The 57,671-nt window shown below is 38.7% G+C and carries 56 protein-coding genes, 2 pseudogenes and 1 riboswitch (1 of these 59 running past the window's edge); of the genes and pseudogenes, 12 read left to right on the forward strand and 46 right to left on the reverse strand.

The genetic code is table 11. The annotated features are described in order from the left end of the window. Positions 1 to 390 precede the first annotated feature (390 nt). From J7E63_RS01775 to J7E63_RS01810, 8 genes are all read right to left on the reverse strand, one after another. A complete protein-coding gene (locus J7E63_RS01775; RefSeq protein WP_214716795.1) occupies positions 391 to 717 on the reverse strand; it encodes an antibiotic biosynthesis monooxygenase family protein in 327 nt (108 codons plus the stop codon). 198 nt (positions 718 to 915) lie between these two features. After that, the gene (locus J7E63_RS01780; protein ID WP_215010072.1) at positions 916 to 1,305 is read right to left on the reverse strand and encodes a YybH family protein; all 390 of its coding nucleotides are present in this window, start codon (positions 1,303 to 1,305) and stop codon (positions 916 to 918) included. Positions 1,306 to 1,327: 22 nt separating this feature from the next. Continuing rightward, on the reverse strand, positions 1,328 to 1,783 hold the full coding sequence (locus J7E63_RS01785) for a GNAT family N-acetyltransferase (protein WP_215010023.1): 456 nt from the start codon (positions 1,781 to 1,783) through the stop codon (positions 1,328 to 1,330). A gap of 278 nt (positions 1,784 to 2,061) precedes the next feature. Next, positions 2,062 to 2,643 carry an ATP-dependent Clp endopeptidase proteolytic subunit ClpP gene (gene clpP / locus J7E63_RS01790; protein WP_088087025.1) on the reverse strand — a complete coding sequence of 194 codons (582 nt, stop codon included), beginning with the start codon at positions 2,641 to 2,643 and terminating at the stop codon, positions 2,062 to 2,064. 27 nt (positions 2,644 to 2,670) lie between these two features. After that, entirely contained in the window at positions 2,671 to 3,393 is a 723-nt protein-coding gene (locus J7E63_RS01795; protein ID WP_215010024.1) for a sigma-70 family RNA polymerase sigma factor, read from the reverse strand. Positions 3,394 to 3,583: 190 nt separating this feature from the next. Then, positions 3,584 to 5,056, reverse strand: coding sequence for a glycoside hydrolase family 32 protein (locus J7E63_RS01800; protein WP_215010025.1), 1,473 nt, complete (start codon positions 5,054 to 5,056; stop codon positions 3,584 to 3,586). 67 nt (positions 5,057 to 5,123) lie between these two features. Continuing rightward, on the reverse strand, positions 5,124 to 6,557 hold the full coding sequence (locus J7E63_RS01805; protein ID WP_215010026.1) for a sucrose-specific PTS transporter subunit IIBC: 1,434 nt from the start codon (positions 6,555 to 6,557) through the stop codon (positions 5,124 to 5,126). A 156-nt stretch (positions 6,558 to 6,713) separates the two neighbouring features. Beyond that, a complete protein-coding gene (locus J7E63_RS01810; RefSeq protein WP_215010027.1) occupies positions 6,714 to 7,700 on the reverse strand; it encodes a LacI family DNA-binding transcriptional regulator in 987 nt (328 codons plus the stop codon). A gap of 197 nt (positions 7,701 to 7,897) precedes the next feature. On the opposite strand from J7E63_RS01810, the gene J7E63_RS01815 reads away from it, so the two are divergent. Beyond that, complete coding sequence (locus J7E63_RS01815; protein WP_066253763.1) at positions 7,898 to 8,095, forward strand: hypothetical protein; 198 nt, start codon at positions 7,898 to 7,900, stop codon at positions 8,093 to 8,095. Between the two features lie 134 nt (positions 8,096 to 8,229). Further along, positions 8,230 to 8,418 carry a hypothetical protein gene (locus tag J7E63_RS01820; RefSeq protein ID WP_214716804.1) on the forward strand — a complete coding sequence of 63 codons (189 nt, stop codon included), beginning with the start codon at positions 8,230 to 8,232 and terminating at the stop codon, positions 8,416 to 8,418. Positions 8,419 to 8,463: 45 nt separating this feature from the next. Here the strand turns inward: J7E63_RS01820 and J7E63_RS01825 are convergent, their stop codons facing one another. The 3 genes from J7E63_RS01825 to J7E63_RS01835 all read right to left on the reverse strand — a co-directional run bounded on the left by J7E63_RS01825 (position 8,464) and on the right by J7E63_RS01835 (position 11,056). Beyond that, on the reverse strand, positions 8,464 to 8,832 hold the full coding sequence (locus J7E63_RS01825; RefSeq protein ID WP_215010028.1) for a hypothetical protein: 369 nt from the start codon (positions 8,830 to 8,832) through the stop codon (positions 8,464 to 8,466). A gap of 606 nt (positions 8,833 to 9,438) precedes the next feature. After that, positions 9,439 to 10,797 carry an MATE family efflux transporter gene (locus J7E63_RS01830; protein ID WP_215010029.1) on the reverse strand — a complete coding sequence of 453 codons (1,359 nt, stop codon included), beginning with the start codon at positions 10,795 to 10,797 and terminating at the stop codon, positions 9,439 to 9,441. A 118-nt stretch (positions 10,798 to 10,915) separates the two neighbouring features. Next, complete coding sequence (locus J7E63_RS01835; RefSeq protein ID WP_215010030.1) at positions 10,916 to 11,056, reverse strand: hypothetical protein; 141 nt, start codon at positions 11,054 to 11,056, stop codon at positions 10,916 to 10,918. Positions 11,057 to 11,305: 249 nt separating this feature from the next. Between J7E63_RS01835 and J7E63_RS01840 the strand changes: the two genes are divergently transcribed. Beyond that, complete coding sequence (locus tag J7E63_RS01840) at positions 11,306 to 11,629, forward strand: ArsR/SmtB family transcription factor (RefSeq protein WP_251033318.1); 324 nt, start codon at positions 11,306 to 11,308, stop codon at positions 11,627 to 11,629. A gap of 75 nt (positions 11,630 to 11,704) precedes the next feature. Beyond that, positions 11,705 to 12,571, forward strand: a complete 867-nt coding sequence (locus J7E63_RS01845; protein WP_215010031.1) for a permease — start codon at positions 11,705 to 11,707, stop codon at positions 12,569 to 12,571. 52 nt (positions 12,572 to 12,623) lie between these two features. Here the strand turns inward: J7E63_RS01845 and J7E63_RS01850 are convergent, their stop codons facing one another. The 3 genes from J7E63_RS01850 to J7E63_RS01860 form a co-directional block, all read right to left on the reverse strand. After that, positions 12,624 to 14,102: a SulP family inorganic anion transporter gene (locus J7E63_RS01850; RefSeq protein ID WP_215010032.1), complete on the reverse strand. Its 1,479-nt coding sequence runs from the start codon at positions 14,100 to 14,102 to the stop codon at positions 12,624 to 12,626. 297 nt (positions 14,103 to 14,399) lie between these two features. Continuing rightward, the gene (locus tag J7E63_RS01855; RefSeq protein WP_215010033.1) at positions 14,400 to 15,230 is read right to left on the reverse strand and encodes a hypothetical protein; all 831 of its coding nucleotides are present in this window, start codon (positions 15,228 to 15,230) and stop codon (positions 14,400 to 14,402) included. A gap of 181 nt (positions 15,231 to 15,411) precedes the next feature. After that, positions 15,412 to 15,612, reverse strand: a complete 201-nt coding sequence (locus J7E63_RS01860; RefSeq protein WP_027322891.1) for a cold-shock protein — start codon at positions 15,610 to 15,612, stop codon at positions 15,412 to 15,414. Between the two features lie 380 nt (positions 15,613 to 15,992). Here J7E63_RS01860 and J7E63_RS01865 point away from each other — a divergent pair, with 380 nt between their 5' ends. Together J7E63_RS01865 and J7E63_RS01870 are read left to right on the forward strand one after the other, a co-directional pair. After that, positions 15,993 to 17,228, forward strand: coding sequence for an MFS transporter (locus J7E63_RS01865; protein WP_215010034.1), 1,236 nt, complete (start codon positions 15,993 to 15,995; stop codon positions 17,226 to 17,228). 54 nt (positions 17,229 to 17,282) lie between these two features. After that, on the forward strand, positions 17,283 to 18,011 hold the full coding sequence (locus J7E63_RS01870) for a protein-glutamine gamma-glutamyltransferase (RefSeq protein WP_215010035.1): 729 nt from the start codon (positions 17,283 to 17,285) through the stop codon (positions 18,009 to 18,011). 54 nt (positions 18,012 to 18,065) lie between these two features. On the opposite strand, the gene J7E63_RS01875 is transcribed toward J7E63_RS01870, so the two are convergent. The 13 genes from J7E63_RS01875 to J7E63_RS01935 all read right to left on the reverse strand — a co-directional run bounded on the left by J7E63_RS01875 (position 18,066) and on the right by J7E63_RS01935 (position 33,567). Next, positions 18,066 to 22,958 (reverse strand): DUF4132 domain-containing protein, encoded by a 4,893-nt coding sequence (locus J7E63_RS01875; RefSeq protein ID WP_215010036.1) that lies wholly within the window; start codon positions 22,956 to 22,958, stop codon positions 18,066 to 18,068. 14 nt (positions 22,959 to 22,972) lie between these two features. Then, a complete protein-coding gene (locus J7E63_RS01880; RefSeq protein WP_215010037.1) occupies positions 22,973 to 23,395 on the reverse strand; it encodes a hypothetical protein in 423 nt (140 codons plus the stop codon). 153 nt (positions 23,396 to 23,548) lie between these two features. Continuing rightward, positions 23,549 to 24,553, reverse strand: coding sequence for an ABC transporter substrate-binding protein (locus J7E63_RS01885; protein WP_215010038.1), 1,005 nt, complete (start codon positions 24,551 to 24,553; stop codon positions 23,549 to 23,551). A gap of 17 nt (positions 24,554 to 24,570) precedes the next feature. Then, the gene (locus J7E63_RS01890) at positions 24,571 to 25,341 is read right to left on the reverse strand and encodes an ABC transporter permease (RefSeq protein WP_215010039.1); all 771 of its coding nucleotides are present in this window, start codon (positions 25,339 to 25,341) and stop codon (positions 24,571 to 24,573) included. Then, positions 25,331 to 26,074 (reverse strand): ABC transporter ATP-binding protein, encoded by a 744-nt coding sequence (locus J7E63_RS01895; RefSeq protein ID WP_215010040.1) that lies wholly within the window; start codon positions 26,072 to 26,074, stop codon positions 25,331 to 25,333. The genes J7E63_RS01890 and J7E63_RS01895 overlap by 11 nt, the downstream gene beginning before the upstream one ends. A gap of 7 nt (positions 26,075 to 26,081) precedes the next feature. Beyond that, positions 26,082 to 26,753: a thiaminase II gene (tenA, locus tag J7E63_RS01900; protein WP_215010074.1), complete on the reverse strand. Its 672-nt coding sequence runs from the start codon at positions 26,751 to 26,753 to the stop codon at positions 26,082 to 26,084. After that, complete coding sequence (locus J7E63_RS01905; protein ID WP_215010041.1) at positions 26,716 to 28,041, reverse strand: acetylornithine deacetylase; 1,326 nt, start codon at positions 28,039 to 28,041, stop codon at positions 26,716 to 26,718. The genes tenA and J7E63_RS01905 overlap by 38 nt, the downstream gene beginning before the upstream one ends. 25 nt (positions 28,042 to 28,066) lie before the next feature. After that, entirely contained in the window at positions 28,067 to 28,579 is a 513-nt protein-coding gene (gene thiW, locus J7E63_RS01910) for an energy coupling factor transporter S component ThiW (protein WP_214716817.1), read from the reverse strand. Then, positions 28,579 to 29,235, reverse strand: a complete 657-nt coding sequence (thiE, locus tag J7E63_RS01915; protein ID WP_215010042.1) for a thiamine phosphate synthase — start codon at positions 29,233 to 29,235, stop codon at positions 28,579 to 28,581. Before thiE ends, thiW begins: the two co-directional genes overlap by 1 nt. After that, the gene (thiD, locus tag J7E63_RS01920; protein WP_215010043.1) at positions 29,232 to 30,050 is read right to left on the reverse strand and encodes a bifunctional hydroxymethylpyrimidine kinase/phosphomethylpyrimidine kinase; all 819 of its coding nucleotides are present in this window, start codon (positions 30,048 to 30,050) and stop codon (positions 29,232 to 29,234) included. Before thiD ends, thiE begins: the two co-directional genes overlap by 4 nt. Before the next feature lie 15 nt (positions 30,051 to 30,065). Continuing rightward, entirely contained in the window at positions 30,066 to 30,878 is an 813-nt protein-coding gene (thiM, locus tag J7E63_RS01925; RefSeq protein ID WP_215010044.1) for a hydroxyethylthiazole kinase, read from the reverse strand. 164 nt (positions 30,879 to 31,042) lie between these two features. After that, a riboswitch (TPP riboswitch) is annotated at positions 31,043 to 31,152 on the reverse strand. A 78-nt stretch (positions 31,153 to 31,230) separates the two neighbouring features. Continuing rightward, positions 31,231 to 32,832, reverse strand: coding sequence for a DcuS/MalK family sensor histidine kinase (gene dcuS / locus J7E63_RS01930; RefSeq protein WP_374193693.1), 1,602 nt, complete (start codon positions 32,830 to 32,832; stop codon positions 31,231 to 31,233). 57 nt (positions 32,833 to 32,889) lie between these two features. Continuing rightward, the gene (locus J7E63_RS01935; RefSeq protein WP_215010046.1) at positions 32,890 to 33,567 is read right to left on the reverse strand and encodes a response regulator; all 678 of its coding nucleotides are present in this window, start codon (positions 33,565 to 33,567) and stop codon (positions 32,890 to 32,892) included. Between the two features lie 259 nt (positions 33,568 to 33,826). Between J7E63_RS01935 and J7E63_RS01940 the strand changes: the two genes are divergently transcribed. Continuing rightward, positions 33,827 to 35,092 carry a dicarboxylate/amino acid:cation symporter gene (locus J7E63_RS01940; protein WP_215010075.1) on the forward strand — a complete coding sequence of 422 codons (1,266 nt, stop codon included), beginning with the start codon at positions 33,827 to 33,829 and terminating at the stop codon, positions 35,090 to 35,092. Between the two features lie 69 nt (positions 35,093 to 35,161). Here the strand turns inward: J7E63_RS01940 and J7E63_RS01945 are convergent, their stop codons facing one another. Together J7E63_RS01945 and J7E63_RS01950 are read right to left on the reverse strand one after the other, a co-directional pair. Next, positions 35,162 to 35,401: a glutaredoxin family protein gene (locus J7E63_RS01945; protein ID WP_215010047.1), complete on the reverse strand. Its 240-nt coding sequence runs from the start codon at positions 35,399 to 35,401 to the stop codon at positions 35,162 to 35,164. 184 nt (positions 35,402 to 35,585) lie between these two features. Beyond that, a pseudogene (locus tag J7E63_RS01950) lies at positions 35,586 to 36,346 on the reverse strand (TatD family hydrolase). Positions 36,347 to 36,850: 504 nt separating this feature from the next. Between J7E63_RS01950 and J7E63_RS01955 the strand changes: the two are divergent. From J7E63_RS01955 to J7E63_RS01965, 3 genes are all read left to right on the forward strand, one after another. After that, on the forward strand, positions 36,851 to 36,997 hold the full coding sequence (locus tag J7E63_RS01955) for a hypothetical protein (RefSeq protein WP_215010048.1): 147 nt from the start codon (positions 36,851 to 36,853) through the stop codon (positions 36,995 to 36,997). A 98-nt stretch (positions 36,998 to 37,095) separates the two neighbouring features. Then, complete coding sequence (locus J7E63_RS01960) at positions 37,096 to 37,881, forward strand: spermidine synthase (RefSeq protein ID WP_215010049.1); 786 nt, start codon at positions 37,096 to 37,098, stop codon at positions 37,879 to 37,881. 270 nt (positions 37,882 to 38,151) lie between these two features. Beyond that, entirely contained in the window at positions 38,152 to 38,715 is a 564-nt protein-coding gene (locus J7E63_RS01965) for a hypothetical protein (RefSeq protein ID WP_215010050.1), read from the forward strand. A gap of 215 nt (positions 38,716 to 38,930) precedes the next feature. Here the strand turns inward: J7E63_RS01965 and J7E63_RS30280 are convergent. Next, a pseudogene (locus J7E63_RS30280) lies at positions 38,931 to 39,074 on the reverse strand (gas vesicle protein); the annotation flags it as partial. Between the two features lie 22 nt (positions 39,075 to 39,096). Beyond that, a complete protein-coding gene (locus J7E63_RS01975) occupies positions 39,097 to 39,360 on the reverse strand; it encodes a gas vesicle protein K (protein ID WP_168243307.1) in 264 nt (87 codons plus the stop codon). 195 nt (positions 39,361 to 39,555) lie between these two features. On the opposite strand from J7E63_RS01975, the gene J7E63_RS01980 reads away from it, so the two are divergent. Next, positions 39,556 to 40,122 (forward strand): undecaprenyl-diphosphatase, encoded by a 567-nt coding sequence (locus tag J7E63_RS01980; RefSeq protein WP_215010052.1) that lies wholly within the window; start codon positions 39,556 to 39,558, stop codon positions 40,120 to 40,122. A gap of 114 nt (positions 40,123 to 40,236) precedes the next feature. On the opposite strand, the gene J7E63_RS01985 is transcribed toward J7E63_RS01980, so the two are convergent. The 7 genes from J7E63_RS01985 to J7E63_RS02015 all read right to left on the reverse strand — a co-directional run bounded on the left by J7E63_RS01985 (position 40,237) and on the right by J7E63_RS02015 (position 48,338). Beyond that, complete coding sequence (locus J7E63_RS01985) at positions 40,237 to 41,010, reverse strand: alpha/beta fold hydrolase (protein ID WP_215010053.1); 774 nt, start codon at positions 41,008 to 41,010, stop codon at positions 40,237 to 40,239. Positions 41,011 to 41,337: 327 nt separating this feature from the next. Further along, positions 41,338 to 42,333, reverse strand: a complete 996-nt coding sequence (locus tag J7E63_RS01990; RefSeq protein ID WP_215010054.1) for an agmatinase family protein — start codon at positions 42,331 to 42,333, stop codon at positions 41,338 to 41,340. Further along, complete coding sequence (hutI, locus tag J7E63_RS01995) at positions 42,311 to 43,603, reverse strand: imidazolonepropionase (RefSeq protein WP_215010055.1); 1,293 nt, start codon at positions 43,601 to 43,603, stop codon at positions 42,311 to 42,313. Before hutI ends, J7E63_RS01990 begins: the two co-directional genes overlap by 23 nt. Before the next feature lie 21 nt (positions 43,604 to 43,624). Next, positions 43,625 to 45,298: a urocanate hydratase gene (gene hutU / locus J7E63_RS02000; RefSeq protein ID WP_215010056.1), complete on the reverse strand. Its 1,674-nt coding sequence runs from the start codon at positions 45,296 to 45,298 to the stop codon at positions 43,625 to 43,627. Between the two features lie 253 nt (positions 45,299 to 45,551). Beyond that, on the reverse strand, positions 45,552 to 45,830 hold the full coding sequence (locus J7E63_RS02005) for a hypothetical protein (protein WP_215010057.1): 279 nt from the start codon (positions 45,828 to 45,830) through the stop codon (positions 45,552 to 45,554). Positions 45,831 to 45,865: 35 nt separating this feature from the next. After that, positions 45,866 to 47,374: a helix-turn-helix domain-containing protein gene (locus J7E63_RS02010; protein WP_215010058.1), complete on the reverse strand. Its 1,509-nt coding sequence runs from the start codon at positions 47,372 to 47,374 to the stop codon at positions 45,866 to 45,868. A gap of 382 nt (positions 47,375 to 47,756) precedes the next feature. Beyond that, positions 47,757 to 48,338, reverse strand: coding sequence for a TerD family protein (locus J7E63_RS02015; protein ID WP_215010059.1), 582 nt, complete (start codon positions 48,336 to 48,338; stop codon positions 47,757 to 47,759). Between the two features lie 333 nt (positions 48,339 to 48,671). Here J7E63_RS02015 and J7E63_RS02020 point away from each other — a divergent pair, with 333 nt between their 5' ends. Beyond that, the gene (locus J7E63_RS02020) at positions 48,672 to 49,046 is read left to right on the forward strand and encodes a nucleotide excision repair endonuclease (protein ID WP_215010060.1); all 375 of its coding nucleotides are present in this window, start codon (positions 48,672 to 48,674) and stop codon (positions 49,044 to 49,046) included. Between the two features lie 68 nt (positions 49,047 to 49,114). Here J7E63_RS02020 and J7E63_RS02025 read toward each other — a convergent pair whose 3' ends face one another. The 8 genes from J7E63_RS02025 to J7E63_RS02060 form a co-directional block, all read right to left on the reverse strand. Beyond that, the gene (locus J7E63_RS02025) at positions 49,115 to 50,146 is read right to left on the reverse strand and encodes an ATP-grasp domain-containing protein (RefSeq protein WP_215010061.1); all 1,032 of its coding nucleotides are present in this window, start codon (positions 50,144 to 50,146) and stop codon (positions 49,115 to 49,117) included. A 296-nt stretch (positions 50,147 to 50,442) separates the two neighbouring features. After that, complete coding sequence (locus J7E63_RS02030) at positions 50,443 to 50,937, reverse strand: flavodoxin domain-containing protein (RefSeq protein WP_215010062.1); 495 nt, start codon at positions 50,935 to 50,937, stop codon at positions 50,443 to 50,445. A gap of 275 nt (positions 50,938 to 51,212) precedes the next feature. Next, entirely contained in the window at positions 51,213 to 51,929 is a 717-nt protein-coding gene (locus tag J7E63_RS02035) for a response regulator (protein ID WP_215010063.1), read from the reverse strand. Beyond that, positions 51,892 to 53,517 carry an ATP-binding protein gene (locus J7E63_RS02040; protein WP_215010064.1) on the reverse strand — a complete coding sequence of 542 codons (1,626 nt, stop codon included), beginning with the start codon at positions 53,515 to 53,517 and terminating at the stop codon, positions 51,892 to 51,894. Before J7E63_RS02040 ends, J7E63_RS02035 begins: the two co-directional genes overlap by 38 nt. Before the next feature lie 81 nt (positions 53,518 to 53,598). Continuing rightward, entirely contained in the window at positions 53,599 to 55,125 is a 1,527-nt protein-coding gene (locus tag J7E63_RS02045; protein WP_215010065.1) for a tripartite tricarboxylate transporter permease, read from the reverse strand. Between the two features lie 56 nt (positions 55,126 to 55,181). Continuing rightward, a complete protein-coding gene (locus tag J7E63_RS02050; protein ID WP_215010066.1) occupies positions 55,182 to 55,634 on the reverse strand; it encodes a tripartite tricarboxylate transporter TctB family protein in 453 nt (150 codons plus the stop codon). A 75-nt stretch (positions 55,635 to 55,709) separates the two neighbouring features. Next, positions 55,710 to 56,738 carry a Bug family tripartite tricarboxylate transporter substrate binding protein gene (locus tag J7E63_RS02055; protein ID WP_215010067.1) on the reverse strand — a complete coding sequence of 343 codons (1,029 nt, stop codon included), beginning with the start codon at positions 56,736 to 56,738 and terminating at the stop codon, positions 55,710 to 55,712. 240 nt (positions 56,739 to 56,978) lie between these two features. After that, a protein-coding gene (locus tag J7E63_RS02060; RefSeq protein WP_215010068.1) for an alpha/beta hydrolase crosses the window boundary here: on the reverse strand, positions 56,979 to 57,671 show its 3' portion. 222 nt of this gene lie beyond the right edge of the window; the window shows 693 of its 915 coding nt (coding positions 223-915); the start codon falls outside the window, past its right edge; the stop codon is at positions 56,979 to 56,981.

Below are 57,671 nucleotides of genomic sequence, written 5' to 3' on the forward strand. Positions count from 1 at the left end.
ACCATTACGAAAGAAGAAATTGATTGGGCTTTTGAAAAAATCAAAACGGTTCTAAGTTAATTTTTAAATAAAGGCTATGTTAAAGGTCATTATTGATTTTATAACTTTGTTGATTGGAGCGGAAGGCGCGAAGACTCCTGCGGGAGTACGGAGCAGGGGAGACCCCGCAGGCGCTTAAGCGCCGAGGAGGCTCCCCGCTACGCCCTCGGAAAGCGAAGCGCCTGGAGCGCAAATCAACAAACAATTTAACAAAGACATAAAAATGACTGCCGGCAAACCCCAAGTTTTTCGGATTTGTCGACAGTCTGGGAGGTGAATTATTCACCTCTTTTTTTTTACACTGAAAAGCACCATTTTATCAAGGTAATTAATACAAAAATCAGCCAAAAGTCACATTTCAAAAAAGTTATGTCTCTCTACACGGCATACTCTAAGAGAAAAATTCTTGTACCATTCTTTTTTCCCTTTATCCTGTGCTATTCTATGAGCAGAATTTTCCTTCCAGTTCTTTATAGATTCTAAAGAATCCCAATATGAAACTGTAATTCCTAACCCTTCATCCCTTGCACTTTCCACACCTAAGAATCCTTTTTGCTGAGAAGCTAACTCTACCATTTTATCTGCCATTTTTCCATAACCACTGTCACCTTTAGTTCTCTGTGAAGCAAAAATCACTGCGTAGTACGGTGGTTCAGGCGTTTTTGCAATTCCACTCATATTTCATTCCCCCAAAAAAGTTTAATCTAATAATAATTTTAATACTTTTTTTCAATTAAATGCAGCCTACGCAATCATTGAAAATAACGTAGAAGATCGGTCGACCATATCGGCACAATTGTGCTAGATTTGAATAAGAAAGGAGTTGATTACCCAAGTATGAGAGGTAACCAACTCTTTTTATTTGTCCTCGGGTGTCTAATTATTGATCAATTCGGTCCCATATGAGTTATCGATTGCACAAAGCCAATCACCTTGTAAATTTTTCATAAATACATAGGTCGCCTTTCTATCCATAGAATATTCTGAATCCTTTTTATCGGCAGCGAGTAGTGTTTGGGAAATGACTAATGCTGTGTCTCCAGCTTCTAGAATAATCATTTCCCCCTGTGTTGGTACAACACTGTTATTGAAATAATTTGCAATCGCAATAAATGCTTTTTTGATTTCCTCTTTTCCGCGTGCAATCATTCCAGGCTTTACAACAAGAATGGCATCATCGGTATGGTAATTCATCAGCATATCAAAATCTTCCTGTTTAATTGCCATATCACACTTTTTGATGACCTCTTTTAATTCGTGTTCCATCATATATCCCTCCCAAACTTAATTATAATTCCATTGTCATAAATACACTATTTGGGTCGTCCATGTAATCCGCAAAAGGCATACAAAACTGGAACCCGAAACTTGCATATAGTCTTCTTGCTGGTTCAAAAGCATCCATTGATCCTGTTTCCAAGCTCAGCCTGTGATAGCCACGCTGTTTGGCTTCTTCAATTATGTGTTGCAGAAGTTGTTTTGCTACACCTTTTCTTAAATGTGAGGAAGATGTTCGCATGGATTTTATTTCTCCATGTTGACCATCAAGTTCTTTAAGTGCCCCACAACCAACTAATTCATTGCCTTCCCATGCACTCCAGAATGTAATCTCTGGTTTTCGTAATTGTTCAAGATTTAATGCATGGATACTTTCCGGCGGGGAATTCAGTGTCATACCGTGAAGATGCTCCCCCACCAATTCAGCCACTTCTGCTCCCGTTAAATCATCTATTTTTATATCCATAGAAAATCCCCCTAGTTTCTATATTGGAAAATATATTAAACTATTAGCAGGAATAGTTCTAGTATATTTTTTCAATATTTCCATATCCAATCAAAAAAGCTGCCAATGGCAGCTTTCTTCAACGATTGTACCCAACTTGATTTTGAACTTGACCCGACACAAGTAACCTGCTAATTTGATTCTCTATAATGTCAAATGCGCACCCCTTGAATAAGTGTAGACTAGTACAGCTTCTATCGGTCGCATTTTTTTAATACACTATATCTCTTCCATTAAACTCATTTTGGGTAGAGAATCTCATCGATTATTCCATACTCTTTCGCTTCCTCGGCGCTCATAAAGTAATCTCGATCCGTATCCTTTGCCACCTTTTCAAGCGGTTGGCCGGTCCGTTCCGAAATAATTTTATTGATGTGCTCTCTTAGCTTTAAGATTCTTCGTGCGGAAATTTCAATTTCCGTTGCCTGCCCTTTTGCTCCACCTAACGGCTGATGAATCATTATTTCACTATTTGGCAGTGCGTACCGTTTTCCCTTTTTCCCAGCAAGAAGTAACATCGCGCCAAATGATGCGGCCATCCCTGTGCATATTGTCCTGACATCTGGCTTAATGTATTGCATCGTGTCAAAAATGGCAAAACCAGCTGTCGTCAAACCCCCTGGGCTGTTGATATAGAGCGAAATTTCTTTATCTGGTGCGTCTGCTGCTAAAAATAATAATTGGGCGACTACACTATTGGCCGTGTGTTCATTTATTTCATCACCAATGATAATAATTCGATCCTTTAACAGTCGTGAATAGATATCATAAGAACGTTCTCCACGATTAGATTGTTCGATTACATATGGAATGGTACTCATTCCGACCCCTCCTTAATAGCAATTTGGCTATGCAGCCATACAGAGAGTGCTTGAAGGAGAGTAGTTAGGTTTGGATCGTAATTTACCCGTAACCAACTTAGGAACGTCATTAACACTTGTTCGTGAAGGAATCGATTGAATGAGAATGGTTGGGTCCTGATTTTTCAAAGCTTCATAAAATAAGTCCGAAAGCTGCTCCCTTTCTTCCTCCTCCCAAAACAAGTCAACTGACTGAACTTGCCCTTCATCGATTGCTTTTTCCAGCCGCTTTTTCGCTCGATGAAGATTGGACTTCACAGCCATTTCTGTAGAATTTAAAATTGTTGCGATTTCCTTGAGCTGATATTGAAATCCCTCTTTTAACAAAAAAATGATAGCTTGGTTTGGGGTGAAGTTCTTCAGGAGTATATCAACCGATTCCCTTGTGTTATCAAGTTGATTTGTTAAAGAATGAGTGGAAAAATCGGGATCCGCCTCAACCGTTTCATTTTTTCTTTTTCGAAGCATATCAATCCAATGATTATAGGCAATCTTATTTAGCAATGCAGTGGTAAGCTTTTGCGAGTGATTGCCATATTTTAAGGCCTTAATATAGGTTTCCTGTGCGATTTCGTCTCCATCCCATCGATTGCGGGCAAGAAAGTGACAATATCGCAGAAGTTTTGGATAATTTTCGATCCAAAAGTCATTTTCGAGCCTATCTTCGTTCTGTGACCTTGCTAAGTTAGCTTCTCTAAGTTTGTGTGACATGTTTTCACTCCTTTTGCACTCTCTACCCTTTAAACGTTTCGAGAGGGATGAAACGTTACGGGGGCAATAAATTTTCTTTTGTTAAAGTTACTTTATGTTGTTGGAATTTAATATAAACTTGACCATTTTAGAAATCAAAAGAAAAACTTTGAAAACGCCCCTTTAATAATTAGGATTCACACCTACTTCTTCAATAATCCCATTTCTTTATATTGAACATAGCACTGCCTTTTGACGCAAAGAACCTAATTTGGTCGCAATCTGACTCTGGGAAAATCCGTGCTGTAAAGACTTCATCCCCATCATTTATAAATATCTCAACAGAAGAGGTATCTACGAACATATGAATCGAAATCTTTTTGCTATTAAGTTGACATGCTCTTGTTGTCCCGTAAGCAGTTCCAACCTCCGTACCAGAATAACTGCGATCCAAAATCACCTTTTGTTCGGCAAGATGATATTTAATTACGGTTTTTTTCGTATCATTCGCCCGAAACTCAATTCCACATTCTTCTGCAAAAATATCAGACATTTCACAATACAATTCAAAGGTTGTGCCATTAATACTTGGGTAACTTTTCACATCATTCTCAATAAAGGCCGTAATTTTTTTCTCAACTTTACGAAGCAGTTTCATTTCTTCTATTGGCTGTTGGATTAATTTATCATTTTTCACCTTTAGTTCGCGAGGAATTGTTAAACAATGAGCCCAGCCGTTAGGATCCGTTGGATATTCTATTTCCGGTAACCCCATCCAGCCAATGAGAATTCTTCTCCCATCCGGTCCAAGTGTCGTTTGCGGGGCATAAAAATCAAAGCCGCGGTCAAGCTCACGAAAATCACCGTGGACAAAATTTCTATTCGGCAGGTTTAGTTTCTTTCCCAAAATATACCCCGATTGATAAATATTGTGGAAATCATCGCCATGGGGTTCGAGCCCTTGAGGAGAAAATACAAAAATGCCTTGATGGCCGAGTTCAAAATAATCCGGGCATTCCCACATGTAACCAAAATTCTTTAGCTCCGTTTCTAATTCCCCTTCAAAGTTCCATTGTTTTAAATTGGACGAACGATAAAGGACAGCAGTACCGGTTAAATTATCACGTTGTGCACCAATAACCGTATAAAATTGGCCATCCTCAGACTTCCACACCTTTGGGTCACGAAAATGGTCGGTATAACCACTTGGAACAGTTGAGATTACTGGCAGGTTCTCTTTTTCAATATCACCTTGTTCATTCATAACAGCCAAACATTGATATGGATGCCTTTTCCAATTTTCATCGCGTGTATTCCCTGTATACATTAAATATAAATTTCCATCCTGTTCAATTGCACTGCCTGAATATGCTCCATGGCTATCGAAAAAATCCCCCGGTGCAATGCCTATTCCTTCGTCTTCCCAATGCACTAGATCCTTTGATTTCACATGGTACCAATATTTCAACCCATGGACAGGTCCTAATGGAAACCATTGATAAAATAAATGATAGTAACCATTATAAAAAGCAAAGCCATTTGGATCATTTAGTAAACCGGTATTAGGCTGTATATGAAACGATTGCCTCCAAGGGCAAACATTTACCTTTTTCATTAATTCCTGCATTGCTTCAGGGCTTTCATTTTCAATTCGGCGGTATCTTTTCTCTTTAGTCCACTCCATAATGTTTCTACTCCTTAAATAAATGGAAGAGAATCATTAATGATTCCCTTTCCGATTTTATAGATCTCTAGTTGGCTGCTACTTGCTTTTTCGCATCGCGTTTCCCGAGAATAATAGTAACAAGGAAAGCCGCAGCAAAAGAAAGTGCCATGCCGATAATATAGAAAGTAATTGTTCCTGGTTTAATAGAAATGATTCCAGGTAAACCAGCAGCCCCCATGGCAATAGCTTTCACTTTAAACAAAGTAACAAAGCCGGAACCTACGGCAGAACCGACGATTGCACCAATAAACGGATATTTTAACTTAAGGTTAACCCCGAACATGGCTGGTTCGGTAATACCAAGAAGTGCTGAAATACCTGCAGCAGAAGCTACTCCTTTTACTTTCGCATCCTTAGTCAATGTAAGGACTGCCAGCGTTGCCGCTCCTTGACCCACGTTGGACATGGCTGCGATTGGAAAAATGAATGAACCGCCAGTTTTTGCAATATCAGCCAAAAGCTGCGTTTCAATCGCGATAAAGCTGTGGTGCATTCCAGTGATAACAATTGGAGCATAAACAAGACCAAATAAAATTCCGCCGATAAAGCCAGTTGTGTCATATAACCAAACTAAACCGTCTGTCAAGAGATTACCCGCTCCACGAGTAATCGGTCCGATTAATGTGAACGTAAGAATTCCTGTGATGAAAATAGATAATAATGGTGTAACTAAGTTATCAAGGAAAGAAGGGACTCTTCTTCGTAAAAATGTTTCAATTTTTGCTAAAACAAAGGATGAAACTAGTACAGGAAGGACAGATCCCTGATAACCTACCTTTTCGATTTCAAAGTTAAAAATCTTCCAAATTGGAACTTCCCCTTTAGCTACCGCATCAGCATACCCGTAACCATTTAATAAGTCGGGATGGACCATGAGCATTCCAAGTGCAGCACCAAGATATGGATTACCACCAAACCGCTGTGTTGCGGAGAAGCCAATTAATATAGGCAAAAATACAAAGGCTGCATTAGCAAACGTATTAATAAGTCCCGCCAAATCGGCGATATTTGGATAAGCTTCGATTAATGATTTTCCTGCAATAAAGAAATCCTTAGCAGTTAAGAGATTATTGATTCCCATTAATAAACCGCCGGCAACGATAGCTGGAATAATCGGAACAAAGATATCCGAAAGCATTTTGACAAATTGTTGAATAGGATTTAACTTCTTTGATCCTGCTTTGGAAACTTCCTTAGTAGACATTTCAGAAAATCCTGTTAGTTTAGCGAGTTCCTTGTATACTTCATTTACTGTTCCTGACCCCAGAATAATTTGGAATTGACCACCCGTAGAAAAAGTACCTTTAACTACATCCATTTCTTCTAATTTAGCTTTATCAATGTTTTCATCTTCGTTTAAAACCATTCTTAATCTTGTTGCACAGTGTGCTGCTGCCGATACATTTTCCTTGCCACCAATTGCATCAAGTATCTCTTCAGCAATCTTTTTATAATTCATCAACAATCACCCTATCCTATCAGTTATTTTGTGGAACCGGTTCCGAAATTATTTAAAAAAAATCAATTAAAGAAACGAGTTCCAAGATGTTTTCGTAGGAACCGGTTCCAAAAATAAATATATTATATTGGAACCGGTTTCATCTAGATTATAAGACTAATAGATTACCTTGTCAACGCTTTCTTGCTCCATTATTTGAAATTTTGAAAGTGTTGTTTTTTCTATTTGTTCCTCATTAACCAATTTAACTATATTCATTGCGGCTACATGTCCTGCCTCTTTATAGAAAAATTTAGCTGTTGTGATGCCTGGAAATGTGATTTTCGTGATATCATAGCCGCCAAATCCAGTAATGGAAAGCTGGTCAGGCACCGTTAGCCCCTCCATATTTGCTGCTTTTAAAGCACCTAAAGCGATATTATCGGTTGCACAAGCAATAATAGTAGGATGGAAGCTTTTAATAATATTGGGGACATTTTTGATTGCATCTTCAATTTTAAAGCTTGTTTCAAAATACTGAACTTCACACCCAGGTTGTTCTGAAACTGCCTTCATGAACCCGGCTTTTCGTTTGACACCAACAGCTATATCCCTTTCTGTAACACCCAAGTAAGCAATTCTTCTATGTCCTTTTTCCAGAATATATTGGCCTAACACGTATGCAGCTTGATAATCATCGTGGATAACGCTGTGAAAATCAGAATGCTCCTGCCCCACTAATATGATGGGAACCTGAATATTATCAAAGGCTTCAATATGCCTTTCGGTGATTTCGGTTGCAAGAAGAATTATTCCTGCTACCTTTTGTTTGGCCAAACTATATATGTTTTCAATTTCTCGATCGAGATCCTGACTAGAGTTGGATATTACTAATTGATATCCTTGTTCCCTTAGCTGGTCATCCATCCCAATCAGTGTTTGAGATGTGGCGAATGAATCTAATCTTGGGACAATCGTGCCAATAATATTTGTCTTCTTGGCTTTTAGGCTTTGGGCAAATTTATTAGGTGTATATCCCGTTTCTTTAATGACACTTTCAATTTTTTTACTAGTTTTTTCACCCACAGATCCCCCGTTTAAGTAACGAGAAACCGTACTCTTTGCAACACCCGACAGTTTTGCTATATCCGCTATTGTAATCATATCTTCAACTCCATTTAAACCAATCACTATTATGAATGTATTATACACAATTTCCACTCAATAATCGAAATTAGATATTACATTCGATGTAAACGGCCTTATTTGCTGATTTTTGCTGAAAAATAATGATGGACTATTTTTATAAGCCTGATATAATCCATATAGAAAACAATAATTTATTTTTAAAGGTGGACATTATGGCGAACACTTGTAGATATGTTGTCAACGCACTTGGTAAAGGTGGGGAAACATATTATACGCTTTGTAAAGATAAACAAGAATTACAGAATTGGATTACAACCAATCAAGAAAAATTAATCATGGAAGAATTAAAGGTAACTGATAAAAATCAAACTTTATTCTCTAAACTATTTAACTTAAAAAAATTATATTAATCTTTTCAGACGCCATTCTTAATAGAATGGCGTCATTATTTTTGTAGATTACTAGTGTATTCACACCTAGCCTTTTAAAGTTGGAATTTTTTGTGAATATAATTATACTATATTTATTAGAGGGGTGATTTTTAGTGAAGGAATTGAAGGAAATTAATAATCAACCAGGTTCGAATAACAATAAAAATGATGTCAGGGTAACTAATAACTTCACTTTGAATATTAACCTTGGGGATCCATTAAATTTATTTTCTCTAATTGGCGGTATTTATATTATTAGTAGATTAGTTAAAAAACGTAAAGGAAAAAGAAAAAAAATGTAATGACGCAATCATCATTACATTTTTTTCCTTTTTTATGCGTATTATTCACTCTTCCAAATGTCTTAATTTCTTTCTTAATTCAATCATTACAGCTCGTGGGTTTTCAATTTCAAAAATGACATATTTATACTTTCCGAAATTTTCTAATTCAAAATGGATAAGTGGTACCTTATGTTCACATGAAAGGAAGTACCATTCATTACCAAACTTAAAGCTGCCTTCGTAAATGTTGAGTGGTGCAATGGCGGTTCCAGGCATGCGGAGCATCCACATTGGAGGATCAAAGTCATCAATATAAACACTTTTTATCGCTTTGTAAGGAATTTTCAACTGCCACTTTAATGCAAAAATGCTTAAAAGCCCAGTTAACTTCAGTACGAATTCTTCCTCTTTAAAGTGTACTTCCCTTCCCATAAAGGGTCACCTCACCTGCAGATTTGAAACATACCATCATCTATATTTTACCATTGGAAGATTCAGTAAGCCAATTATTTATTAAATTTTCTACGTGACTCTAATTGGTGAAGTAATACAAATACGGGCATGTAGTCGTGCTCTACGTGACCTTAATCGGTGTAGTTATACAAGTACGGGCACGTAGACATGCTCTACGTGACCCTAATCGGTGTAATTATACAATTACGGGCATGTAGACGTGCTCTACGTGACCTTAATCGGTGTAATTATACAATTACGGGCACGTAGACGTGCTCTACGTGACCCTAATCGGTGTAATTATACAATTACGGTCACGTAGACGTGCTCTACGTGACCCTAATCGGTGTAATTATACAATTACGGTCACGTAGACGTGCTCTACGTGACCCTAAAATGTGAAAATGAACAAAAAAGGGCACGTAGCTAATCTACGTAACCCTTTTGTTTCCAGCAATATCAAAGTGTCCATTCCATACGGACAAAATCCAAATACTGTCTTTTCGTGGTGCCTGACACCAAATAAAGACACCAAAAAAAGAAACTAAAAAAGAAACCTATAAAGAACTCCAATAAATGAGACCATTAGACTGATCTACTGACGAATTTCCGCTTTTGGATGTAGATGAGTCTGATGGATAGGGCTATTCCGGCTGCGAGCAGGCCGATGGTTAGTCCGATCCAGTAGCCTCTTGCTCCTAAACTCGTATAATGTGCGAGTAGATATCCTGATGGAAGACAGATGAGCCAATAGGCTATGAGTGTCATGATAAAGGCAAGGTTGACGTCCTTATATCCTCTTAAGGCAGCTTGTGCAGTTGCCTGGATGGCATCACAAATTTGGAAAAACAGAGCAAAGATTAAGAAATTGGCGGTTAAATTAATGACGGCTATTTCATTCGAGTAAAAACCGGCAACTTGATAGCGAAAAATCACTACTAATACTCCAGTCACAACGGCAATCAAGATGGCAAGATAAACTCCTAACCAGCTATACTGTTTCGCATCTTTGTAGCGCCTGGCCCCAACTTCATACCCGACTAGGACCGTTTGTGCCGTCGAAATACTAATCGGAATCATGTAAAGAAAAGAAACAATATTTAAGGCAGATTGATAGGCAGCAATCGTAGAGACATTAAATTTACTTAGTAAGATGGTAACCACCGCAAACATACTAGTTTCAAAGAATGTAGAGAGTCCCATCGGCACGCCAATCTTTAATATCTCTTTACATTTATCCCAAGAAAATTCTTTTAAATCAGCAAAAACGGAGTACGTGGAGAAAGGTTCTTGGGTTTTAACAATAAACACCGTCATCCCCATAATCCCCCAATACGTAATCGATGTTGCATACCCTGCCCCTGCACCACCAAGCTCTGGGAAACCCAAGTTTCCAAAAATGAGCACATAGTTCAAAAAGAAATTGAACGGTAACGACAAAAGCATGATAATCATAATAACCCTAGTTTTACCAAGTGCATAAATAAATGATCTAAGTACATTAAAAATAAATAGCGGAAGAATTCCAAAGCTGAGTCCGACTAGATAATGAAAGGCAGTGTTATGCACACCGGAATCAAGTTTCATTAAATCTAGAATCGGGTCTAACAAAAAGAACCCCAGGATGATGACCACTAGTGCAATTAAAATGGAAAGATACATTCCATGCTTCACCACTGATGCTACTTCGTTGCTCTTCTTTTCACCAAAGCGTTGAGCGGCAATTGGTGAAACCGCAAGCAGAATTCCACTAATCCCCGTAAAAATCGGACTCCAAATCGAGGACCCAATCGCTACTCCGGCTAAAGCGGTGGAATGGTACTTCCCTGACATAATCGTATTAAAAAACACCATTGAAAACATGCCAAGCTGTGTAATTAAGATTGGAATCAACAAAATAAAAATTTGCATTGTCTTTTCCTTTAACGTATAGGTTTGATTCATATACAGGTTCTCCTTGAGAAATAAAAATCCGAAACTTCATTATACTCTATATTGGGTTATTATTCCTCAATTAAATGGGAGAACCTTAGAATCGTTGGTCTTAGCAGCAAGATGATTTCTATTCTCCTGAATTTGTGCAGCAGTTTTCGTTTGTATGAGCAGGTCCCTCTTTAGCTTCAGTTACTTCTTTAATCTCCACATTACAGCAACTTGAAGATTTGGAGGCTGATTTACCAGAGAGTTTTTTGAAAAAATTCATTTTCCCCATCTCCTTTAAAATTCTATCTCATAAATCAACTTTTTTTGATGTATAATTAAAGTATATTAGCGATTTTTTCCATTTGCAACCACTTTATCAAAAAAAATTGATATATGATTTTACAGTTTTCAGGAGCCATCTGAAGTTTTTTCTAAATCAAATTTTTTTGATTAAAAACATTGACATATAATAAAATTGACCATATGATAAATGTATCAAAATTATTTGATTAATAAGGAAGGTGAAAAAATGGAAAAGGAGATTCAATTACAGGATATATCTTTGGATAAAGTATTTGAAAAATACGAACTAAAATTTAAAGCGATTGCAGATAAAAAGAGACTGCAAATCATGAATATTTTAACTCAAAATGGCTCAATGTGTGTTTGTGACCTCGCACCAATCGTTGATATGACACAATCAAAACTGTCCTATCATTTAAAGATCTTGTTAGATGCAAACATTATTTCAAAAGAAACAAGGGGTACCTGGAGTTACTACCAGTTGAATCAAGATGAACTAAATCATCTATTGTCCCATGAACTTTGTTGCTTATTCAAACCAACTAGCTGATTATTTTTTTAAAATATAAATCAATTTTTTTTTGATTAATATATCAATTTTTTTTGATTAAAGGGAGGAATTACTATGTGGAATGACACTCTTAAAAGTTTTTTATCGATTGCACTGGAGTTAACGGTACTGTTTATCGTCATCTCCTTCTTAATTAGTCTACTGCAGGGCTTTATTCCCTATGAGAAAATCGAAAAAAAGTTGGCCGGGAAAAATAAACTGCTTGCCGCCTTCGCAGCAATTGTCTTTGCGTTTATTACACCCTTCTGTTCCTGTTCGACGATACCGGTTGTCGTAAATATGTTAAAAAAGAAAATGCCTTTTGGGATCGTCATGATATTTCTGTTTGCTTCCCCTGTCCTTGACCCCACGATATTGACCCTTATGGGAGTTGTCCTAGGTTGGAAAGTTACTGCTATTTACACGGTTTTAACCACAATATTTTCAATCGTAATTGGTTTTATACTTGAAAAGTTAGGGTTTGAAAAATCTGTAAAAAATGTGGTTATGACAGGTTACGAAAGCCAAAATCAGAAATTCAATGTGAAATTGGCATTAAAAGAAACACTCGATTTAATGAAGAGTGTATATCCATATTTAATCATTGGTGCTGCCATCGGCGCTGTCATTCACGGCTTAGTTCCAACAGAATGGATTTCAAGTGTGTTTGGCGAAGAACATTGGTGGCTGATTCCAATTGCCGCAATTATTGGAATCCCTTTATATATCCGGCTTTCGAGCATGATTCCGATTTCGCAAATTCTCATTGCCAAAGGAATGGCATTAGGCCCTGTCATGGCAATGATCATTAGTTCAGCAGGTGCTAGTTTGCCAGAAGTGGTCCTATTAAAATCAATCTTTAAAAAACAGCTGGTTTTTACCTTTGTCTTATCTGTATTTGCCATGTCAACTATATCCGGGTTTGTATTTTACCTATTTTAATCATTTGAATACGCAAAAAACGCTGGATTTTATTTATCCAGCGTTCATTTATTTAGTGGCCAACCACTTTTCCAAGTCCACCCGGTTTGTTGTGAACGGCAAGTTTGTCAATCAGTTTATTGCTTTCAGAGTTTAATCCTATTAAGTTTACCTTAACTCCATTTTGATGGTACTTGATGACTACTTTATCAATCGCACCAATCGCAGAATCATCCCAAAGGTGGGCATTGGATAGGTCTAGGTCAATTTCACTAACGTTTTCTTTATAATCAAAACTGTTTACAAAGTCAGTTACTGAAGCAAAGAAAAGTTGCCCTGAAACATGATATATTTTTTTATTTGATCCCTTAGCTGAAAGACTTGATATTTTCACTTTTGAGATCTTTGAAGCAAAGAATATCGCACTTAAAATGATTCCGGCTAAAACCCCTTTAGACAAGTCATGAGTCTGTATTACTGTAACAACTGTCACAACCATCACAATAGTATCGGTAATTGGCACCTTTTTGAATGACTTTAGGCAAGACCAATCAAAAGTTCCAATCGAAACCATAATCATCACACCAACAAGTGCGGCCATTGGAATTTGCACAAGGAATCCTCTTAACGAAACAATCAAGATTAATAAAAACGCACCTGCGACAAAAGTGGATAATCTGCCCCTGCCGCCAGATTTGATGTTAATACCAGACTGACCAATCATTGCACATCCAGCCATTCCGCCAAAGAATGCTGAAACAATGTTCGCAATACCTTGTCCAACGGCTTCCCTGTTCTTGTCACTCTCTGTATCTGTCAGATCGTCGACAATCGTTGCCGTAAGAAGTGATTCAACCAACCCTACAATCGCGATGGATAATGAATAGGGAAAAATGATCTGAAGTGTTTCAAAGTTGAATGGAATGTCCGGAATCAAAAAAACAGGTAATTTGGATGTTAATTCTCCCATATCTCCGACGGTCCGAACATCAGTGCCCGTAAAAATAGCAATCGTTGTTACTACAATAATCGCAACCAACGCTGAAGGGACAGCCTTCGTAAAACGAGGTAAGATATAAATAATCGCGAGCGCAAGTGCGACCATGGCATACATTTGCCATGACTCCCCGACGAAATGCGGTAATTGAGCGGCAAAAATAAGAATCGCTAGTGCATTAACAAACCCGGTCATTACGGACCTGGGAACAAATTTCATCAATCTCCCTAACTTTAAAGCTCCCATAATGATTTGTAAAACACCCGTTAGAATCGTTGCAGCCAGTAAATATTGCAATCCGTGGTCTTTAACCAACGTCACCATTAGTAAGGCAGTGGCACCCGTTGCCGCAGAAATCATCCCCGGCCTTCCACCAACAAACGCGATTGTCATTGCAATACAAAAAGAAGCATACAATCCGACCATTGGGTCAACACCGGCAATAATGGAAAAAGAAATAGCCTCTGGAACTAATGCAAGTGCTACCACAATACCTGCTAATATATCGCCCTTTGTATTTCCAAACCATGAATATTTAATTTTATTTAGATCCAAAATTTGCACCTCTCCCTTTGTTTTTTAATTGTTCAGCGTCAGTACACATTCGCTTCCGCTTTTCTTAGTGACTTTCAACTCTCATGAAAGTCGGGTCCGTTGTTAACAAAACATAGTATATAGGATTGTGACAAATTTGTGAAATTCAATGTAAACGGATACAATCTATATTTTCTTTGTACTGTGCCTTTTTCCTTGGGATTTCGTCTTAACTCCATAAAATTAATCGATTGGAGATTTATTTTCCTTAAATCAACACGGCGGATATAACAAAAATAGGACCTCTGTGAGAGCGTCCTATTCCTTAACTATTTTTGATGGGTTATTAATTTTATACAAGACCGGGACATCTACCAGGAATTCTTCGTCTACATCTTTTCCTTTTCCAAGTTTCTTAGCAGCAACTTTACCATCGAATTCAAGTGAATCCCCTATTGCCAATTCAAACTTTTTGAGTGTCTTGCTATGGCTACACCAGGCTAGACCGATTTCTAGTGGATTTTCCTCGTGGACAATCTGAACATTTTCTAAGACAACAACTTCATCATTTTCCTCATTAAACGGATTGTAAACGAGCGCGAACTGTTTTACATTGGAAGTAAAATGGACCTTGTCCACTGGAAGTTCGAGTTTTGGAGCCTTCTCCTTTTTAGGTTTCGGTTCCTTTGCTTTTGGTGCTTTAGCAGCTTCCTTTTTATCAGGTTTTTCGACTTGTTCTGAGATGACCTCTGCAATTATTGGTTCACTTTCATCCACAGTCACAAGTTCAGGTGCAACCGTTTCTTTTTCATCAAATGTTAACAAGCTTTCTTTTCCAAAGCTCGATTGCTGCATTTCTTTTAAATAGGCTGGATGGATACAGGTGAGATTTCCGTCTTGGAATTCTATCACAAGCGTGTTAATATCCAATGCGCTCCCGTAAGTTTCATACCCTTTAATAGTTACTTGGCGCTGATAGTTTCGATCCTTGTACCAGAATTCTTTTTTTGCTTCTCTCGCTGAGGATAAACCCCATTCCTTGAGTTTCTCCTTGTAATGGTCCATATCACGAAAGGTTTCATATTCACCTTTGGGCGGAATATACTTCGTCAATTCGGACTGCTCTAATTGAGGACGCTGGATGATCATCCTAACACTTCCTTCCACTATGTATGTGATTTCATTATATTTCAACTCATGCCAATAAAAAAGGGGAAAGAGTTTTTCCTCTTCTCCCCGCGATTCTTTTTATGTAGTTGCGTGTATATATTTTCGAAATTAAAAAAGGCTCTACTAGAGAGCCTTTTCATTCACATTTATGTGGTTTAGATTATGCTTTACGCACGTTAGCTGCTTGAGCTCCACGTTGACCTTGCTCAACGTCAAAAGTAACTGCTTGACCTTCGTCTAAAGATTTAAAACCTTCGCCTTGGATAGCTGAGAAATGAACGAATACGTCTTCTCCACCTTCACGTTCGATAAATCCGAAACCTTTTTCTGCGTTAAACCATTTTACTTTACCTTGTTCCATTTTGTTTCCTCCTGCTGTGTGCTTTGCACACAAAGTGTTACTATCCTTGCTCAGTGATCATCAAGACGAAAAGCAGTATACCTTTTTTCATGCTTACCGACTAACAAAAATAATTCTCCTTAACTATAACAGATGGTCCTGGATAATGCAAATATATCTAAGGAATTTATTATTTCTTTTGTAAAAATATTGTAGAAATACTATTGTCTTTTTACCTTTAATAGGCATAAATACTACAATCAAAACGAAATATTTCTAAAGGTATCACAAAACACTTTCATAAATGATCCATTGGTTAGTTATTTTAAAATATTTTTGAAAAAGTCAAGTATTCTTGTTGTATAATAGCTATAGAATTTTTATGAAGATGGTGGATGAACATGCGCACATACAACGAAAAAGTAAGTATCTATCATGGGATGGTGTCTACCATTGCTGTGAACCTTGCCAGTAATTTTTTTCCTATTTTCGCTATTTCCATTCTAGGCGCAAGCAACTATCAAGTCGGTTTGATCAGCTCGCTTCCGCCATTAGTTGCACTGATTATGACAATTCCAGCTGCTATCATGTTGAATCGTTTAGAACAGCAAAAAAAGACCGTTGCCATGTCCGTTTTATGGGCAAGAATCTTATTTGTTTTTTTAGCTGGAGTCCTTTTTATTCGTTCGGATTATCAAGCATGGGCGTTTTTGATCATAGTGGCTTTAATGAATGTACCCGGAACGATATCAAATATCGGCTGGCAAACGCTTATTAGTGGAATGATAAACGAAGACCGAAGAGGAGCGTTTTTCAGTGATAGAAATCGACTGTTAACCATTGTAGGCATGATCACAACTTTGATCATTGGGATCGTTATGAAAAACCAAACCAACCATGCGGTCGCCTACCAGGTTTTTTTTCTTATGGCCTTTCTATTTGGGTTATTAGAAGTATTTTTCTTAATGAGGCACAAGGAAACGGTACAACCGAAGACGAACAAGAAGCAGGAGCAGGAGCAAAAGAATGCGTCAATGGATTGGTCGATTTTTAAGGATAACGGATACAAATGGTTTCTGATCACTGCCTTATGTTTTAATTTCTCATGGCAAATGGCATGGGGATTATTTAATATTTATAATGTGAAATATGCTCATGCAACGATTCTGTGGATTAGTATATTTTCAGTAGCGAATCAATTAGTGCAGATATTTACCTTCCCATTATGGAAAAGATGGGCGGAACAAAAATCCAATACCTTAGTGCTCGTTTGGGTTGCTGCTGGAATGGCAACTGCACCGTTTTTGACCGTATTGTCCACTAATCTAATCTATTTAACCTTTGTCTCGATGACTTCTGGGTTCTTTCTTTCAGGTACCATGCTGCTATTGTTCAACCTGTTGTTGGAGCAATCTCCAAAGGAAAAAAGAACGTATTGCATCACAACCTATAATGTTCTATTATCCTTTGTTGCCTTCATCGCGCCGCAAATCGGCATTTGGCTTCTCGAAGTAACCAGCATACAAAAATCAATGATCATCATATCCATCCTAAGATTCATCAGCGCAATCGTCTTCTTCTTAATGTACGTTAGATTTATGAAAAATAAAAAACTAGCAGATAATTGGAACTATTAGTTTAAAAGTTTCATATTTTTTTAGAAGGAGTGGATTAGGGAAGCAGGTGGGAAAATGATTAAAATAAATCAGCAAACGATTCATGTGGATGATCTTAGTCATACCCTTACAACGAAAGAACAGAAAGACATCGTTACTAAAATGGAGAAATATAAGGAAATTTATCAATATCAAACTTTAAGTCAATTCAAATTTGAGCTGCTGTTTCGAACCAAGACGCTTCAAGCTGCCCGAGAGCTTAATAAAAGTAAGGTACAGTTTACAACCTTTACGTATGCCTTTTGCAATAAAAGGTATTGGGATCGTCTAAGTAATGGTGGCTTTCTCTTGAAGCCAAATGTAAGGCCCAGCGTCGCCATTCTTGATGTTTTAAAAAATGGAGCCCAATATGCCTTTGATTGTTCAACAGGAATCGCGATTGTCTTATATCTTGCTACCCTATATTCGATTGGGAGCACAAGGTTTGATCTACTCTTTAACGGGCTTTACTTAATGGATTGGCAATTTGATAACGATCTAAAGCTAACTCAAAAATATGGGTATGATTTCATACCTGGTGACATCTTGCATTTCAATAATCCAGATGTCAACCCGAAGGAGTCACATTGGCGCGCTGAAAATGTGATTTTTATGTCCGATGACCAATTCTATGGACATGGAGTAGGGATCAAAAAGGCAGACACCATCATTACCTTCCTAAATAAAAAAAGAAAGCCCAATCCGCGGATCTCTGCATACTTCATGAACCTTATCACGAGACCCGTTTATCGTACATTTTTATAAAATTTTAAGACCGCTACCATCGAAGTAGCGGTCTTTTGTATGAACGAAATTTTGCTAGTTTTTTATTTGTTCCAAAATAAACGGATCTTTGATTTTCTTATCTTCCGCGAGCAAAAGGACTTTTGAAACAATTTCGGCGGTTTTTGGGTCATCGTCCATGAATGGCAAGAAAATTCGACCACGCTGCTGCGAATGGACGGGAACGATATAAATGGCACCTGTAGCCTGTTTATACACATTGGCACTTCCCAGGTGAACACTATAATCCCCAAGACTTCCGTTAATCAGCGCAAAATTGCCCTCATTTCTTACATTTTCCAATCTCATTAATCGAACCGATTCCGTCACTATTACTTTTCTCATTTCAATCGTGGTTAAGCTAGCCTCTGGGTCCACCCCGCCGACATGGGCGATACTGACAACCAAATCAATGTCTCGCATCGTTTCCGAGAAGATCACCTTCGGAATATTTTTAATTTCTAGAGGTTGATATGTAAGACGGTCGAAAAATTCAATTGTTTCCATGGTCGGACACTCCACATCCGATGGAGAGAACCAATCGGCTAAAGCATTTAGTTGCACGATAATATTTTCCTTGTAGTAGACTTTTTGAAGTCCCGCTTCATAACTCGTCGTCCACAAGCGATTTTTTAATAAGGCAACTGTTTTTTGCGGCTGGATTTGGTGACCCGCGTATCTTCGGGTTCCCGTTCCCGCTGCAAGTTCATCCTGATTTGGTAAATATAGTTCTCGAAACACCTGCTTAAACGGCTGTTTCACCTTCCGAGCGAATAAATCCTGTTGGAATTCACTCCATTTCCCACTCTCAAAGAGATGGACTGGGTGAGCGATGAAAATTTCATCAGTAGCCTGAATGGAATACTTATCAACCGCCCCAACACCATTTAGACAACCGTCTTCAAAATTGCCTAAATAGTTCCCCACTTTTAGTACCAATGATGTCATAAGTGGAGCCAACACCGGATTTTTCATCATAGTATAAACTTCACTTAAAAGAAAACTATTTCCAAGCTCCATCGAGCGTTCCAACTCTTCTTTTGCTCGTTTGTATTGCTCCCTTAAATCTGACTTCAACCCTTTTAAGACAACAATATAATAATGTTTATTGTACTTGGCTGGTAGAGTTTTTAGTGTTTTATCCCCTTTTACTGCTTTGATATCTCCTCGCCCATTGGCATCAATCACGAGCTGTACAGTCAGATCATCCATCACTTTCGGCTCAAGAAATGGGGCAATCTCTTCCATTTTTTTCGCTTCCATCGCCCACTTTAGCCTTGTTACATCCTTATAGCCTGCATTTCTGGCGAGGTTATCAAGGGCAATCGTGACTGTTTTCGATTCACTGGCACGGCGCTGTGCTCCAAACTTCTTACTTTCCTGTAAAAATCTTTGTAAGAATACGTACCGATTGAGAACATCTTGTTCATTTTTCACTGGAATCAAGCTGTAACATAATACCTGATCCTTTGTTCTTTTTTCCTGAACTAGGTTTTTAGTATTTTCAAGTGCTAATTTCCCCAAAACTGCATCAGCAAACAGCTGTGATCTGCGATGATTCGCACCAGCCGAAATGTATTTAGCACATTGATAGAGAATTTGAAACCGTTCCTCACCCAACTGTTCGTAAGACTCTTTAAACCATCTGATGTCAAAAGCACCATCTTGAAATTCCTGTGGTGAGATGGGCGAATAATGCGCAACAATGGTTTCTTTTTCCTCAGAAAATGTCTCATTGATATGGGCATGGAAATACCAGGCGGCACTCCTCAAACCATTCCAATTTAAGTGCTTTGAAACAATGTCTAGCCATTGCGGGGCATACATCGATGCCTCTAATAATCTTTTTTCCGACAATGTCTTCCCCTTTAAAAATTGCTTCAGTTGTGCGTCGCTGTCTCCCTCTTTTGGATAACTTGTCTTTAATAAATGGGAGAACACTTCTTTTTTAGTGAGATCGCTGCCATTACCATAAATATAGCCGCGCACGAACGATTCTTTATCAAGGCCTAATAGGATTTGAACAAAGGATTCTATGCCTTCATGGCGTTCAATTCCCATAGCTACGGTAGTTATATCTGTTTGGAGATCCCCTCTTTTTAGTTCAATTTCTAATATTCTTTGAACCACCTGATCTTTAATAGGAATCATATCAGGATCATTTTTTAAAAAATGATCCTTGGGATTGGTTAATTCGGATACATAGTCTCTACTTGTATCATCTCGTCCCAAAAGCTCATGAAAAATGACTTGTTCATCGATCATTTTATGTGCATAAGCTTTTGCTAAATCTTCCATCGATGGAAGAAAACTTTCAAAATTAGCCATCGTATATAACTGATAATGAAGCTTGAAATACACATCAAAAGATTCACTAGTAATATCGGCAAAGTGTTCTGTCCATTCCAGCCATGGATCGGTAATAAAATCAAGCAGCTTGTATTCAGTTTTGAGTTTATCTTCAGGGATCGAATGTACCAGAAAATTTAATACAGCACTGATGTTATCGAAAAGCTCTTTTGAATCTTGACTGGTAAAATAAGCATCGAAAAGCGTTTCTACTTGGGAACGATAATTCAAATCATCAAGAAAGCGATTCATTTCTTCGATGTTTTCGATTGGATAAATTTCTTCTAAAAATGTTTTCCTCCAGCCCTCTACCTTTGGATAATCCATAACCTCCCAAACATCCAGCCTATTATTGTAATAGCTAAAGATCCTTTCCGAGTGAAGATAGAAGGCAGTCTGAATGAGCTCTGGTGTTGGTAGCACATGGGTACAAAAATACTCCTTCCATACTTCAGTTATTGGAAGTTGGTCGATTTGCTGTTTTTCATCCTCTTGATAAGAGCACCTTAATTCCTCGCCAATATGGAGCGTTTCCTTTGAGCCATCGTACCACTCGACCTCATATTCCACCTGACGATGTTCATGAACTAATGCGGCTAAACCTTGAAGAAATTGTTTGCTAGAATCTGTGGTTGGCTGTAAAAGGTTTTTTAACTCTTGTTTATGATGCTCGAGTTCAAGGTTTACTCGATGATTCGGGTCAAATAATCCAAACCCATTATCCAGGTTGAATTCCTCGGTTTGAAACAATTTATCAAGTAAAATTTGTTCTTTTGAGCCAGCTTTCATTTGAAAGATTGTATTTTTAAACGCTTTAACTAGTCTTTCACGTTCCTCCTGATCATTGATTTCTGATAAGATTTCAAGTGCACCCACTCGTTGCAACTCTGCTTTACTTGATAATAAACGCTCAAGTGCGGTTTCTAGCTGATCCTTCGGGAGTCCTAGTAAAATCTGAATGGCTCCTTGTCGGAGGGCTCCAGTTTTTAATTTTAACATCGCTTCAATCTTTAAAATTTCCTCAGGCATAAGTTCCATTGATTTGATGATCGTGAGTGCGATTTCTCGATTGTTCACACTTTTATCAGCGAGGCTTGCAAAAAGGAAATCGCGTTGTGTATTATCCGAGTAATCCTTGATAAAAAATGATAGCAGATCTTCTCTTAATTCAGCACTTAGCTTGTCCTTCGATTCAATTAATTGTCTTAGCCAATCCTTATCCAAGTCGTAGGCAGTTAAGAACATCATTTTTCTCGCAATTTCGCTCCTTGAGAAAAATAGTGTTAGTCCTTGAATGGCTTTTGATTCGATTTCGAGTTCTCTTTTGGGCATTTGTAAGAACATGTTTTTAAACAACTCAAACTGTCGAGATCGTTCCTTCTTGTTTTCTAACAATGGTACCTGGTTGAATGTCAGGGTGCTTTCACTTTTTTCAGCATCGTATGACCAATGGATATCGTAGTCATACACATAGTTTTTGAGAAGATAATATTGCAGCTCTACGTTCTTTTGACTTAAAAACGGGTGTGCTAACTCAAATCTCATACCCGAATTTTGGCTTTGTGTTAAAAAGAATTGGGCCATCACCTTTTGATAGGTTTCGCCGTTTTCCATCAGGAATTGGATCGATTCTTTTATATCGTCTTCTTCATTCACAGCTGTTGCCCAAAGACTAATGCAAAGCGTATTCAGATTCTCGCTTCTAACTCCCTCTTCACGCAGCACTTGATTGGATAGAGAATCTGCCGCGTATTGAATCGATCGTTTAGTCACTCTTTTATCCGAGGCTTGCAGGTCCAAGCCTGTCCAAACGTCAAGCGCTCTTACGACGGAACTGTAACGAATAAGTTCGTTGTCAAGGATGACTTTAAGCATGTATATAGTAGCTTCTAATGTACCTTCATCCATATTTTCGACAATGCTTTGGCGCAGGCCCTCTTGCAGTCTGGAGGCAAGTAACAAATCACCGAGCATTTTATATCCGTCCTGGCTATGGCTTTTATAAATGCCCTTGATCATTTCATATGTAAGTAGTGCCGTGTTATTTTCTCCGAAAATTATATTGGATAGGGCTTGAAATACCCGTTCATTATTTTGGTCAATTTCATAAGCAATCATATCACTGATCAGAGGATTGTATATCGGCGATCCCTCACGGCTGGATAGATAATCAATAATCGAAAACTCTTCAAAATCCAAGTCAAATATATAAAGGAAGCTCTCGATCATTCCATGGTAGTGATACTCGAGGTTTCTCGTCCGAAACGGTCGTCGCGAATATCCTTCACTATATGGATATTCACATTTATGGTCGACGATATATTGAAAAAGAGCCCCGTATTCTGCTCCGATTAAGGTGTGTACAATTTCCACTAGCGGTTGGAAAATGAGGGGGTCACGGGGGCTTTTTTGTGTGAATAGGATGTTTCTAATTTCTTGAAGATTTGTATCGCGTACGATGTAGGTCGCGTCCATTAATTTTATTAGAAGCAGCGCCAACTTCTGCTCTGTTCCAGAAAATTCTTTGATTGCCTTCGCTTCTAAACTTTCATAATATAGATCCTTATTTTTTGCTCTCATACCGGTTCCCCCCATTACCACATACGTCCTGCTAACAATGTCAGCTTTATAAGAGTAAGTTGATCATCCTCTTGTAAATCCAATGGCTTATCTAAATCGAGCGACTCTTTGTCATTAATAAATACTCGGTATAAACCATCTTCAAAGGCTTGGATAGCCACCCTGGCTGCCGTTTGCAGATCGGCTTTTTGGTCGCTATATTTAGTCCCAAACCCTACTTTTCCGGCATGGACTTGCTGTTCTATTTCCTCGTTTGTAAGGAAACTTACCAATTTGGTTTCTGTTTGGGTTGTTGCATTGAACACCTGGACTTGGATTGACACTAATTCTGTCAACAACACTCTTAGTGTCGGCGGAGAACTCTCTAAATGAATCTCCTTACTCGTAAGATAATCCTTCCTTTTAGCCAGACTTTTCATTGTCACAAAGATTTTCATGTAGCTACCTCAATAATAGATTTTACCTATATATTAGCAAACTTCAATGAGGTATTCAGCAACAACCCAATAAAAAGAACAACAAAAAAATGTCCACCCAGGGCGGACATTTTGCTGGTTTTGTCTTTTTGTGGTGCCTGACACCAAAATATTTTAAAAGTTAATAAATGCATCCTTGGCTTTGACGGTGTCTTTTATGACTTTGTTGTCTTTTAGCCATTGGGCTGTGGTGTTCCAGGTTTCTGGGTCTTGGTAGCCGAATGGTTTTTCTTTTGCGTCCATTAGTGGGAGAAGGATTTCTAAGCTTTTTGTTTCGACATCCTTCTCTAGTGGTGATGTTTTATCTTCATGGTTCATTAAGATCGAAAGACCATCTTCTGGATGTTCTTGAACGTATTTTTGACCTTCCGTAATCGCAGTCATAAACTTTTTATACACTTCTGGTTTTTCTTTTAATCCCTTTTCGCTAGCGACCATAACTAATTCATAATAATCTGGAACGCCATAGTCCGCAGGATTTAATGTTCTCATCGGGTGACCTTCTTTTTCTAGCAATAACTTCTCATGGTTAATATAGCCGCCGATCAGCGCATCAGTTTTTTTCGTTGCCATCGCAGGAATGAGATCCCAGCCCACATCGACCATTTTTATCTTTCCGGCGTCTCCGCCATCAGCTTTCACCATCGTTTGAACGATCGCTTCATCTAATGGAATCGATGGATAGCCAATCGTTTTCCCAGCTAAATCTTTGGGTGATTTTATCGAACCATCTGCTGGCACCATTAATTGATTTAATGGATGACGGACAATTGCTCCAATGGATTGAACAGGAATACCTTCACTGCGTGCCACAAGTACCTGTGGTTGATAGCTAAGCGCCATGTCAATTTGGTTGGCCGCAACTAGTTTAAGCGGGTCATTGGTATCTGCTGGCATTTGGATATCAACATCTAATCCTTGTTCTTTAAAATAGCCCTTTTCTTCAGCGACAAAAAGAAATGAGTGCACCGCATTTGGATACCAATCTAGCATTAAGCTAACTTTTTGTAGTTTATCGGCATCCCCCGTGGCTTTATCTGATTCCTTTTCATTGTTTTTACCACAAGCACTTAATAGCAGTAACAATAGACTTACCATGATCAAAAAACTTTTCTTCATTTGAGTTTACTCCCTTTCTAGCTGCGAATTTTATTTTTCAATAACTGTTTTTCCAATAAACCTATGAATAAAAACAACACAATCCCTAAAAGCGATAATAAAAATATTGCAGCAAACACGGAGTCTGCCTGTAAGTTACCAGACATTCGTCGACTGAAGTACCCTAGGCCTTCACTAGCACCCAGCCATTCACCAACCGTCGCTCCGACAACACAATAAACTACTGACAACTTCAATCCTGAAAAAATGGCTGGTAACGCCATGGGAATTTGGATTTTTTTAAAAATTGTCCAGCGATTGGCGCCCATTGTTAACAGTAATTCCCGGTATTCACTTCCACCAGATTTCAACCCATCATAGGTACTTACGACGATGGGAAAGAAGGCGGTTAAAATAGTCACGGCAATTTTGCTCCAAATCGAATAGCCAAACCACATAATAAAAATCGGTGAAATTGCAATTAGCGGCACCGTTTGTGAGATAACAAGAAATGGATATAGTACCTTTTCAATGGAACGAGAAAAGTGCATAGCAACTCCCAGCGATAATCCACCGATTACGGAGAGCACAAAACCGATCAGAACTTCCTTTACGGTAGCGGGCAAATGCACTTCAAATAAAAGCTGTCGGTTTTCTTGTAATGACCCCCAAATAGCCGAAGGCGCTGGCAAAATAAAGGATGGAATCATGCCTTGCCTGACGACCCATTCCCATATGCTGACAAGGAGGATCACCACGATCAAAAACAAACCGTACTGTTCCGTCCATTTTTTCAAACTAGCTTTCATTGTGAATCAGCCACTCCAGTTCTTTTCTCATCGTAATAAACTCTGATTGATAGATTAGCTGTGAACTTCTTGGTCTCACCAGGTTGACCATCATTTCTTTGATTCCGGTGTCTTGGAGCAAATAGATTCTATCGCTCAACAAAACCGCTTCTTCAAGATCATGGGTAATGAACAATACAGTCTTTTGTAATTCCCCCCACAGTCCTAATAACCAGCTATGCATGTTCCGTTTTGTCAGGGAATCGAGTGCGCCAAAGGGCTCATCCAATAATAAAAGATCCTTCCCTGTCATAAGGGTTCTTAAAAAAGCTACGCGCTGCTTCATACCTCCCGAAAGTTCATTCGGATAAGCTTTTTCATATTCTGCCAAACCAAACCGCGATAACCACTCTCGTATTTCAGGAATTCTCGCTTGCTTTGGTTCCTTTGTCACTTCTAAAGGTAGTAACACGTTTTCTAAAACGGTTCTCCATGGTAAAAGCAGATCCTTTTGCGGCATGTAACCGATACTCCCTAATCTCTTTCCAGTCTTCTGACCATTGACCATAATATCTCCTTGATCAGGTTCAAGTAAACCAGTAATCAATTTAAAAAGAGTGCTCTTTCCAGATCCACTTGCGCCTATCACTGAGACAAACTCTCCTGGCTTAATGTCTAGTGAAATTTGATTGAAAATAGGATTGGAGTTTCCTTCACTTTGAAAAGAGTAGGATAGGTTTTTTATAGTTAACATGGTTGAGTTAGACAGGCCACTCGCCTCCCTGATAGACCATATCCCAGAACATATATTCAAATTTTGATGTAGTCAGAAAGTGTTCTTCTAAGTTGGCTAATTCCCGCTCCGATTTACCCTCTGTCAATCTATCTAACAAATCGATCAACCAAGTTGCTAATGAACCAAATTCATTAGAAGAGTACATTTTCACCCATTCTCCATAAAGATGATGATCACTAGCATTCGGATAGGTATCTGCTAGCATCTTGCTAATCTCCCAGTAGCTCCACATACACGGCAAGAGAGCAGCGATTAATTCCTCGAGCGAACCTGTTTGAGCAACATTTAGCATATACCGAGTATAGGCTAAGTTAATCGGCGTTGGTTTTGTTTCCTCCAGCTGTTGATGGGTAATTCCAAACCTTTCAGCATACTGTCGGTGCAGATCCATTTCCCCGTGCAATGTCTCATGCAAAAGCTTCGCAAATGCGGCCATGGTTTCAATATCCTTTGCCTTAACAGCCCCTATAGCAAACAGCTTAGAGTAGTCAATTAAAAACACATAGTCCTGTTTCATGTAGCGGATAAAGGATTCAACAGGCAGATCCCCTGTACCTATTCCGACTACAAATGGATGTTGATGGGTTTTCTCCCATACATCATTTACTGATTGATAAAGTCTTTCGGTGAGTTTCATTTCCATACTCTTCCTTCCTCGTGTTACACCATTCCGCGATAAATACAGCTAATACTTTTGTAAAATCTAATAATTGCCGAATTTCAACCTTTTCATTTACTGCATGGGCATCTTCCAATTTACCAGGGCCAAAGATGACCGTTGGTATACCAGCTCGACCCAGCCAGCCTGCATCTGTAACGGTGGTTGACATGCCCACCGTCGGCTTGTCTGTTAACAATTTTTCATAGGAATTAGCTAAAACCTTCGTTCCAGGATGATCAGAATCAATTTCTAACGATGGAAAAATTTCACCACGATCAACAATCATTGATTTTCCGCCCCAAACAAACTGTGGCGGATTCTCGCGAAGCCACGGATCTGCTGCTGCAACTGCACCAATATGTTGTTCTATTTCTTTAATAACCTCTTCATAGTCTTCATTCGGGTAAAAATGAACCGTAACCCATAGAGCACAGCGATCGGCCACAAATGCTGCATGCCTGCCACCTTCAATAACGGCAGGATTAATCGTATTTGTGCCGGGAGGAAAGCCCTGATAACTTTTCGTAACGGCCCAGTGGCGTTCTAAGTCTTGTAGTCCCGAAATAATCTTCATCATTTTCTCGATCGCACTGGCCCCTTTAACACCGCCACCTGCATGAATCATCATCCTACGGATTCCATCATGAAAAGTTTCTTTGCTTTGAATGGTAATCCATCCAGTTATGACTCCGCCTTGTCCTTGAATATGTAAATCACTTGTATCAACCACTACTGCATAGTCAGCGGTATAACCCCTCTCAATGCACGCCAGCGTCCCAGCCTCTCCAACTTCTTCACCGATAACAGATTGAAATTGGAGATCACCTTTGAGCGGGATACCCAGATCTTTTAAAAGTTTAATAGCGATTAGTGATGCCGCAATTCCACCTTTCATATCGGCCACACCACGTCCATATATGTAGGAATCTTTGCGATAGGCAGAAAACGGAGAATAATCCCATTCTGTATTATCCCCAACTTCCGCGACATCCACATGACCATTTACAATCAAACTATTATATTGATCAGAAGATTCACCAGGTAAATTGCCAACCACATTCGGATCTCCGGGATAGACATCCCACTTATCTGTGGAAAATCCCATGTTTTCTAAATACCCTTTTATAAATTCCTGGACATCATTTGTATTCCGTGCAGGAGGACTAACGGTTGGAAACGCGATAAGTGTGGTCAACAATTCGATTAATTCCGCTTCTCTTGCTTCTACTTCTTGTGCGATTTTTTCAAGCAGATCCTCTTTCATTTGTTCACTCCCTTACTATCGATGATTAGTTCCTGATAGTGGTATCATTTTCACTAACAATCAAAACTTTCTTTCTTAAAAATACGGTTAAAATAATAAATCCAATCAGCGCTCCAGCAAACGAGCTAAATATAAATAATGGAATAAACCCAAATAATGTTGCCTTTTGACCGAGAAAAAGAGTAGCGATTGGGTAAGAAAGCAGTGCCCCAATGATACCCGTTCCAATTACTTCTCCGATAAAAGCAAGATAGATCTTTCTAGTTTTCAAAAATAATAGCGAGGCCAGTAAAGCTCCAACCATACTTCCAGGAAAGGCAAAAATCGAACCAGTTCCCATCAGGTTTCTTAACAGGGATACACAAAAGGCTTGAGCTACAGCATAATAAGGTCCTAAAAGAACGGCTGATAAAACGTTCAAAAAGTGCTGAACCGGGAAGACCTTTGTAAATCCAATCGGTATATAGAACAGATTGCTTGAAATGGTACCGATCGCTATCATCATCGCAGTTAACGTCAGTTTATGTGTTTTGTTCACTAGAATACTTCTCCTTTAATACCGACACTACTTCTTAACGCCCTGGCTGCTTCGATTGGTGATTCTGCATGGCTTATGGCCGTAATAACGGAAACCCCATCTGCCCCAGCTTCCACTACCGATTGAGCGTTTACTACCGTGATCCCTCCGATCCCAACAATCGGAATATCAATGCCATCTTTTCGCAATTTTTCGATCAGTATTGTTCCCCGTGATGGTTTGGCATCCAACTTTGTTTTTGTCGGAAAAACAGGGCCAATGCCAAAATAGTCAGCACCACCGCTTATTGCTGTCATTGCTTCTTCCGTTGAATGGACGGAAACCCCAAGGATTCTCTTATCGCCGATCTTTTCCCGAACTGCGTACACCGATTCATCCTCTTGTCCGATATGTACACCATCCGCATCAATTGCCAAAGCCAACTCGATATCGTCATTAACAATGAAAGGGATATGATGTGCTCTGCAAATGGCTTGGAGTTCTTTCGCGAGTGCATATTTGTCAGCTCCAGTTAACGCGCCGTCACCCTTTTCTCGATATTGAAAAAGTGTAATCCCTCCGGCAATCGCCTCTTTTAAAACTTCGACTGGATCCTTTAAACAGTTGGTGCTGCCCATGATAAAATAAACACTTAAAGCCGCTCGTAAATTTTTCATAATTCAGCCAGCTCCTTAGCGCTTTTTCTTTTTCGATAAGCCCAATGGTTAGTTGGCCCGTGTCCCTGCCCGATCTCCAAATGGTTCTCAATTGCCGCCTGAATAAAATCCTTTGCTTTACATACTGCTTCATATAGAGTTTCCCCTTTTGCTAGTTCAGCAGTAATTACTGCGGAAAAAGTACAACCGGTTCCATGTGTGTTCTTTGTCTGAATTCTCTTGCTGGTAAAGTAGTAAAATTCCTTTCCATCAAATAATAAATCAGTGGATTCAGACTCATTTTCATCATGGCCGCCCTTAATCACGACATTTTTTGCGCCTAACGAATGTAGTTTTTTAGCAGACTCCAGTTTATCCTCCACAGTCAGAATCGACATACCCGTTAGTACTTCCGCTTCTGGAATATTCGGGGTGATTACCGTTGCTAGCGGCAATAAGTATTTTTTCATGGCAGAAATGGCTTCCATTTGCAACAAGGAAGCGCCACCTTTAGCAATCATGACTGGATCGACAACAATATTTTGCCATTGATAATTTCTAAGCTGTGCAGCGACGGCCTCGATGATTTCAGCATTAAAAAGCATGCCTGTTTTCACCGCATCCGTACCGATATCTTCGCCGATCGCTTCGATCTGTTTTACGACTGCCTCAGCCGTCATTGGATAGACAGCATGGACGCCTAATGTATTTTGGGCCGTTACTGCAGTCAATGCCGACATCCCGAAAACATCTAGTTCCTGAAATGTCTTTAAATCCGCTTGAATTCCTGCTCCACCGCCGCTATCAGAACCAGCGATTGTTAATGCTTTTTTCATTTAAATTACCCCCAGTTATCGATTGAATTTTTTAACAGAAGCATGTGAAATGATATCTTCGGAAGAAACTAAAGTTAATTGGTTTAAGAATTCGATTTGGAAACTTCCAGGTCCCATTTCAACTGTTTTTGCTGCTGCCTTCTCTGCCGCGATTCCATAATACGTTAAAGCAGCCACTGAAGCTTGAAGCAGGTCCTTCTCCACTCCTGCAAACGCTCCAATCACAGAGGTTAATAAACAGCCAGTGCCTGTCACCTTCGTTAAAATTGGATGTCCATTTGACACGACATAGGTTGTTTTCCCATCCGATACGACATCCTCTTTTCCAGTGATGACGACAAGTCCATTCAATTTTTGTGCTGAAGTAATAGCTAGTTCAATGATATTTCCTTTTACATCCCCAGCATCGACGCCCTTGATTTCCCACTTTTCACCAACCACATTGGCAATTTCGGCTGCGTTTCCTCTAATCACAGAGACTTTTACCTCGTTCATAATTCGTTGCGCGGTTTCGGTTCGATATCGAGTAGCCCCCGCACCAACCGGGTCAAAAATGACGGGAACACCGGATTCATTGGCCGCTTTTCCGGCAATGATCATCGATTCTACTGTCTGTGGGTTTAATGTTCCAATGTTCAATACTAATGAACTTGCAATCTTGGCCATATCTGCGACTTCCTCAACTGCATATGCCATAACCGGTGAGGCACCAAGGGCAAGGAGCCCATTTGCTGTAAAATTTGTGACGACAACATTAGTAATATTATGTACAAGCGGGTTAACCTTTCTAACTTCTTCCAACGTTTCATACAAACTGTTTTTTTCCATCTCAATTTCCCCGTTTCTTATTTAAAATAAAGGTTCGGTTAAACTTGGCCGATGATTTCCGCTCCATCAAATTAGCTTTAAAAATAAACAATGACCTTTAAACAGCCAAAATAAAAAAACCAGATCCATAAAAGGACCTGGTTAGTTAGTCAAAGAAATAATTAACATTCACTTGGCTACTTTCCTACGCTGGTATTATCCAGATCAGGTCCGAAGGGTTGAAAATTTCACCATTTTCTCTCAGCCTGTTTACAGGGCACCCCTAGTAGATCTAATACTTTATTTAATTAACTACATAATATTCCTATGGTACTAGAATGTAAAGGAAAAAGTACCAGTTAACATAACATTATTATTGTTGTTTGCTTTTATATGGGAAAGTAACAATAAATGTTGTCCCTTTATCTTTTTGGGAATGAATTTCTATCTGTCCATTTAATTTTTCCAAGCTTCTCTGCACCAATGATAAACCGATTCCCCGATTTTCACCCTTGGTAGAATACCCTTTGATAAATAAGCGATGTCTTACATCCTCATCGATTCCTTGTCCTGTATCATGGACCTCCAACGCTAGGACTTCATCGTAAAAGTCAAACCTTAAGGTAACTTTTTTATGTGGACGGTCCGCAACAGCATCTAGTGCATTATCGATTAAATTCCCGAGAATCGTTACCACTTCATGGGTTATTTCCTGCTGCTGTGGTTCAGGTAGACTTCCTTCCCCATCAATGATTAATTCACATCCATTTTCCCTAGCGAAGCTAAGTTTTCCTAAAATAAAACCTGCTAAAACAGGATCTTTAAAACGACTGACAACAAATTCTACTTCAGTTTGTTGGTGATCGACAATTTTGGTAATATATGACGAGACCATTTGATAGTCTTTCATATGAATTAAACCTGATATTACATGCAGTTTATTCATGAATTCATGTGACTGGGTTCTCAGTGCTTCCGCGTATAGCTTTACACCGGTTAATTGTTCAGCTAATTGCTTGATTTCGGTTTTTTCTCTGAATGTAGCAATCGCACCGACAATCTTTCCTTTGACAACCACCGGAACCCGATTGGTTAAAATGGTAATATGATTGATTTCTTGTTCTTGGTCTAATTGAGATTCCCCCGTTTCTAGAACAGAAGATAGCATAGAATTTGGCATGTAGTCATCCACTTTTCTTCCTAAAAAGGACCCATGAATGCCAGCTTTTTGAAGAAGTCGGATCCCCTCATTATTTACAAGAGTGGTAAACGCATCCTGGTCAACTGCCAAAATTCCTTCCTTTGTGGATTGGAGCATCGCACTACGTTCCTCAACCAATTTTGCCATCTCACTCGGCTCAAGTCCAAAAAGAATCGCTTTGATTTTTCTAGCTAGAAAAAGGGCTCCTAGAATCCCAACTAGAATTCCTACTCCCACACCGATCAAAATAATTTTCCTACTTTGTTCGATCGCCTGATTAACTTTTTCTAAAGAAATCCCAACCGCGACTGCTCCTATTTGTTTATTTTCTTGATCATACACCGGAACAAATGAGCGTAAAGACAATCCCAATGTCCCTTTGGCAATGGAAATATGCTCTTTCCCTTTTAAGACTGGTCCTTCATCCCCACCGACAAAATGCAAACCTAATAGGTTGCGGTTAGGATGTGATTTTCTTGTTCCATACATGTCCATCACGACGATAAATTCAACATGCGTTGACTGTTTAATATCATTCGCAAATGTTTGGATATCCTTCTCTGCTGTTTTATTTTTAAGTCCATTAATGACAATTGGTGACTGTGAAACAATCCTCGCAATATCTGTTGCTTTCTCGGTTTGGCTTTTCTCTGTTTCTTGTGAAATTCTGTTGGTGATTAAAATCTCGGTTACTAACAATGCCATCACGACCACGATACAAACCAGCAGGGTTATCGTCGATTGTAAACGAAGTTTTGGTTTGGACAACCTTATTTTCCACCCCAACATGATTCCCCCTTTCTCACAGGCAAGCTTTTCAAGGTATTTGCGTTAAACACCGTAACGGTTGATTGGTCTTCCGACGCCGCCGTAATGAATATGAATCTTGACTTTTCCTTCTTTTTCTAAGTAATCAAGGTATCTTCGAGCCGTTACCCGAGCCATTCCAATGCTTTCCGCCACTTCTTCCGCAGAAACAGGTTCTTTTTCCTGCGAAATAAAATGGGTAATTTTTATTAACGTATTCATATTTAATCCCTTGGGCAAACTCTCTCTTTCGCTTTCTTCTTTGCTATCAATAAATAAAATTTGATCGAGCTCCTCCTGTAAAAGAGCTTGCTTTTCTCCTAATTTGGCTCGATAGTTTTTATAATTATCAAGTGACTTTTTAATTCGATCAAAGGTAAACGGTTTTATGATGTAATCAACAGCCCCTTGTTGTCGAACACGGTGGATGGTTTCTATATCGCTCGCAGCTGTTATCGCTATCACATCCACAGAATAGGCCTCTGAACGAAGTTCGCTGAGCATTTCCAATCCACCCATATAAGGCATATAAATATCGATAATCGCCAGATCCGGACTGAGTTCTTTCACTAATCTTAATCCTTCCATCCCATTAGAGGCGATTCCGATAATCGAAAACCCTTCAATCCTATCAATGAATTGGCGGTGCACCTCTCGAACCATCGGATCATCTTCAATCAATAGTACTTTTAACGGAAACATCCCCTGCTCCCCCTTACATTAAATGAAATTATTTTTTCACTTTATATTATTATCATGGCCTATTTTATTGAAATAGTAAATTCATAGATAGCAATTTTGTTCGATTTTTATGAGAGTTAACTAAGGTATTTTCTATAACAAAAGGAACAATAAGACCAATATGACCAAAATCTTACTATTGTCTGAATTTTCATTTATTATGTCCTTGGGTGCGATGAAAGCGTTAACAGATTTACTAAACAAAGGGGTGTATGTGGAAATGAAAATTAATTTTAAAAATTTGACCGTCCAAGTATTATTGGGGATCGTACTTGGGATTGTCATCGGATTTCTTTTTCCGAAATTCGGTACAGAATTAAAGGTTTTGGCGGATATCTTTATCAAGTTAATTAAAATGGTCATTGCTCCAATTGTATTTTTTACAATAGTCATTGGCATCGGTAATATGGGGGATTTGAAGAAGGTTGGGCGTATCGGCGGGAAAGCGCTCCTGTATTTTGAAATTGTAACGACGTTTGCCTTGGCTATTGGTTTGCTCTTAGTTAATGTGATCAAACCTGGATCTGGGTTTAATACAGATTCCGTAAAAAGCGGAGATATTTCACAATTTACCGCGCAAGCAAATGAAACTAGTCATGGATTTATTGAATTTATTTTAGGAATTATTCCTGATAATTTTGTTGGGGCAATGGCGAAGGGCGAGCTGCTCCCGATTTTATTCTTTGCCGTCCTGTTTGGGATTGCACTTGCATCTTTAGGGCAAAAAGGGAAACCAGTTGTTGCCTTGTTTGAGCAATTTACGGAAATCTTTTTTAAGATTGTTAATATTGTAATGAAATTTTCACCCATTGCAGCATCTGGTGCAATGGCCTATACGATTGGTAATTTTGGTCTTGGTTCGTTAGTCTCGCTTGGAAAATTGATGGGCAGCGTTTATGCAACGATGTTTCTTTTCATCATCTTCGTCCTTGGGACAATCGCGAAAATTTATGGATTTAATATTTTGAAATTCATCGCTTATATTAAGGAAGAAATTCTCTTGGTATTAGGTACTTCATCCTCTGAATCTGCTTTACCAAGAATGATGGAAAGACTTGAAAAATACGGCTGTTCCAAATCAGTTGTTGGTCTTGTCGTTCCAACCGGGTATTCCTTTAACTTAGATGGTACTGCTATTTATCTTTCAATGGCTGCGCTCTTTATTGCTCAGGCTTACAATGTCGATATTACGATTTGGCATCAAATCACTTTATTAGGTATTCTTATGTTGACATCTAAAGGTGCTGCCGGTGTAACGGGTTCTGGTTTTATTACCCTTGCTGCTACCCTGTCAGCTTTCCCTGTAATACCAGTCGAAGGGATTGCCTTATTACTAGGTGTCGATCGTTTTATGTCTGAAGCACGTGCGATTACGAACTTAATCGGAAATGGTGTGGCAACTGTGGTTGTTTCCAAGATGGAAAACGAATTCCACCCTACCGCTGAACTGGAAAGTAGCAAAACTGATAAATCAATTAGTGCATAATAAATTACAGAAAAATGGCTTGGGGGATTTTCCTCCAAGCCATTTTTCTACTGAATTGACAGCTGCACCTTAACTTTTTGCTATTTCTATTAGTTCCTTTAATTCATTTGTAAATCCTTTCACTGCTCGATTATCAACGACAGTAACAGGAACCCCTAGAAAACCGAATTTCTCCACTTCCTCCTGATATTCAGGGTTTGCCAACACGTCCCTGGATTCAAAAGCAATTCCTTCCTCACTAAGAACTTTTTTGACCATCGTACATTCAATACAGTCTTTTGTTGTATAGACAATTACCGGCTTGTTCATTATTCGTGTTCCCCTTTTTTATTATTTTCAGAAGGCTATTTTGTGAAAAAGATATGCTGATTAAATCAGCATTGACTAATTCTTCAATTAATCTAGTTGGCAAGCTTTTAGGCAAATACGTGTCTGAAAGGACGACAATTTTTATAATCATACTCCATTCTAAGTACAAATCATAATAATGCGTTTATAATTGATAAAATAATCTTGTGTTCTTCCATAATCTTTCCGACACTTCTTCTACTGACAATTTTTTTATTTTTGAAATTGCCTTAATGGATTCAAGCATCATATTCGGATGTGTCATAGTTCCCCAAAATGGACCTTCAAATGGCCATGGACCATCTGTTTCAATCATCATTTGTTCTAGCGGATATCTTTGAACTTGTTGTATCTCCTCTTCATAGACCACATCAGGTGTAACCGATATATAGTACCTATTTTTTCCATCCTCTTAATAGTTTTATTGTCTCCTTTAAACCAATGAAAATGAGCCTTTTTAATGGGGTATTTTTCTAAAAGGTCACAAACAATGGGAGCATCCTCATGGACTGCATGGAGGACATTTGGCTTCCCATATGTACTTGCTTTTTGAACAAAAGCCTCTAACAGCTTTATGTACTGTTCGTACTGGCAAGTGGTAACCTTTTGTTTTTTCCGTAAATAATAGGGAAGCCCAACCTCTCCAATGGCTATCATAATGTCAATATGATCATTCATCCAAGAGAACAGCTCATTCTGCTGTTCAACTGTCGGTAGCGGCTGCTCAGGATGGTATCCGAATGCGGCTCTCACCTTTTGATATTTTCCCGTAAACCCATGGTTTCTTTTACACGATTCTAAATCATAAGAAACCGAAATCAGATTTTCAATTTGCGGAATAGTTTCCATCAGCTGACTAATCTCATCATCTTTATAATGATCGAGATGAATGTGGGCATCAATCATTTTTAACAAAATGCTCACTTTCTTTATTCAAACTTGTTGTAATAATAATCTACTTTATCCCAATTAAATTTTTCAATTTTCCGACAATAAAACTCGATAATTGTCTGAACATGCGCTTTCCCAAGGAATAATTTAAATTATTTCCATAATGATGGGGCATTTATTACCTATTTCCTTACTATCCTAGGCTTTTTTTTGGTTAATAAAATGGCGGTTTAGGGAAATATATGATTTTTCTCTTTTTCGACTTTTTATGCATTTCCCTCAAGGAAATATACCAATAGTCCCATTTCACTTCTCCCAAAAAATTGGACAGCCTTTTGATCGTCGAGGTATCCAAGAAGTACTTTGGATATATGGGAAAGAACATCAATTAGGACAATAATATAATTTCATAAATTGATATATATAACTAGTACCAATCGCTTTCTTTCACCATAGCTTGTCTAATATAAGGAGATTAAAAATCTTCCTTATCAAAAAAATAATAAGGGGGGATGACACATGCAAACTCCTTGTACAGTAAGTGTTGTTGAAGTTCTTATTGCAATTGTTTTGATTGTAGCCTTACTGTTAGCTGTTTTGCTCGGAGCTCGTGCGGACGTACAAGCTTGTATTGGAGACTGCATCGCTACTGCTCTTTGCTTATAATTTAGGCAGGATTAAAATGCGCAGTCAATTTAGGGATCTTCTTAGCCAAGTCTAAGAAGGTCTTTTTTATACGATAACCGTATTTTGGAGGTGTATATATGAATCCGTTTAATAGAAATGAAGGTTTAGAAAGACATATTTCACGTTACGGATCCACGTTAATTTATAAGACTTCAAGCTCGTATCAAAATATATACGTTACGGATCGAAGTAAATACGAAGGAATGCGAGGAAAATTCCGAATACTTCAATTTTCTTCCGATGGTGTCCAAGGAGTAATAAATATGGAGCAACCGCAATGCCTAGTCGCTTCATACAGTCGAATCACAGTTGATCTTATTGATCACTATGCATCTCATTTTAAAAAAGGATACATTATTGGCCATGGAATTGGCACCGTTAGCTCTTATTATTCGCATAAATATTTGGTAACGGCGGAGATTGACTCGCTGGTCGTCGAGGTATCCAAGAAGTACTTTGGGTATACGGGAAAGAACGTGGAAGTCGGTGATGGACAAGCGCTCTTAAAAACTCAGGAGGCACAATCTCAGGATATCATTTTTTTGGACGCGTACAGCAGCAGTGAAATTCCGTTTCACCTAACAACTAAAGAATTTTTTACTCTAACAAACGAAAAGCTGTCCGACAAAGGAATTCTAATTATGAATTATATTGGAAAGGTAAGTAATGATAAATTATTGCATACACTATACGCGACGATTTCAGGAATTTATCCCTACGTAAAGCTATTTGCTACCGATCCTAAGAAAATATCGAAACAAAATTTATTTTTCGTTGCAAGTCGGCACGTTCTGGAGGACTATTCACCTCGAGAAGCGACCCCTATTCAGATTATGGATATCTTTCCCCCTTTACTGGATTAGAATTTCAAATGTGGCTCCTTACACAATCCATTCTATGTACTCAAATGGATCATATCTTTCTAGGAATTCCTAATGGATGTGTGATGAACTCTAGAAGATTATTTAAAAATAAAATAATCTTCTAGGTTTTTTCTTAATATTTTATAGAATTAAAGAGAAAATATTTCGTTACATGATGATATTAACACACTACATTTTTAGTCAAACGACATAAGATATTAGGAAATTTCTGAGCTTATTACTAATTCAAACTAAAAAGGTGGTTAAATTATGAAGGAAAACATTAATGAAAATAGCGTACAGAATACGGGTAACAATTTAGAAAATCTCGCCAACAATTTACTAAAAAATCCAAATTCGCTTGATTTTGGATCATTAATTCAAATGGCAACAACTCTCCTAAAAAACGATTCGCTCATGAATTCTGTTACGGAACTTAATAAAAAAAATCAAAACCCTGCGCCTCCTGAGTCAAAAATTACTGAAAAACGGAAGAAAGTCACTAATGATAATAGCGTACAGAATACGGGTAACAATGTAGACAAGGATTCGCTTGATTTGAATTTTATCATGAAACAACTGGCAACAACTATGAAAAATGACTCATTATTGGATTCAGTTACAGAACTTAGTAAAAAAAATCTAAACGCGACACTCCCAGTATCTAAGGTTTCTGAAAAACAAGAAAATGTAGAGCTGGCATCTTTGTCCCAAAAACTAGAGAATATCACTAATGATATTTTAGAGTTAAAAAAAGAACTAAAAGACGTAAAAGAACAAAATAGTGATCTTTTTAAATTACTCAAAAAAATATTAAAAAACAATAAAAAATAGTCATATTATAATTGAATACAATTCGCTTATCCCATTACTAAACAATAAGAACCTTGAGAATATCAGGGTTTTTTTGATTAGTCTTACCATGTCAAATATTTTTTAAAGTTTTATGGTACCTAACATCCACTTACCGAACTTTCATTTTTGATTACTTCACACACAAGGAAATTACAATAAAAAAGAAAGTGTCGACTCCACTTTCCTAATCGACAGAGCAGCCTGATTTTAATGGTTAACAAGTCAACGTCTGCTAACGATATTTTAATATCCCCTGCAATAACCACTCCTTTATCAAGTATTTTTTCTAATACCTCAAGCAAATTCGATGATGATAGTGACGGGTGTTGGATGGGCATAGTCTCTCTCCTATCAGCCGGTTTAGAGAAGTTTCCCCAATGGGCCAAGTTCTATATTGAGGTCTTCCGTTTCTAAACCAAAAATGATTTTTAATTCTTCCATTTTTTCTTCAAGCCTCATTAAAGTTAACCCTAATTCTTCTAATTGTTCATCGGTAAGAGAATCGCTTTCAACTCTTCGCATTGCCTGCCGCTCCATGAGCTGGCGCAGCAGTTCTATAATTGTTAGGACTAATTTCGCTAATCCTTGCTCTACTTTACTTGAGTCCAGTGGTAATCGTTCCATCTACTATTGACCCCCCACCAATTTTCCGCTCGTACGTTCCAAAGGCACTTTCAATTGATGAAATCAAAAGCTTTAGATCGACAACAATTATATCAATATTGGCAACCGAGATTACCCTGAAACCATATACATATTTACTTTTTGATCGGAAAAACTAGCAATATTATTGGGAGGAAAATTGGAGGAGTGATTGGAATGGACTACAGAATATTTAGAGCTATAAACCAATTTGCTGGTCGTTATCGTCTTTTCGACACGATTATGATTATAATTTCTCAAAAAGTTCGTTATTTGTATGTGGTTTTATTAATCTTTATGTGGTTTCGAAACAACTTTTATAAAAAAGTCACGTTATTTGCAGGAATATCAGTTGTAGTAACTTTACTTCTCAATTGTTTTATTAAACTGTTTTATTTTAAACCACGTCCATTTTTGAAAAACTGGGTACATTTATTACCCCCGTCCCCCTCAAAAAAGAATTCATCATTTCCAAGTAAACACACCACTCTAGCGTTTGCTGCAGCAACTTCTGTACTACTTTATAAGCGCGTAGTTGGTTCTATTATGTTCATTTTAGCTTTCTTGGCAGGATTCTCACGAATTTGGATGGGTCAACATTTTCCTTCTGATATTGTAGGCAGTGCCTTCCTAGGAAGTTTAACTTCAATAATTGTTTACATTACCAGACAGGTTTGGAATCCATTCATTGATCGCGTTATCCATTCTTATAATCGTTTCTGTTCTTTAATAAGATACCGCTAACACTTTTGCTATCAGGGTAATTCCATTTCGGTAGGAATTACCTCTTTATGTATTTTTAACTCCTAAAAACTGTTCTTCAGTTGCATTTCTGTTCCTCAATAGTAAAGGACAATGCTATTTACAAAGAACATTGATAAACTGGTTTATCAATTGATTTAATTCCTTCGCTGCTTTTGTCGGAAGCTGATGTTTTTCATTTGGAAGGAACTTTAATTCACTATATGGCAATTTTTCGTGTAATAAGTTTGCATAACCATGAAATGACTTATCTTCAGTACCATAAACCAGCAAAATCGGCAATTCAATCATGGTTAACCGATTAGTACAATTATAGTGTAAGCTATAATGATAATATTGCTCGATATTTCTTGCATCCCCTTTTAGTCCCTCTTTTAACAACTCCATGAATGTCTCTTGTGTATCCGAATTTCCCCATGTAATGACAGACGCCAGAAAACGAACAGCTCCTGCTTTCAAAATACTCCTTGCTAAAAAAATCCTCCTTTTTAAATTCCAATTTCCGACTTCAGACATTCCACTAATGATAATGCCTCCTATGGAACGATTGGGGAATGTCAATAAAAATTCTAATCCAATAGACCCTCCGGTTGAATATCCGCATAGAAATGCTTTTGTAATTTTCAGATGATCCAATAAACGTTTGATATCTTCTACAATTAGCGGATACGTTATTGGTTGTAGTGAGTACGAACTCCTTCCATGTCCCCTAATATCGAATGTAATAACTTTAAACTTTTGAGATAATTCATCTATTTGGTACTTGAAATTCGCGCTTGTGAGTAGTGGGGGATGAATAAAAACAATAGGAGTCCCTTCCCCCTTAACGTTATAATACAGGCTGATACCGTCCACATCCAACATTGTCATGTGTGTTTAATCACCTCATAAATCTTAAATAATTCCAAAAAGTCATTAGAAAGAATGTTTTCCAGGATCTTTAATGGCATACTCATTTGATACCAAGTTATAGCATCTTTAGTTAGTATTTATCTTAGTTTTTTTAAAATACAATAAGTAGGTATAACTTTTGTGGAGGAATATTTATTTATTTTATCGCATAAAAATAGCAGGCCACCAAAAGATAATGATCGCCTGCTTTCATTTACATTAATCTCCAATTCAAAGAACGCTGTCCACCCGTGATGGATAAATTGAGTGAAGTGTCTTTTGATGGTGCCTGACACCATTAATTTTTTAGCGAAGCATTACTCCTGTAAGAAAGGTTAGAAATACGTGTGTGCCAAGTTTTACTGTTGGCTGTACATGTGTGTCTTTTAGTGGGTCAAGGCAGACGATGTCCATTGCTTTGACTTTTGGATGTTTAGCAGCCACAAGTACCCCATCCAAAAGTTCTGCTGTTGTCATGCCCCCCGGCGTTGAGGCCGGTACTCCTGGAGCATAGGCAATATCAAGAACATCCATATCGACTGTTAAATAAATGGTATCCACCTTCGCAGCGAGCGCTTCTAAACAGGCAACAACCGTTTTTTCGATCCCCTTTTTTCGAGTTTCACGAAGCGTGATATAGTTGACGCCTTTTTCATCTGCATATTTTTTTAAATCTTTTGTATTAAAAAATCCATGCAGACCGATGTTGTACATATTACTACCATCCACTACTCCGCTTTCAATTAAATTCCGCATTGGAGTCCCGTTGGACGGACCATTATCGGTCATATCCCTTAAATCAAAATGAGTATCAAACTGCAGGATGCCAATTTTTTCATCAGGCCTCACTTGATGCAGACCTTTGACCATCATCGCTGTTATCGAATGATCACCGCCAATGGCACACACCTTTGAGGCATCAAAATGTTTATGAAGGGCAGCAGATGCTTCGATGATATTGTCATGACACCGCTGGATATTCGTGACATGCATCGGCACATCACCAACATCCACAGCTGTCATTTCGGATAAATCGATATCCTCATCAAGGTTATAAGTAGTAAAACTTCGCCACGAGCGGCGGAATGCCTCAGGAAATTCTGAGGCACCCGAAGCGCTTATCGATGAGCGAGACAGCGGAACACCGACAACAACAAAGTCGGCGTCCTTGCTTTTTTCAGGATTCGTGGCAGCGGTCAATGGTTGGATCCACTCGTGCACCTTCGCAACCTCTGCCCCTTCATCAGGTCTCACCCATGTAAAACTCGGTGGATTCAGTTTAGGATAGAGAAAGCTCTTCAACTAACTGACCTCCCCTGACAACCACCTGACCATTTTTCACGACGGTTTCCGTATGATTCACACCATAAGAATATTGCAGTTTCATATAATTCCCGACGTTAAAAATCGTAACATCTGCTTTTTTGCCGACCTCTAAACTGCCAATCTCCTTACCTCGATTAACGGCATGTGCAGCATTAATTGTCGTGGCAGTAATCACCTCTGCAGGTGTCATCCCCATTTTTAAACAACCTAGATTCATAATGAATGGCAGTGAAACCGTTGGTGATGAACCGGGATTACAATCTGTCGACAATGCCACCGGTACACCCAAATCTACCATTTTACGGCCATTTGCAGACTCCGCCATTAAAAAGTAAGCTGTTCCTGGAAGCAACACTCCAACTACACCTTTTTCAGCCATTGCTTTCATCCCTTTTTCCGAAGCTTTTAAGAGATGGTCCGCCGAAATGGCACCCACTTCAGCCGCAAGTTCAGCACCTTCATAAGGCTCAATTTCATCCGCATGGATCTTCGGAATCAAGCCATATCGCAGGCCTGCTTCAAGAATCTGCTTCGATTGCTCTGGAGTAAAAACACCATGTTCACAAAAAACATCATTAAATTCTGCCAGTCCGAGCTCTGCCACCTTTGGAATCATTTCGTCAATCAGCAATCTTACAAACTCATCAGGATTTTGTTTGTACTCTTTCGGTACAGCGTGGGCTCCCATGAATGTTGAAACAACATCAATCACATGCTTGTCATTAAGCTGTTTGGCCACTTCCAGCTGCTTTAGTTCCGTTTCCCATTCCATCCCGTAGCCACTTTTCGCTTCAACCGTTGTGACACCGTGGCGCAGGAATTGATTCAAGCGCTCATAACTTTCTTGAAATAGCTCTTCATGTGTCGCAGACTGCGTCCGTCTAGTCGTCGAATAGATTCCACCGCCGCTGTTCATGATTTCCATATAAGTAGCACCTTGTAAGCGCATATTGAACTCATTTTCTCTGCTGCCAGCAAACACAAGATGTGTGTGGGGGTCAACAAGTCCTGGAGTTACGAGTTTACCACTCGCATCTACCACTTCTGCCTCATCAATGCGACCAGCATATTTTTCAAAAAGCTCCACATCCGTTCCAACAGCCTGAATCACTCCGTCTTCTACCCAAACACTGCCATTCTCAATAATGCCAAGCTCAGACATCGCGCCCTTTACAAGAGGAGCATCGGAACTCCCTTGCAAAGTCACAAGTTGAGAGGCATTTCTAATAAAAATTGGTGTACTCATTAATCTACCATCCTCTCAGTCTTAATCTTGTTTAAGCATTGGCATTTTGATGCCCTTCTCTTTTGCTGTTTTAATAGCAATCTCATACCCTGCATCGGCATGACGCACAACCCCCATTCCAGGGTCAGTCGTTAATACACGTTCTAAGCGAATTTCCGCATCCTTTGTACCATCTGCAACAATTACCATACCGGAATGTTGAGAGTAACCCATGCCAACCCCGCCGCCATGGTGTAAGGAAACCCAGCTCGCGCCGCCAACAGCATTAATCATCGCATTTAAAATTGGCCAGTCAGAAACGGCATCGCTTCCGTCTCTCATTGCTTCAGTTTCACGGTTTGGTGAAGCAACAGAGCCTGCATCTAGATGATCACGACCAATAACGATTGGAGCTGAAACTTCTCCAGAGGCGACCATATCATTGATAATCTTTCCAAAACGAGCACGGTCACCGTATCCAAGCCAGCAAATCCGAGCAGGAAGGCCTTGGAAGCTGATTTTTTCTTGGGCCATCTTCACCCATTTACAAAGATGTTCGTCATCTTTAAACTCACGAAGCAAGGCTTCATCAATTTTACGAATATCCTCTGGATCACCAGAGAGTGCTGCCCAGCGGAATGGACCTTTTCCTTCGCAGAATAATGGACGGATATAGGCGGGAACGAAGCCTGGGAAATCAAATGCGTTTTCCACACCTTCATCCTTCGCTACTTGACGAATGTTGTTACCGTAGTCAAACGTTACCGCACCTTTTTGTTGCATAGTAAGCATTGCCTTCACATGTACAGCCATGCTTTGTTTTGAAAGTTCTACATACTTAGTTGGATCTTGTTTTCGTAATGTTGACGCTTCTTCTAATGTAAAACCAACTGGAACATATCCGTTTAGCGGGTCGTGTGCAGAAGTTTGATCCGTTAATACATCTGGATTAAAGCCTTTTTCAATCATGATTGGTAAAATTTCTGCTGCATTACCTAATAAACCAATTGATAATGCTTTACCAGCGACCTTTGCTTCTTGAGCCATTTTTAATGCTTCCTCAAGGTCATTTGTTTTAATATCAAGGTAAGCGGTTTCAATACGGCGGTCGATTCTTGTCTCATCCACATCGATGGCGATACATACCCCGTCGTTCATTGTTACGGATAAAGGCTGTGCTCCACCCATGCCGCCTAGACCTGCTGTTAGAGTGATGGTGTGTTTCAATGTTCCTCCGAATTCCTGACGGGCAAGCTCGGCAAACGTTTCATACGTTCCCTGCACTATTCCTTGGCTGCCGATATAAATCCAGCTGCCAGCGGTCATTTGCCCATACATCATCAAGCCCTTTTTATCTAACTCGTGGAAATGCTCCCAATTCGCCCATGCTGGAACCAGGTTGGAGTTGGCAAGCAACACGCGCGGTGCATCCTTATGCGATTTCCAAACAGTCACTGGCTTACCAGATTGAATCATTAACGTTTCGTCATTCTCCAATTCTAGCAGCGTTTTCACGATGGCATCATAAGATTCCCAGTTCCGAGCAGCCTTGCCAATTCCACCATAAACGACTAAATCCTCCGGTCTTTCGGCAACCTCTTGATCCAGATTGTTCATTAGCATGCGCAGTGCCGCCTCCTGGATCCAGCCCTTTGCATGTAATTCAGTGCCTTTATAATTTTTAATAACTCTTGAATTCGTTGTGTTTGTTTCCATTGTTTCCACTCCCTTTTTGTTTTAGGTCTATTTTTATTATAAAAATAAAATCTTCTGAAAAATACGAATGGAACATTAGATAATAGATAATATTTGTAGTTTGTACTAGATTTTTTTTAGATAGTTCGTCCTAATAACCATAATATCTTTATAAATTAGATATTATCTTTAGGTTTGATTGCATAAAAAATAACCCAATCACTTTCCTGATGGGTCCAATACTGGCATTATTTTAAGGAACACAAACAAAGTATTAATATTTATTTTGGAGGGCAGCATGTGCCCTGTGTTCTTCATCTTTTTTTACAAAAATATCATATTGTGTTTGATCCTTAAACCCACCGTCATTGTGAAAATTCACAGGAGTTTTGATTTTATATTTAACTCCTGCAGCATTTAACTTAGCAATAATCATAAAATATTGATCATGTCCAAACGCCGTGTAAACCAGTTGCCATTTTCTATTAATATAAAGTTGAAGTAATGAAATGAACAGGAAAAATAAAACTAAGATAATGATTACTGTCTTCATTTTTTCCCTCATCTCCCATCATAAATTAACAAAAATTAGTCTGTCTCCCTCTCACTTTTAAACATTTTCACTTTATTCATGCGAAATTCTCTTGGTGAAGTACCTACTAATTCCTTAAACATCCGGCTAAAATAATTAGAATTTTGATAGCCTGCAAGGTTTGAAATTTCTTTAATCGATTTGTTCGTTTCAATCAGTAACCGTTTTGCTTCCTTCATTCTTATTGCCGTCAATACTTCTGTAAAGCTTGAACCGGTTTTAGTGTTCATCATATGGCTGAAATAGGAAGGATTTCGGTCAACATACAGCGCCACATCTTCGAGCCTGAGCAAACTATTGGAAAAATGAGTCTCCATAAAGGATATGCCGCGTTCAATCGGATCTTGTTTATTTTTGGTGCTATTCTCTGCACCTATAAACAATTTTTGAATAAATAAGATGAGATTTTGAACAGTACGGTAAAGGACCTTATCGTACAGAATTGAATTAAAAATATAGCGGTACTCCAGTTCATAGCTTTGGTTCTCGTCTAAGTTATTGGTCTTCATAAACCTTCTAACCTGGGCGAGTATACTCGTAAGTTGGATTCTAACCAATCCTGGATCAGGATAAGGTTCTTGTAATTGTAAAAATTCCTCGTACAGCCACTTCTTTATTTTTTCTAAATCGGTATTTGTCAGCATGTCGACCCATGCTCTCTGTTCAGGAGGGGCTAAAAAAGGGTCAATATGTACCCATTCTGGTGAGTGTTCAAATTCAGCTACTTGGCGATAGCCTTTATAATAGGTGAACTCCAGCATTTTTCGGGTTTGGAAGTATTGTTGATTCAAGCTCATTGTCGAAGTATTTCCTTTATGGACAACGATGGCAAGAGGGTCAGAAAATTCCTCCTCCCATTTTCGCATTGCTTTTTGACACTGCTCTGTTAACTGATGAGCCGTTTCCTTAAACAGAATCACAACCATATCGTCCATTGCGAATATACCTTGGACACCCTTGAAAGGAAATTCTCTTAAGAAAGAATGCAATGAACTTATCTTGCCGATACCTTCTGTTTGAAAAGCCGCTAGATGAAAATTTTCTGATAAAGATGGTTGAGAAATAAATAAAGCTTCATATGATATGTCCATATATGTTTTGGGACTAAGGATTCCGTCTGCCTGATTTTTGGTTCCAAGTTTTCGTGAGGATTTATGGAAAGCAGATGTAACCTTGGTTGCCGACAAAGGTTTAATCATTAAATCTAGCGCTTGCATGTCAATGGCAAGGCGAGCTTTTTCAAAGGTTCCTTCTGCGGAAGTTAACAGTAAGACTGGGTCATAGATTTGCATCAGGTCTCGAAAGGTTGTCCAAACCTCCTTGGAGATCATATCAAGTTCGATTAAAACAACATCTGGCCTTTCTTGTTCAAACCTAACGACAAATTCCTGGTAATTAGAAGCTAATAATATGTTTGTGACAGGGATGGAAGTCGTTTTCAACAGCCATTTTAGTCCTTCACGTTCATTCAAATCGCGATCGGCAATCAGCCATTTTCCTTCCATCGTGATGTCCCTCTTTCGTTCGTATTTCTTTTAATGTTCTGGCTGGTCCAAAAAGGCAAATATATTGAGTTATACAACCCAAATGATTGCAAAAATAATCGAAAGAACCTGTGTTTTAAACAAAAATTTCATATAAAATCATTCCTCAACTCAAAATAAAATAGTTAACTCCACAATACCCCAAACCAAAAATCCTGTCCATTTAGATAGTTATAAACACTTCCAACAAACAAACATTCGACAGTGTCCACCCCAGGCGGACAAAACATCCAAATGTCTTTTTACGGTGCCTGACACCACGAATGTGACACCCCACTCTAAAACAAAGAAAAAAGGACAAAATGGTCAATTGACCTTTTTGTCCTTTTTTGTTTTCACCATCTTAGCCTACGTTTAGTCCGAAGTCTGTTGCGATGCGTGCTAGTCCACCTTGGTAGCCGGAACCTACGGCTGAGAATTTCCACTCTCCATTGTGTCGGTATAATTCACCTACAATGATGGCAGTTTCAACGGAGAAATCCTCCCCTAAATCATAGCGAATGATTTCTTGGTTTGTTTCTTCGTTTACGATTCGGCAGAATGCATTAGAAACCTGTCCAAAATTCTGACCGCGTGCTTCTGCATCATGAATGGTAATAACAAACGAAATTTTCTCCACTTGAGCAGGAACAGCACTAAGATTTACTTTTACTTGCTCATCATCCCCGTCACCTTCTCCCGTGCGGTTATCACCTGTATGTACCACGGAACCATTTCCGCCCTCAAGCTGGTTATAAAACACAAAATCCTTTTCAGAAGTCACTTTTCCATTAGATCCTAATAAGAATATACTTGCATCTAAATCGAAATCTTTCCCGCCGTCATAACGATTTGTATCCCAGCCAAGACCAACAACTACTTTCGTTAAACCAGGATTTGTTTTTGTTAAATCAACCTTTTGCCCTTTAGACAATGAAATAGCCATAAAAACACCCTTTCTAATCTTAATATTTTATGTCACCTTCTATTATAAATAGAAAGTTCATAACAATCGAATCAAACCAAGAATTATTTACCTTACGAACATAATTAAATCAGCAAAATTACAACACTTTCCTTAAGTTTACAAAAATAAGGAATATTTTTCTACCCTTATTTACTCACTCCAATATAATCAAATAGTTTCTGTTCAACCGGTTTTGAGAAGTGAAAAATGGTTAAAATAAGAAAGTCAAATCTATTAACAAAAGTTTGTGCTATAATGAACTGTTAGCAAAACGGGGACACCGTTTATTTTAAGCAAGGAGCGATTTTCTTAATGATAAAAATTGAAATACCTAATCCTGATATAGTGATTACGAAGAAAAACCAAGTTGGAGAAAAAGTAGAGGCGCCGCTAAGCAGCGTTTATGGATTTACTGATTACAATAAGATCCCAAGAGACAAAGGCGGGATTATTTTATTTTCAAACGCAAATGACGAATTATTATTTGTAGGAAAAGCAAGGAAGTTGCGCCCTCGTGTAAAAAGACATTTTGAAGATACTGTTTCGCCGATCAAATTACATCGTGATGAAGTTTATCGGATTGCAGTTTGTGTTGTGGAAGATCCGATGGAGAGAGAAATTTATGAAACCTTTATCATTAATACACTACATGCAAAATACAATATCGATAAAGTTTTTTATAAATAAGCTTCCTAATGGTGAAAAGAGCGGGTCGATCCAAAAAAACCTGCTCTTTTCTTTTTTTGCCTATTCAATTAACTAATATCGCCATATTTCAGAATCATTTCCTTCTCAATATGACTTGCACGAATTCCAAACCTTGGCTTGACTACTTCCACCTCTTCACCAAGTAAAATCTTGATGGCTTGATACGGCAAGTTAATCCCTGACAAGCAACTAATGTGCATTCCCCCGCTCATTCGCGGATTAATCTCCAATAGTTTCGGCTCACCAAAGTTGTTGTATTTTACCTGAATATTGAATACATATGGCAATTTAAACTCTTGGTGAAAATCGTGTGCTAATTTAATGAGTTCCGCCTGTTCCACAAGCTCCCTGACTCTACCATCCCCCTTCATTCGAGGAATAGCAGCATACAATTTTTCATGGGACGATAAACAATCAATACTATATTCTCTTCCCTCTAGAAATTCCAACACCATTAAGTCAGGGAATGTATCTTGCTGGCTCAAAATTTCGCAGGCATGGGCATAGGGAATACGGAAACCAATTCCATGATTGAAAAACTGGTCAATGGACACGATTTGGTCTATTATGACCCGAAATCCATTGGCACCTTCACCAATCACTGGTTTAAAACAAACCGTATGTCCTTTTTCCTTGAGTTTTTCATACGCCCTCTTAAAATCCTCAACATTATTGACGACATAATAGTCCGGAATCAAAAAGTTTGCTGCTCCGTTTGATAAAAGCTGATAGGTATCTGCTTTATTATCCATTGTCTCCATTAACTTTGCTTCAGGGCAAACTAGCACTTTAACACCTAAAGCCTCAAAGTCACTTAGCCTTTTTGAGATGAGGACATTTTCTTTCCTTGGGACAAAAATATCGATCCCATTCTTCTGACAAAATTCAAGACAAAAACCAATATATTCTTCACCAGATATATCTGGCTCGACAAAGGCGTAATCACAATTTTGTAAATAAAGGGCATCTTTGTTCGGATGTGTCCCATAAATGATAAATTTCCGCTTATCTTCATTGAACCGGATCATATCAATATAATGGGAAACCGTTGTAAACCATCTGTTAAACCAAATCTTCATTTGAATCCTCTTCCTTGTTGTATTAAGACCTCTTTCATTATAGTCATTGTTTCTTTTTTTTATAAGCAAAATTTGACAAAAAATTCATATTCCTATGTGGGACATCGAATAAAATGCCTATAAGCCCTTAAAAAAACAACAAAAAAACGCTCTACAAATGCAGAAACGCTCTCATTTCATGTTAAGTAAATATCCTGATAACATTGGCATACCAGGCATTCAAAGCATAACTGATATCGCTCCTTATCTTTTATAGGAATAGAAGATAGGTAACTACCACTAACACAATTTAAAATCTAAACAAGACTTTTTATATTATTTAATTTGGACGCAAATTCTTTGATGGCCTCATAATCTAAATTGGATTGATCGATGGTTGCACCACTCACTTTTTTTACAATTTGTTTTTCTATAAAGTTCATTTCTGATAAGAGAAATTCACCGCCAAATAACCCCATTGCCGTGGAATTTTTGCGTAATTCTTGTGGAAAGGCATTGTTAAATTGCTCAATCGCTGTCTCACCATCGTGCATGCAACAAAGGAAAAGACCTATTTCTTTTTCCAAAAGCGTATCAAGATTGTTTCCTATAAACTGTTTTATTTTCCTTTGAATATTCCCTACATGAATCGAGCCGTCAATGATAACGGTATCAAAACTAACAAGGTCGAACTTTACTTTCTCCTTCTTTAAATCCACCGTTAAAACTTCCCCTTCAAGACTTTCACTTAAAAATCTTACTGCTTTTTCTGTAGTCCCATGAGACGAGCAATTCACAATTAAACTTTTCATGTCAATTACCCCTCCTTCATATTACATTACAAAAAAAACGGCCACATTTACTTGCTATCGTGCCGGGTATGAAGATTTAATCTTATTATATAACTAAATTCAATCCTCGACTGTGGTAATATTGGCAATATTATTACAATTAAACAAAGGTACAACATGGTGTCAGGCACCATGTGAATAATTCACAATAGTGTCAGGCACACCTTCTTAATCACTGCCTACATCAAAAAGGAAGAAGGCTCTCCATTAGAGCCTTCTCCTTATTAGTGGTTATGCTATTTGACTCCACCTCTTACCAAATAGACACGTTCAGGACGACCCACCGTTCCGTAAGCTAAATCTGCTGCAATTTTTTCCTCGGCCATGAGATGTTCAAGATACCTTCGGGCCGTTGTTCTGCTAACGCCTATTTCTTTGGCGACGAATTCTGCTGTTAACCCGAAATCGACTTTCGACAGGACATCCAAAACCTTTTCAAGTGTAAGCGGATCAATTCCCTTTGGCAAATAAGCTTTTTCGCTAAGGGATCGATCTATTTCTTTTCGCAGCAGCTTGTCCACCTGTTGTTGGGTGACATGGAGATTTTCATTCCTCAACTCAACTAGCTTTGTATGAAATTCCTGATACCTAAGCAATGATTGTTTGAATCTCTCGAATATCACCGGCTTAATAATATAATCAAACACACCTATACTAATTGCCTCTTGAACCTTATGAATCTCTTTTGTGGCCGTAATCATGATTACATCCATTTGTTTATTTTTCTGCTTTGTTTCTTTAAGTAAATCAATTCCATTCATGTCTGGAAAATATACATCCAGCAAGAGAAGGTCGGGCTGTAGTAGATCAATATAGGTCTTTGCTTCTTGATAACTTGCCGCAATTCCGACCGTTTGAAAACCAGCAATCTGTTCAATAAATCTTTTTTGAATTTCTGCAATTCGTAAGTCATCCTCAACAATTAAGACTTCTATATCCGGGTTCTGCTTCATTCAAACACCCCCTGCTTTTTGGTATCGCTACTGTGAAAATAGTCCCTTCCCCTTCATTCGAGGAAAAGGTGATATATCCCCCTAGGCCCCTTATGGCTTCCTTAACAAGACTTAACCCAATCCCCGCATTGCTTTGACGATTTTTCGTTGAAAATCCATCTTGAAAAATTTGTTCACTTAGGCTCGTGTCAATGCCTTTGCCGTTATCTTCTATTTCAATAATCAATTCTTTTCCCAGGTCTGTTAAAAACAAAGAAACTCTTTTTTCTTCCTTACCATTTTCTCTTACAGCATCGAAGGCATTATTGACAAGGTTACCTATAATTGTGACTAACGTATCCCTACTGATTTCCGCTGGAACATCCTTAAAGCTGCTCTCTCTGTCTATTGTAAAATTGATTTTTAACTCGCTCGATAAACTAACCTTACCTAAAATAAATCCGGCAATTATCGGGTCAGGAATTTCCTTCATTAAGAAGCTAATGAAACCTTGCGCGACATCCACTTCCCTTGAAATGAAATCAATCGCTTCTTTATAAGAACCAAGCTGAATCAAGCCAAGAAGTGTGTAAAGACGGTTGGAATATTCATGTGTCTGTGCCCGCAGGCCCTCAGCATATGCTTTCACATGGGACAATTCCTGAATCAGATTGGAAAGCTCTGACTTGTTTCTGAAGCTAGCAACTGCTCCAATTACTTCTCCCTTTTTATTAAAAATGGGAATACGGTTAACCAAAAAAACCTCGCCGAAAATGGTAAATTCCCGATCATACTCCGCAAGCCCCGTTCGAACAACTTCATATAGATGCGTATTTTCAAGCACATCTTCAATTCTTTTTCCACGGAGAAGGATCTCGCTCGGAACATTGAGAAATTTATGTGCAGTTTCATTGACAACTGTTATTCGCCCATTCGTATCGACTGCGATAATTCCTTCATGGATGGATTCTAATATGGCATGTTTCTCCTGGTACATCCAAGCTATTTCTTTTGGTTCAAGTCCAAAAATCGCTCTCTTAATATTTAAGGAGATTAATAGTGCTGCTAGTAATCCTCCTAGTAAAATAATCATGGTTGTGATAAAGATTTTTCTTCTTATCTTTGATACTTCTTTTTCAATATCCGTTTGAAGATATCCTACTGAAACCACTCCAATAACTTGGCCATCACTAAATATGGGTGCTTTTCCTCTCAAGGAAGGCCCAAGGGTTCCAATCGATTCTGAGATAACCGATTCTCCTTTAAAGACTCGTTCATTATCTCCGCCAACCATTTTTTGTCCTAATCGGTTCGGGTCTGGATGTGAATAGCGAATCTCCTTTCGATTCCCGATAACAATAAATTCCGCTCCAACCTGTTTTCTAATTTTTTCTGCGATCGGTTGTATAATGGCAGCAGGATCGGAACTTGAAAAGGCTTTTTGAATCTCTGGCATATTTGAGATGGACTGTGCCACCGATAAGGCCTTCGTCCCTTTTTCGTGCTTAAGATTGGATTCCATAATGTTTTTAAAAGTGATTTCAAAAACCCCGCCAATTAGGATGATTAAAATAAAAATACCTAACATTAATTTCGTATGTAATCGCATACAAACACCTCTACATCTATCATATAGAAAAAAACCCCTTAAAAAAAGGGGTTTTTTGCAATAATCAGAACTTTAAAAAGATTATCCTTCTTCGTTAATAACGACATTTTTTCCTCTCATCTTCATTATGACCGGAATAACCAACCAAAGAACGGTCATAATTAAGAAACTTAATGAGATAGGGCGTGTGAAAAAGGGTCCAAAATCTCCATTTGAAATCGTTAAGGCTCTTCGCAGGTTATTCTCAAGCATTGGACCTAGTACAAGTCCTAACACCAATGGTGCAATCGGGTAATCATGTTTATTAAGAAAATAGCCAACTAAACCGCATCCTAATAGAAGCAACAGATCATTAATCGACACTTGAACTGCATAAACACCGAAAATAGAGATGGCAATAATGATTGGAATCAAATATTGCTTGGGTGTCTGAATGATTTTTGCAAAAACCTTTACGAGCGGGAGGTTGAGTATTAACAACATGATATTTCCAATAAACATACTCGCAATCAACCCCCACGCTACCTGGGGATGATCTTCGAATAATAACGGACCGGGCTGAACATTATACATCATCAGTGCCCCCATCAGTATGGCGGTCGTGCCGGAGCCCGGAATTCCTAATGTTAACAATGGGATCATTGCTCCGCCTGAAGCGGCATTATTCGCAGATTCTGGTGCTGCCACACCAGCAATCGCCCCAGTTCCAAATTTTGATGGGTCTTTGGAAATCTTCTTTTCTAATATGTAAGAAAAAAAGGATGCTAGAGTAGCGCCCGCTCCGGGTAGAATCCCGATAAAAAAACCTAAGATGGACCCTCTGGCGATTGGTCCAGCTGATTCTTTCAACTCTTCTTTAGAAGGCAGTAAATTATTAATCTTTGCCATTTGTGTATCTTCTTCATCTTTTTCTAAGATGGTCTTAAACACCTCGCCAAGGGCAAACAAACCTACGGCAATGGTCAAGAATTCAATCCCTTGGTATAACCAAGGAATATCAAAGGTAAAACGGCCTATCCCAGAAACATTGTCAATTCCGATCGTAGCAAGGAGCAGCCCACTTACCGTCATAATTAAGGCTTTCGTAACGGACTTTCCTGCCAATCCGCTAACAGCCCCTAGTCCTAAGAGCATCAGAGAGAAATATTCAGCAGGACCAAATTTAAGGGCTAGATTTGACAATGGTTTCGCTAAGGCAATTAGTGCGACCAACGTGACGATTCCTGCCACAAACGACCCAATCGCTGCAATAGATAACGCACTCCCTGCTCGTCCTTTCTTTGCCATCTGATAACCATCTAATGTTGTCACTACGGACGATGACTCGCCAGGAGTATTTAATAGAATAGAGGTGGTTGATCCTCCATACATGGCTCCGTAGTAGACACCAGCAAGGAGAATGATGGCACTAGTTGCGGCTTGTTCAGGAGGAAGTCCTCCCGTAATAGAAGCGGTAACAGGAATAAGCAAGGCAACACCGCTCATCGGACCAATCCCCGGTAACACCCCAACGGCTGTCCCAATCAAAACTCCAACAAATGCAAAAAGTAAATTATACCAAATAAGTGCCGAACCGAATCCGTGCATCAAATAATCAAGAGTATTCATTACATATCCCCCTTTCCTTCCAAGAAACGTGGTGCCTGACACCATAACTTAATTGACTAAAACCAAATTGGCCAACCTGGAAGCGTTCCTTTTAATACTTCGACAAATAAGAAATAGACAAATCCGGAAAAACATCCCGCGATTATTAGTGAGGTCAGCCATTTAGCACGTTCCATTGTCTGAAAGCAGACAAAAAGAAATAAAAATGTTGTGATCACATAACCAACAGATTCTAGTGTCAAAATATAGATTAATGTGGCTGCCAATATAATTAAAAAAGGCTTATACTGCAATTTTTCTTTTTTCTTTTCCTGTGTTTTTCCATTAAAGGTTTCATAAAATAAGCGAATACTTAAGATCGTCAGCACTATCCCAAGAAAAAATGGAAAAATATCCGGACCGACTACACTTCCATAAGAAGAGCTTGCAATACTTCTGCTTCCGATAATAAATAGGACTCCTACAGCTAGAAACACTATAGCAGCGATGCGATCAAATTTAATGTCCATCCGCAATCCCCCCAATCCGTGCGATTTTAAAATGAAAGGGAAGGAGAAAGTCGTTCCTTCCCTCTCGGATTACTTTTACTTCTGCATTCCTAATGCTTCTAATAATTGTTGTACTTGTGATTCCTGATCATCTAAGAACTTTTTAAAATCTGTCCCATTTTTATACTCTAATTCCCAGCCTTGTGTCTCGACTTCTTTTTTCCATTCAGGTGATTGAACTAACTTATCAATGGTTTTTTCCCAATAAGCTTTTGCTTCATCGGACATTTTTTCTGGACCAAATACACCACGCCAAATCGTAAATTCTGCATCGACACCTTGTTCCTTCGCTGTAGGGACATCTTTAAAGTCACCTGATAAGCGTTCAGTGGATGTAATCGCCAGCACCCTTACTTTGCCTGCCTTAAGAAACTCTTTTACGCTAGAGGCATCCGTCCCAATGACATCTGCGTTTCCTCCAAGTAATGCGGTAATCGCTTCGCCACCGCCATCATAGGAAACGTATTTAATTTTGGTTGGGTCAACCCCATATTTATAGGCTGGTAGAATGGAAACTAAATGGTCCATCGAACCTGGTGCCGAGCCACCAGCAAAAGTCAACTTACTAGGATCCTTCTTTACTTCTTCCAAAACCGATTTTAAATCTTTAAATTTGGAATCGGCTTTAACAACTATCGCTCCATAGTCTTTCGTAAGTTGTGCTAATGGTGTGGTATTCTTATAACCGTACGGACTGTTTCCTTCTTTCTTTAAATTGTTGATAATAATCGGCGGTGAATTGACAAATAGCATGTCATTATTTTCCACTTGCTGGGTTGCATATTCCGCCATAAAAACTGCTCCACCGCCGCCAGGCTTATTCTCAACTGTCATTGGCTGTTTTACAAGCTTTGTTTCACTTAACACTTTTGTAAACGAGCGGGCTGTTAAATCCCAGCCTCCACCTGCTCCTGAAGGTGCTACCACGCTAATGGCCTTTGTTGGATAACCGGTGCCTTCCTCTTTTTTACTTGTACTCGCTGTTTCCTTACTGCTGCAAGCCCCCAAACTTAATGCCAATGCTCCTGCACACATTACTGCTGAAATTCTTTTGATAGAAAACATTTCATTTCCCCCTTTGTAAACGTTTTCTTAACGTTTTCTTAATTTTACAAAAATTTTGAGGTTTTCATAGATTATTCATTTAAACAGCATTAAAAACTTAACTGCCATTTTGTTCATAAAGTTCATGACTTTAATGGCCTATTTTCAAAACGCGAAAAAACTCCTGCAACAAGATACAGGAGTTCTAGATTTACAATAATAAAATGGAACCATTATCTTACCAAAGTATGCTTAAAAAAATTATTGGAAGGTTTTCTTTAGGTATTTCCCTATTTCGCTTACAGCTTTTTTCGCTTCAGGTAAAGTATCACCACTAATTTGCCAGACATGCCACATCTTGTCCCAAACTTTAAAAGTGACATCAACACCTGCATGACGTGCTTTTGTGGCGAGCAATTCTGCATCGCTTTGCAAGATCTCATGATTCCCTGCTTGGATGAATAATGGCGGAAGCCCTGTCAAGTCTGCAAAGACAGGTGATACGAGCGGATGGTTGAGGGAATTTTCATTCCCCGCATACATTAGTGCTGCATCCCTTACACCTTGTACACTTAAATAGGGATCAACCTCCTTGTTTTTACGGTAACTTTCCCCGCTGCTGGTTAAATCGACCCAAGGAGAAAGACAAACAATTGCCCCCGGCAGCGGTTCATTTTGATCCCTTAAGACCAAAGTAGCAGCAATGCTTAAGCCACCTCCTGCAGAATCTCCTGCCAAAATTATCTTGGAGGAATCATAACCTTGTCGTAATAGCCAGCGGTACACGGTAACAGCATCCTCGATTGCAGCTGGAAATGGATGCTCTGGTGCAAGACGATACTCCGGAAATAACACCTTTACACCCGCCGCTTTCCCAATCCGAGCCGCTAGTGGGCGGTGGGTATTGGCTGAACAAAATGCATAACCACCACCGTGTAAATAAAGGATCACCTT

This window comes from Bacillus sp. ISL-75 (genome assembly GCF_018613095.1).

What these genes read in the sequence shown, in the direction of transcription:
- thiM (WP_215010044.1), bottom strand. Translation starts at nt 30,878, where the DNA reads ATGGAAAAAAACAGTTTGTATGAAACGTTGGAAGAAGTTAGAAAGGTT.
- J7E63_RS01830 (WP_215010029.1), bottom strand. Translation starts at nt 10,797, where the DNA reads ATGAATCAAACCTATACGTTAAAGGAAAAGACAATGCAAATTTTTATT.
- J7E63_RS01895 (WP_215010040.1), bottom strand. Translation starts at nt 26,074, where the DNA reads ATGTTAACTATAAAAAACCTATCCTACTCTTTTCAAAGTGAAGGAAAC.
- thiD (WP_215010043.1), bottom strand. Translation starts at nt 30,050, where the DNA reads ATGAAAAAAGCATTAACAATCGCTGGTTCTGATAGCGGCGGTGGAGCA.
- J7E63_RS02010 (WP_215010058.1), bottom strand. Translation starts at nt 47,374, where the DNA reads ATGGAAGGAAAATGGCTGATTGCCGATCGCGATTTGAATGAACGTGAA.
- J7E63_RS01880 (WP_215010037.1), bottom strand. Translation starts at nt 23,395, where the DNA reads ATGAAAATCTTTGTGACAATGAAAAGTCTGGCTAAAAGGAAGGATTAT.
- J7E63_RS01975 (WP_168243307.1), bottom strand. Translation starts at nt 39,360, where the DNA reads ATGGAACGATTACCACTGGACTCAAGTAAAGTAGAGCAAGGATTAGCG.
- J7E63_RS02020 (WP_215010060.1), top strand. Translation starts at nt 48,672, where the DNA reads ATGATAAAAATTGAAATACCTAATCCTGATATAGTGATTACGAAGAAA.
- J7E63_RS02035 (WP_215010063.1), bottom strand. Translation starts at nt 51,929, where the DNA reads ATGAAGCAGAACCCGGATATAGAAGTCTTAATTGTTGAGGATGACTTA.
- J7E63_RS01985 (WP_215010053.1), bottom strand. Translation starts at nt 41,010, where the DNA reads ATGACAATGTTGGATGTGGACGGTATCAGCCTGTATTATAACGTTAAG.
- J7E63_RS01965 (WP_215010050.1), top strand. Translation starts at nt 38,152, where the DNA reads ATGAAGGAAAACATTAATGAAAATAGCGTACAGAATACGGGTAACAAT.
- J7E63_RS01780 (WP_215010072.1), bottom strand. Translation starts at nt 1,305, where the DNA reads ATGGAACACGAATTAAAAGAGGTCATCAAAAAGTGTGATATGGCAATT.
- J7E63_RS02045 (WP_215010065.1), bottom strand. Translation starts at nt 55,125, where the DNA reads ATGAATACTCTTGATTATTTGATGCACGGATTCGGTTCGGCACTTATT.
- J7E63_RS01955 (WP_215010048.1), top strand. Translation starts at nt 36,851, where the DNA reads ATGCAAACTCCTTGTACAGTAAGTGTTGTTGAAGTTCTTATTGCAATT.
- J7E63_RS01935 (WP_215010046.1), bottom strand. Translation starts at nt 33,567, where the DNA reads ATGTTTCCGTTAAAAGTACTATTGATTGAAGATGATCCGATGGTTCGA.
- J7E63_RS01845 (WP_215010031.1), top strand. Translation starts at nt 11,705, where the DNA reads ATGTGGAATGACACTCTTAAAAGTTTTTTATCGATTGCACTGGAGTTA.
- J7E63_RS01835 (WP_215010030.1), bottom strand. Translation starts at nt 11,056, where the DNA reads ATGAATTTTTTCAAAAAACTCTCTGGTAAATCAGCCTCCAAATCTTCA.
- J7E63_RS01810 (WP_215010027.1), bottom strand. Translation starts at nt 7,700, where the DNA reads ATGATTACAATAGCGGATATAGCAAAACTGTCGGGTGTTGCAAAGAGT.
- J7E63_RS01840 (WP_251033318.1), top strand. Translation starts at nt 11,306, where the DNA reads ATGGAAAAGGAGATTCAATTACAGGATATATCTTTGGATAAAGTATTT.
- J7E63_RS02025 (WP_215010061.1), bottom strand. Translation starts at nt 50,146, where the DNA reads ATGAAGATTTGGTTTAACAGATGGTTTACAACGGTTTCCCATTATATT.
- J7E63_RS01860 (WP_027322891.1), bottom strand. Translation starts at nt 15,612, where the DNA reads ATGGAACAAGGTAAAGTAAAATGGTTTAACGCAGAAAAAGGTTTCGGA.
- clpP (WP_088087025.1), bottom strand. Translation starts at nt 2,643, where the DNA reads ATGAGTACCATTCCATATGTAATCGAACAATCTAATCGTGGAGAACGT.
- J7E63_RS01785 (WP_215010023.1), bottom strand. Translation starts at nt 1,783, where the DNA reads ATGGATATAAAAATAGATGATTTAACGGGAGCAGAAGTGGCTGAATTG.
- J7E63_RS01825 (WP_215010028.1), bottom strand. Translation starts at nt 8,832, where the DNA reads ATGGGAAGGGAAGTACACTTTAAAGAGGAAGAATTCGTACTGAAGTTA.
- J7E63_RS01775 (WP_214716795.1), bottom strand. Translation starts at nt 717, where the DNA reads ATGAGTGGAATTGCAAAAACGCCTGAACCACCGTACTACGCAGTGATT.
- J7E63_RS01945 (WP_215010047.1), bottom strand. Translation starts at nt 35,401, where the DNA reads ATGAACAAGCCGGTAATTGTCTATACAACAAAAGACTGTATTGAATGT.
- hutU (WP_215010056.1), bottom strand. Translation starts at nt 45,298, where the DNA reads ATGGAAACAAACACAACGAATTCAAGAGTTATTAAAAATTATAAAGGC.
- J7E63_RS02050 (WP_215010066.1), bottom strand. Translation starts at nt 55,634, where the DNA reads ATGGACATTAAATTTGATCGCATCGCTGCTATAGTGTTTCTAGCTGTA.
- J7E63_RS01855 (WP_215010033.1), bottom strand. Translation starts at nt 15,230, where the DNA reads ATGATCATCCAGCGTCCTCAATTAGAGCAGTCCGAATTGACGAAGTAT.
- J7E63_RS02005 (WP_215010057.1), bottom strand. Translation starts at nt 45,830, where the DNA reads ATGAAGACAGTAATCATTATCTTAGTTTTATTTTTCCTGTTCATTTCA.
- J7E63_RS01890 (WP_215010039.1), bottom strand. Translation starts at nt 25,341, where the DNA reads ATGAAAGCTAGTTTGAAAAAATGGACGGAACAGTACGGTTTGTTTTTG.
- J7E63_RS01875 (WP_215010036.1), bottom strand. Translation starts at nt 22,958, where the DNA reads ATGAGAGCAAAAAATAAGGATCTATATTATGAAAGTTTAGAAGCGAAG.
- J7E63_RS01800 (WP_215010025.1), bottom strand. Translation starts at nt 5,056, where the DNA reads ATGGAGTGGACTAAAGAGAAAAGATACCGCCGAATTGAAAATGAAAGC.
- J7E63_RS01905 (WP_215010041.1), bottom strand. Translation starts at nt 28,041, where the DNA reads ATGAAAGAGGATCTGCTTGAAAAAATCGCACAAGAAGTAGAAGCAAGA.
- J7E63_RS01865 (WP_215010034.1), top strand. Translation starts at nt 15,993, where the DNA reads ATGCGCACATACAACGAAAAAGTAAGTATCTATCATGGGATGGTGTCT.
- J7E63_RS02015 (WP_215010059.1), bottom strand. Translation starts at nt 48,338, where the DNA reads ATGGCTATTTCATTGTCTAAAGGGCAAAAGGTTGATTTAACAAAAACA.
- thiE (WP_215010042.1), bottom strand. Translation starts at nt 29,235, where the DNA reads ATGAAAAATTTACGAGCGGCTTTAAGTGTTTATTTTATCATGGGCAGC.
- J7E63_RS01960 (WP_215010049.1), top strand. Translation starts at nt 37,096, where the DNA reads ATGAATCCGTTTAATAGAAATGAAGGTTTAGAAAGACATATTTCACGT.
- J7E63_RS01805 (WP_215010026.1), bottom strand. Translation starts at nt 6,557, where the DNA reads ATGAATTATAAAAAGATTGCTGAAGAGATACTTGATGCAATTGGTGGC.
- hutI (WP_215010055.1), bottom strand. Translation starts at nt 43,603, where the DNA reads ATGAGTACACCAATTTTTATTAGAAATGCCTCTCAACTTGTGACTTTG.
- J7E63_RS01940 (WP_215010075.1), top strand. Translation starts at nt 33,827, where the DNA reads ATGAAAATTAATTTTAAAAATTTGACCGTCCAAGTATTATTGGGGATC.
- J7E63_RS02040 (WP_215010064.1), bottom strand. Translation starts at nt 53,517, where the DNA reads ATGCGATTACATACGAAATTAATGTTAGGTATTTTTATTTTAATCATC.
- J7E63_RS01870 (WP_215010035.1), top strand. Translation starts at nt 17,283, where the DNA reads ATGATTAAAATAAATCAGCAAACGATTCATGTGGATGATCTTAGTCAT.
- J7E63_RS01980 (WP_215010052.1), top strand. Translation starts at nt 39,556, where the DNA reads ATGGACTACAGAATATTTAGAGCTATAAACCAATTTGCTGGTCGTTAT.
- J7E63_RS02055 (WP_215010067.1), bottom strand. Translation starts at nt 56,738, where the DNA reads ATGTTTTCTATCAAAAGAATTTCAGCAGTAATGTGTGCAGGAGCATTG.
- J7E63_RS02030 (WP_215010062.1), bottom strand. Translation starts at nt 50,937, where the DNA reads ATGAAAAGTTTAATTGTGAATTGCTCGTCTCATGGGACTACAGAAAAA.
- J7E63_RS01795 (WP_215010024.1), bottom strand. Translation starts at nt 3,393, where the DNA reads ATGTCACACAAACTTAGAGAAGCTAACTTAGCAAGGTCACAGAACGAA.
- J7E63_RS01815 (WP_066253763.1), top strand. Translation starts at nt 7,898, where the DNA reads ATGGCGAACACTTGTAGATATGTTGTCAACGCACTTGGTAAAGGTGGG.
- tenA (WP_215010074.1), bottom strand. Translation starts at nt 26,753, where the DNA reads ATGAAACTCACCGAAAGACTTTATCAATCAGTAAATGATGTATGGGAG.
- J7E63_RS01885 (WP_215010038.1), bottom strand. Translation starts at nt 24,553, where the DNA reads ATGAAGAAAAGTTTTTTGATCATGGTAAGTCTATTGTTACTGCTATTA.